Here is a 43938-nt window from a genome sequence, read left to right on the forward strand (position 1 = left end):
GCGGTGCTGGTGGCCTTGGCGGTGCTGGTGGCCTTGGCGGTGCTGGTGGCCTTGGCGGTGCTGGTGGCCTTGGCGGTGCTGGTGGCCTTGGCGGTTCTGACGTCCCTAGCGGTACCGGTGTTGGCGGTGTTCCCGGTGGTGTTGGCGTTGGTGGTGTTCCTGGTGGCGTTGGTGTTGGCGGTGTTCCCGGTGGTGTTGGCGTTGGTGGTGTTCCTGGTGGCGTTGGTGTTGGCGGTGTTCCTGGTGGCGTTGGTGTTGGCGGTGTTCCCGGTGCTATCCCCGGTGCTGCTCCTGGTGGTTCTCCTGGTGCTGTCCCCGGTGATTCTGCGCAAGGGGGCGGTGATGTTAGACAACGTACAGGATCTGTTCAGGGGAGTGAGTCTTCAAGTTCCTCTTCCGCGTGCGATGTTGGGAGTTATAAAAGCGTTGCTTCCATTTTCTGTGATGATTCTGGGAAGCATGTAATGAAGGGAAATATTATTCAGACGAATAAGAGTGACCAAAGTGCTGTGTATGCAACGATCAAACCTTCATCGAAGCCTTCTAGCGGAGTACAGAGGAATGTTGATGGGGGGCGTGATCAGAGTTCTGGTTTGAGTGAAGTAATAGCTCAAGTTACAGGGACAACTATTGTTTTAAATAATGCGTCCATTACGGGGATGGCTCCTACATCTATTCTAGTGGTGCCTCCTGTAAAAAGTAATTTAAGTGATGGGGTTAAAGGAACAGATGATGCTTCTAGTGTTGCGACTAGTGTTGCGACAGGGGTATTAGCAACGTCTTTTTCAAAAGTTCAGTTAGAACGTTCGCATATTAAGAAGTTCGAAGTTGGGGTTAATGCTCAACAGAACGGTGGAATCTACATGAAAGGCGGGGATGTCTATTACACTGCTATAGGTGCTGCGGCTGATAAGGGATCGTTTGTTATTTTGGATGGAGTGGTTTTAAATGCAGCTAGAACTGGTTTGCACAGTTCTGATGAGTCTAGAATAATGATGAAATCTGGAGAGATTAACTTTGCGAAAGGCGGGGTGGGAGTTATATCGGAGCGTAAAGGAATTGTTAAACTAGATGGGGTTAGAATAAAAATTAAAGAGGAAAGTGATGGGAAAGATATTCCTCCTGGTGTTAAAAGTTTTGCATTCCTTTCTCATGGAGGGTTTATTTCTTTTAATAATGGAGACGTTACGGGGACTGATGCAGTTGCTTTGTTTGTAGCTGGTGATATTCTTGAGACTTCTGATAGTTCTTATGCTGAGCAGGGTTTTCTTTCTCAGAATTCTTTGGTTGCTGGTGGAGGAGGTAATGTCGAACAGGCTAATCTAGTCTCTGACGTTCATAACGCTATGAATGGTGCTTATACTGATATTCTTTCGACTATTACAGGTAATGAAAATCTCTCACACTATCTAAATTATGTTGAAGAATCTGGGAGTGTTTCGGATATTTTGAAGCTTAGAGCTGAGATCAAGGAATCAAACATTAAAATTGGTGGGAGAGATTCTTATGGAATATCTTTTGGTGAAATAAAAGAAAAGAACCCAAAGGCTAAGAAACCAAATGGTAGTGAGCTAATTGTTTCTTTTGGGATACCTTATGATAAATTAAGTGAAAGAGTAAAGAGTGTTGTTAATAAACAAAAGCAGGTTGTTTCTTTAAAAAATACTTCTCTTTCGGTTCCTGAAGGTGTGGCTGTTTATAGTGATGGTATGAATGGTATTGTCCTTTTAAGAGAGGGGACAGTTCTTTCGGGTGATACATTCTTGAAGGCTGACCCTGATTCTAGGCTGTCGGTGTACGCTTTTAAGTCTTCGATCGTGGGTAATTCTCAAATTGGTAAAGATGCTAGTGCTAGACTTTATTTGTCTAATGAATCAGGATGGTATTTAGCAAAAAGTAATAATAGGAATCTGAGACAGATAAGTACGGGGGGGGAACAAAGTACGGGGAAGGTGATAGATAAGCGTTGTGAAGGTTCGTATATTTCATTTGTAAGTCTTGAAAATAGTACGATTGCATTTTTACCTCCAAGAGATGAAAACGAAGGTTATCAAACGCTGCATATTGGAGAAGAGGAAGGTGTAGTTTACAGTGCTAGTGGAGATTCCAAGATTTATGTCAACGCGAGTTTTGTTTCTGACGATTCAAATAACGTTAAACTTTTGTCTGATCAACTTTTGATTTATGGTAATGTTACTGGAAAAACTAAGGTTTATGTGAACGACTCGTCCGTCATAAACACTCTAAATGGAAAGTTAAGAAATGGAGAACAGGTTCAGCGTCAAACTATACAAAATCAGGCTGACCAAAGGGAAAATAGAAGTGTTCCTAAACCTATTTCAATTGTCCAGGTTTTTGGAGAAGCAAGCAGTGATTCCTTTGAGCTTGCTAATACATATGTTACATTGCAGGGTTCGCCTTATCAGTACATCCTTCGCGCTAATTCATTACAATATAGCCTTCCATCGGGGGGAACAGAAAAGCTATGGAATTTTAACTTAGAAAGTAAATTGGAAAGTGGAGCTGATGGATCCGTTAATTCTCCAGTATCAAAGGTTCAACCTAATGCATCTGGTACCCCCACACTTGAGTCTGGTGCCTCCGCGCCTGATGCTGGTCGCTCTGCATCTCAGGGTGGTAATCTAGCATCTCAGGGTGGTACTACCCCCACACTTGAGCCTAGTCGCTCCGCGTCTGAGCTTGATGTCCAGACATCTCAGGCTGGTGGCTCCACACCTCAGGCTGGTGGTTCCACACCTCAGGCTGGTGGTTCCACACTTCAGGGTGTTAACCCCGGATCTGAGCCTGGTACTCCTGTATCTGAGCCAAATACTCCCGCATCTAAACCTAGTGGTCCTACACCTCAGGCTGGTAACCTAGCACCTCAGGCTGGTAGCCCCGCACCTGAGGCAAGTGGTCCTTCATTATCTCAGACTGGTTCGCTTGAAAAAGATAATGTAGATCTTTCTAACTTGGTTGTATCTAAGACACGTGGATCTTCTGGATATACTCTATCTCTCTCGCCTGGAACTCCCACATCTGACGAAGAGAGATATGGAAATATGGTAGTGACAAAAGACGGTGTGGATATTGTACTTTTGGGTCAGACGGGTGACGTTTCTTATGAGCTAGGAACTGATATTCTAGAGTATAGTATAACAGATGGAAATGGTGACCTTATAACATTTGATAGTAGTTATGATAGTATTAGTGTTATAAAAAATGCATCTACTGTAGATCCACTTAGTACGCCTACGGGGACAGATGGAACGACTCTTTCTCAATCTAATGAAGAATCTGAAGATGTAAGAACCATTACACATGAGAGAACTGAAGTACCTGAAGCAAGTGAATCTGGTATCTCCACATCTGAGTTTGATACTTCTGCGTCTGATGCTGGTAGCCTCGCATCTCAGGATGGTAACCAAGCGTCTCAGGGTAGCAGTTCCACATATGGGATTGACGATTCCACATCTGAGCTTGATAGTTTCACATATGATGTTGATACCCCTACATCTGAGCTTGGTACCCTTGCATCTGAGGTAGGTGAATCTTCTGGACATACTCTATCTCTCTCGTCTGGAATTATCACATCTGACGGAGATGGATATGGAGATGACGGAGATGGATATGGAGATGACGAAGATGGATATGGAGATGACGAAGAGGGGGATGGAGATCTCGTAGCGACAGAAGACGGTGTGGATATTGTACTTTTGGGTCAGACGGATAACGATTCTTATGAGCTAGGAGCTAATACGGTAGAGTATAATATAACAGATGAAAATGGTGAATCTATAACATTTGATAGTAGTTCTGATAGCATTAGTGTTACAGAAAATGCATCTACTGTAACTCCACTTAGTACGCCTACGACGACAGATGTAACTACTCCTTCTCAATCTAATGAAAGATCTGAAAATGTGAGGACTATTACGCATGAGGGAACTGGAGTATCTGAAGCAGGAGCAACTCCATCTGTTGTTTCTCCTTCTGTCTCTATCGTGCCTAAGCAAAAGGAATCTCTCGTGAATCCTGTTCTAAATGCTTCCGTAGGCTCTAAACCGTCTGAAACTGTTACTGTTACAGAATCTAAAAAGACAGTATCTCAAGGTTCATTGCCTTCTGTTGTGAACTCTACTGGTTCCACGAAGCCTACGGCAGGTTCCAAGCAATCTATTTCTGCAAAGCCTATGGCTTCTTCCGTAGGTTCTAAATCATCTGGAACTGTTACTGTTACAGAATCTAAAAAGACAGTATCTCAAGGTTCATTGCCTTCTGTTGTGAACTCTACTGGTTCCACGAAGCCTACGGCAGGTTCCAAGCAATCTATTTCTGCAAAGCCTATGGCTTCTTCCGTAGGTTCTAAATCATCTGAAACTGTTACTGTTACAGAATCTAAAAAGACAGCATCTACAGTTTCATTACCTTCTGTTGTGAAGCCTACTGATTCAACGAAGTCTACGGCAGGTTCCAAGCGACCTATTTCTGTAAAGCCTGTGGTTTATAAGGAATCTAGGGTACCCGCTGTTGCAGATGTTAGCAGTGCAGGTAAGAAAGGTACTTCTGTTGGGTGTAATGGTATTGGGGGAACGGGGCAATCGCAAAGCTCTATTTTATGCAGTGATGGCAAGTCATACACAGTCCAGCAGCTTACATTGAAAGCAAATAATTCAACACAACATTCTATGCATGTAAAAAGTGGTACGAATATTAAGCTAAACGCTGCAACCATTATTGGTCCGAATTCTGGTAATGGAAATGCCATTGATCTTGCTAAAGTGAGTTCTGTAAGTGCTGTGCTTGCAGAAGAAGATGCAGAAGTCGTTTTAGAGAATAAATCAGTAATTCAATCTTCTGTGATTGGGCTTGAGGCGCAAAGTGGCGGAAAGGTTAAGATGACTGGTGGGACAGTCGATGCGCTTTATGTAGGCGCTTTGGCGGGTTCTGGATCATCTGTTAATTTAAAGGATACAAAAATTAACGTGACGGGGGATTTGGCTGCGGCTGGTTTGGTAAGTCTAGCTGGTAAGGTGTCTATGGACTCTGGGGCTATTACTCTGACAAAAGGAGTGGCTGTGAGGTCAGAAGCTGGGGGAAGCGTTGAGTTAGACAAAGTTGATATTACTGCGAAAAAAGGACAGGGTAAGTTAGATTCCGCAGATAACTTTGGGCGTGCAGCTTTTCTGTTGAGTGATAATGCTTCTGTTGATTTTAAGAATGGGAATGTTGTGACTGATGCTCATGCTTTGTGGATTATGAAGTCTGATGATAATGTGGTTGAGACCGGCTCTTCTAGGAGAAGGAGATCTTCTGAGGTTCGTCCTACTACGAATCATGCAAATATCGAGTCTTCTATTGTTAGAGTGGAAGGTGATGGAACCTATGGTATATATTTTGATGGACTAATACAGAAAGAAGCGAGTCAACAAAATCGAAGTAAGGATTTAGCAACTGAGAAAGCAATTGTTGTTAAGCGGAGTACTGTATCCAAACAGGAGAAAACACCTATAAGCATAACAGGGACAGTTTCGTTGAAAAAAACTGATTTTGAAGTTGCAAGTGGTATAGCGATCTATGGTAATAATTCTGGTGGTCATGTTTCATTAGAAAATAAAACAACTCTTGTTGGTGACTTGTTGTTGAAGGCTGACAATGATTCCAATATATCGGTTTTGGTTGATAGTTCTATTGTTAAAGGCGATGTGCGCGTTGATAAAAGTTCTTATGCAAAATTAGATTTAATTAATCAATCAGAATGGATTCTAGAAAGAAGTGCACAGAGGAATTTGGGTACTCCAGATTTAGGATGTGTGGATTCATGCATTTCTTCTGTAAGTCTTGTAAATAGTACTATTGATTTTGCATCTTCGGAATCTGAAGGAAAATATCAGACTCTCCATATTGGAAATGGGAAAGGAATAGTTTATGCGGCACAGGGTAATGCTGCAATTCATCTCAATGCACGTTTAAATCCTCGTGATCCGAGTAATCAGCAAGTCACTGATCGGCTTGTCATTCATGGTGATGTTTCTGGAAAAACAAAAATACATGTACGAGGTGATGCGGGCAATGTAGGAGATGGTAAAGCGAATGCCAAGATTGCTCATACTGTTTCAATTATTCAGGTCTATGGTCAAGCAAAGAAAGACTCTTTCCAACTCGATGGCAATTATGTTGCACTGAGAAACTCACCTTATAAATATACTCTTCGTGCTTATGGTCCAGAAGCGACTTCGAAACAGGAGCATGTGCAACAGAAATTTGTTAAGGATGGTGGGGAGTTTTGGAACTTCCGTCTAGAAAATCAGTATGTTAAGTCTATGGGATCTGCTGCCCTTCCTGAAAAATTTGTAAGGTCTGTTGTTCCACAGGTTCCAACTTATCTTATCTTGCCTAATAGCGTATTCCATGCTGGTTTGATGGATATCAGTAATCAAAACAAGCAGTTGGACACATTGCGGATGACTTCTAATGGAATGGTAGAGGTTCGTGAAAATCCTGCTTTATACTTGCGCGGCTATAGTGGAAATTACCGTTATGCTTCGGATCTGTCCACACTTGAATATGGTTACGGAGGTGATCTTGACTATCATGGTGTAGAGGCAGGTGTTCTGCTGCAAACTATTGAAAGCTCTGATAGCACTATATCCTTTGGTGTTATGGGAACTTATGGAAAACTTTCTCTGCAGCCTTTGAATGTTGAGCAAAGTAAGAAGAGTGCATTTGATAAATGGACTGCTACGGTATATGGTAGCGTGCAGCATAATGTTGGCTTCTATGTCGACGGTCTTTTATCCTATGGTCTGTTCAAAGGTGATGTTCTCACTCTTGCACGGGGTAAGACAGCAACATTAAAAGGTAATCCTTTGAGTGTTTCTTTAACTGGTGGTCAGACAATTGAGACAGGATATAAGGGCTTTGTCTTTGATCCGCAGGTTCAAGTTGTGTATCAACATCTCCAGTTTAATAAGGCCCGTGATATTGACAATTTTAATATTGAAATGGGTAACCTTGATCAGTGGGTGGCACGTGTTGGTGGACGCTTAACCAAGACTCCTACAGGCTCTGAAGGCGTGAATGCTGTTTCTTTCTATGGTAAGCTTTATCTTGCTCATGGTTTTGAAGGAAAACAGCCTGTGCATTTCAAGGATGCTTTCAAGTTAGGGGCTTTTGGTTCTTCATTAGAGGCTGGATTAGGCTTTAATGCCAAATTGTTGCCACAGTTCTCTCTGCATGCTGATATTCTCTATCAACATAAGCTTAATAAGGCTGGTTTTTCTGGAGCAAGTTTTTCTGGAGGAATACGTTATCAGTTTTAATATAAGGTACAGTATGTACTTTTTAGAAAAGGCAGCACAATGTGCTGCCTTTTTTCTTTGTAACAACTTGTGTTGCTCTTAAAAGCTTTTCATCTTCTTGATTGAGCAAAAAAGACATAGTTTGTTTTATGTATGAGAGCACTTTTCTGCGCTAAAGCGAATTTTCTTAAAGTTTATGCTGCTACTGATACGATAGAGTGCCTCACTTTTATCGGCTTTTTAAGCGTTCAGCAGTCCAGTATGCGTTAGGTTATCCTTTTTGGTACTGTATTGATATTATCTAATATAATATTTGATGTTTTCTAAAACTCGTTTTTGAGAGTTTATTTTCCACTGATTTAACTCATTGTTTTATTTATCTCCTTGTGGATTAATTTTTTAAGGTCACAAGGTTTAGTTGTTTTTTTAATTAATTGCACGCACTGATTTTATTTTTTCTTTACACGAAATACAGAATGCATTATACACCTATAAAGTGCGATTATTAATTATTCTCTTATAGGTGGTTTTGGCGTAGAGCTTCTGCCAAATGTATTGGGATAATTCATTGCACAGTTCAGATGAGCATGAGGCATGTTCTTTTTGTTACACTTTTCGTGTTTTGAGGTGTGCAATGGGATGTTTTGCAGGTGCTTTTATTTTTAATGAGAGGGGAAGGAAAGTTTCGAGGGAACTATGATTAAAGTTTTTAGAAATCATGTATGTTTATGTGCTTGTACAACAGCTATCCTCTCTTTGCTTCAAAATGGAAGAGAAGTGTATGCGGCTGCAGAGGGGAAGGATAGTAAACCTTATGTTATAAAGGTTATCCCAGTTGTCTCTGCTAATTCTTCTCCTCATCTTAGCGGGAGTAATAAGCATAAGCTTCCTCTTAGTGGAGAAAGTGGGGGGAGGAATTATTATACTCCTGATATGATTCATGTTGGCGATAACGATGAGGGTATTCGTGGGGGGAGCGATTATCGTGAGCTGAGTGGAGTGGATGGAGAGAACGGATATCAGAAAAATGTAGATAATACGGTTAAAAATGAGCACTCGGATGGAAGAGGAGTGAATCCTGGGTTTTATTACTATAATGGGTTGTATTATATATGCGATAATTGCGGGGAGTCTAAAGGGGAGTCTAAAATTGATAATAAGTCTTATAAGATTACGAATGAAAACGCTTCCCTCTATCCTGATGAACCTACTGCTATAACGGTAAAAGGAATAGGCACAAGGGTTAGTGGGGAGGATGTGACTGTTAGTAGTCAAGTTGCTGATAAAATTTTTCTCGTGGGGGTGCATGTATTAGAGAACGGTAAGATTGTTTTGAAAGATCCGATTATCAAAAATACAGTTATAGCCCTTCGTGCGAGTGATGGCGTGATTGAGGTAAAAAATGGCAAGATTAAGGAAAGTAATGAGGGTGTTGACGCAACAGAGAATTCGTTTGTTCTTTTAGAAGATACAGAAATTAAGACCGCTAATGGGAACGCAAGCCTTTTAAGTTATGATCATTCAGAAGTTTGGATGTCAGGTGGATCAGTTGATTTTATGAACAGCCATGGGATTTCTTCGATGTTAGGTGGGGAGGTAAATCTCGAGAATGTTAAAATTACTGGGAAGGGTGACAAAGGTAAGGATCGTGCGGTTGTGCATACGGATTTAGGGGGGGCTGTTAATTTAAAGGGGACTACTATTCGTGCTATGGATGTCCATGGCATATTATTAGAAAATACAGTCGATTCTATTCCTCTGCAGGAAGTTAAAGATTTATCAAATGAAGATTCTGGTTCAAAGATTCCTGTGACTGAAGTTAATATGAAATCCTCTTCTGTTACTGTAAAGGGTAAGGGATCTTATGGTATCTATTTGCGGGGAGAGAAGCCATGGAGTGAAGGTGGGGATAAAAAAGAAGAAATTTCATCAGAGGAAGAAAAAGCTTTACCACGATTAGAAGTTGTTAATTTGGATAAAACAGAGTTTTCTGTTTTAGACGATGCGGCTCTTTATGGTAGAAACATTATTTCTGGTGCGGTGGGGTTGGTGCACAGCACTCTTCGTTCAGGGAATTTTTTATTAAAAGCTGAGGAAGGTGCTTCTATAACAGTTTTGGCTGATGCTTCTACTCTTGAAGGTCGCACACATGTTGATAAAAATTCTAATGCCGAACTTTATTTAGGAGGCCGTTCTAAATGGATTTTACAACAACCGTTGCAAAAAGATCAACATGATGCTGCTCATGATTCTTCTATTTCACTCGTTAGTCTTATGGGTGAGAGCTCTATTAATTTTAAAAGAGATGAATCTTCTTCTGCTGATGATTATCAAACTCTTCGTATTGGAAAGGGAAAGGGTGAAGTTTATAGAGCACGGGACGGTGCCTCTATTTCCCTTAATACATACTTGAATAGTGGTGGTGCTCTTGATCATCAAAAGACTGATCGTGTTTTAATTCATGGTGATGTTTCGGGAAAAACAAAGCTCCAGGTGCGTGGAGTTTCAGGAAGTCCAGGAGGATATACGGGAAGGGGAGGAAATGATCAAGGTATTTCAATCATTCAGGTTTCTGGACAAGCAGAGCAAGATTCTTTTCAGTTGGAAGGTGGTTATGTAGCATTAGATAAATTACCTTATCAGTATAAGCTTTATAGTTATGGTCCAGGGTCTCATTTGGGAAAAGCAAGCATGGATCAAAGATTAGTTGAAGGGAACGGAGAATTTTGGGATTTTCGCCTTGAAAGTAGATCTATAGATTCTGATGTTAAACCTAAACCGGATCCCGATCCAATTCCAGGACCAGAACCTTCTCCAGAACCAGCTCCGGAGCCTCATCCTAAGCCGGGAGTTAGGGTTGTTGTTCCGCAGGTTCCGACTTATCTCCTTTTGCCTAATGCCTTACGTCATATTGGTTTGATGAATGTGAACAATCAAAATAAGAGATTAGAATCTTTACGAATTTCTTCTGGGAGCTTATCAGAAAGTCGTGAAAATCCTCTCTTTTTTGTGAGCGGTTATGGCGGCAATCATCGTTATACTTCAAATCTTTCTGCGCTTGAATATGGTTATGGCGGCGAGCTTGATTATAATGCCATAGAGGCAGGTGTTTTGCTGAAAGCAATCGAAAATACGTATGGTTCCACTTCTTTTGGAATTATCGGGGCCTACGAGAGATTTTCTTTGCAACCTTTGAATGTTGAGCAGAGTCAAAAAAGTACATTTGATAAATGGTCAGTTACAGCATACGGTGGTATGCAGCATGATGCGGGTTTTTACGTTGATGGTCTTGTGTCTTACGGTTTGTTTAAAGGTGATGTTCTAACAACTGCACGTGGCAAGACGGCAACATTAAAGGGAAATCCTTTAAGTGCTTCATTGACTGCTGGTAAAACGTTTATGGTGGGGGAGAACGGTTTTGTTTTTGATCCGCAAGTTCAAGTTGTTTATCAATATCTTCAATTTAATAAAGTGCCTGATGTGGATGGCTTTGATATTGATTTAGGAAAACTTCATCAGTGGATAGGGCGTGTTGGAGGGCGTTTAACAAAGAGGCTGGTCGCAACTGATAAGGCTCAAGTTGTTTCTTTCTATGGCAAGCTTCATCTTGCTCACGGTTTTGAAGGAAAACAATTTGTGCATTTTAAAGATGCTTTTCAGCTAGGCTCTTTTGGTTCTTCGTTAGAAACTGGATTAGGTTTTAATGCCCAATTGTCTCAAAAATTTGCGCTTTACGGCGATTTGGTTTATCAGCACAAGCTAACGAAAGCTGGTTTTTCTGGAACTAGTTTCTCTGGTGGTTTGCGTTATCATTTCTAGTTTTGTTGGTGTTTCTGATTAATCTTTGAAAAAGCCACAAGTATAACTTGTGGCTTTTTCTCATTCTCTATTCATTTTGTGTTATAGCATTTTTACGAGAGTGTGACTTTGCATATCTTTAATATGCTTTTGGGTTGGACTTCTTTCATTTTTTTGAAAAGTTTGAAGAGTTTGTACGTTATGGTTTCAAAACGCGTATTTAAGAGTGATGATTATATTATTTATAATATGCCGATTGATAAAGATATTTTTTAATTCAGGATGCTGAAATATTTTCAATGCTCTTATGATGAACCCATAAAAAGCATTCCTTTGCATATTATTTGCATATTATATGTAAGATTGGCAAGGGGATAATTGTCTAAGAAAGGAGTCAATATAATTTGGGAAATCACCTTAAGAGGAGAGGATTTACAATATTAGAAATTGGCAAAGGAAAAGAAGATACTCAAGGGCAATGAGAGCTATATCCGATGAACTTTATATTATATCCGCTGTCGTTGTGAAATGGGGATGGCAAAAATGAGAGATATCTGAGAAAACTGATGAATGAGAACCATAATGACATATTGTTTTTGGAAAATGTGTTTTCTTAAAAGGAATGCGATAAATACCAGGATGAAGTCATGTATAATCTTTTACTTTTTAAAGATCCGGCTCTGAATGCGTTTAAATGTTATCAAGTTACATTAAAAGGAGGTAGTAAAAATAGGAACTGATTTTTACACATTCCTACTCTTTATTAGGCTGTCTTGCCACGAAGTTTGCTTAAAAAGGCATAGGTAAACTCTTGTTTTTCAATTTTGGTATATGTTTTGTCTGCTTACAAATACATATTGTTTCAATATAATATCTCTATCGTAAGGAGGTTGATTATACCCATTTTGGTGGGATTAGACAGCAATTAAAGCAGGCGTTTTTAATGCATGTCAACCGATTAAGGCTATTTTGGAATAACAACTTTAAAGGTGATTTTTCTGTCGTTCTTCAGTTATATTTTTGCAATTTTTTTGTAAAAGCAACAGATTTAGATTGTATTTTTGAGTAATTTTTTAATTCCATATTTACATAAAATACAAAAAATATTAATAAAATCACTATCTTTAAACCAAAACGTATTAAATTTTCTGGCTAAATCTCTTGATACGTTATGCATTGCTCTGTGATGGGCGGAATTATGGTGTAATTATGGTAAATCTATTTAAAAATCGTTTCTCCTTATGTACGTTCACGACAACACTTCTTTTTTTGACACATAATGTTGATGTGTATGCAATTTATTTTGAACATGTCGTTTGTTCTGAAAATGTTATACCTTTTCGGTGCGGTGATGGTAAGAGGTATGTAATTCATGATAAAAACTATCAGAAAACTGATGAAAATCAAGTTAAAGAGGCGGCCATAGAAGTATCTGGAACAGGGACATTGGTGGATGGGCAAAATATATTTATTACTGATATTTCGGATAAAAATACTGATTTGAAAAAAAACTTTTGGAAGTATGGTATAAAGGCGGATAATTATGGAAATGTTGAGATAGGAAGTGGAGGAATTCATTTGTCTCGTGGTATGGGAGTTCATACAGGAGAATGGGGAAAAGTTGGATTATGGGGTGTTTATATTATCGATAATGGTATTCAGGAGATAGATTTAGACAATCATGAACAAGGCTCAGTTTTTCAGATGACCCAAGAAGGTGGTTCTATTTATTACGGGGCAAGTAACGTTAAGGTTGCTAATGCCCACGGTGTATCATTGCTGGGAAAAGGAGGTTGGGTTGATATTGTACATTCTAACGTTTCCGTAAATAGTGATGTGTCTTATGGCATACGCTTTTTGGAAGGCGAAAAAGCTGGAAAAAAGCAAACAGAAAGCGCTTCTGTAAAAAAGGAGTCCTATATTTTTATGGGGGAGAAAGATTTATTTGGAAGTTTGCCAAAGACGAATTTACCTATGCGAGGGGAGGTATTTTTGGGAAATACTTCTTTTAAAGTTCCATATAGTACAGCTATTTATAGCAACAAATCCGGTGGTCTTATTAGACTTTTAGAAAAATCTGAAATTTCTGGAGATTTATTGTTGAAGGCTGAAGGAGGCTCTTTAGTAAAGGTTTCAGCTAATGATTCTGTGCTTGTCGGGGGAGTGCATATTGATGAAAGTTCTTCTGCTGAGTTTCTGTTAGAAAGTGGTTCAAAATGGACTTTATCACAACCAAAAAATAAAAATTTACGAAGCTTTGATTCTATAGGTGACTCATCGAGTTCGTTGATCCATCTTATTGATAGTTCTATTGTTTTTGAGAGCCCCACAGATAATACAACGAGTGATTATCAGACACTTCGTATTGGAAAAGGAGAAGGTGTTGTTTATAAAGCGCAGGGTGATGCGCATATTTATCTTAATACATATGTAAATAAAGGGGGAACTATTAGAAATCAAAAAACTGATAGGCTTTTGATTTATGGTGATATTGAAGGAAAAACGATAATACATGTGAAAAGCGTTTCAGGAAGTCCAGGAGGAAAAACGGGGAGTGGTGGAAATAACCAGGGTATTTCTATCATTCAGGTTTCTGGAAAAGCAGAGGAAGGTTCTTTTCAGTTGGATGGTGATTATATTGCATTGGAGGGATTGCCTTATCAGTATAAGCTCTATGCTTATGGTCCAAGATCTCATTTAGGAAAAGCGAATTCTGTTCAAAGGCTTGTCGAAGGTGAAGGAGATTTTTGGGATTTTCGCCTAGAAAGTCCGGATATTCAAAGATCTGCTGATTATAGACATACTTCTATGGCTTCTGATGTGGCTTCTAAACCTATACTTCCTGCACATGTTTCTTTTGCGGATGTTGTTCCAGCGCCTTCTGTGGATAGTCTTTCTAAAATTGAAAATGTTTCTCCGTCTCGACGAGGTGTAAGATCTGTTGTTCCTCAGGTACCAACTTATCTGCTTTTGCCAAATAGTTTATTCCATGCTGGTTTGATAGATATTAGCAATCAAAACAAGCAGTTGGAGAGAGTACGGACTCATCCTAGTGGAATGTTGGAAATTCGTGAAAATCCTGCTTCATTTTTGCGTGGCTATGGTGGGAGTTATCGTTATGTTTCAGATTTATCTGCGCTTAAATATGGTTATGGGGGAGATCTAGGGTACTATGCGCTAGAGACAGGTGTTTTGCTACAAAAAATTGAAAATGTTGACAGTGCTATATCCTTTGGGGTTATGGGGTCTTATGGAAAGCTCTCTCTACAGCCTCGAGATGTTGCACAAAGCCAAAAAAGTACATTTGATAAATGGACTGCTACAGTCTATGGCAGTATGCAGCATGATGCAGGATTCTATGTTGATGGTCTTTTATCCTATGGTCTGTTTAAGGGAGATGTTCTGACAACTGCTCGGGGTAAGACTGCAACATTGAAGGGTAACCCTTTAAGTGTTTCCTTAATGGGTGGTCAGAAAATTGCCACAGGATATGAAGGTGTTGTTTTTGATCCACAGGTTCAGGTTGTTTATCAACATCTTCAATTTAATGAGGTTCGTGATATTGATAATTTTAATATTGAGATGGATAAACTTGATCAATTGATGGTGCGTATGGGGGGGCGTTTAATAAAGACTCTTACTGCACCTGAAAAAGATCGTGATGTTTCTTTCTATGGAAAGATTCATTTTGCCCATGATTTTGGCAAAGAAAGAGCTGTGCGCTTTAAAGATTCTTTCCAGTTAGGGGCTTTTGGTTCTTCTCTAGAAGCTGGATTGGGTGTTAATGCTCAATTGTCTTCAAAGTTTGCTTTGCATGGAGATGTGACTTATCAGCACAAGCTTACCAAGGCTGGTTTTTCTGGAGTAAGTTTTTCTGGGGGTCTTCGCTACCATTTTTAGATAACCATAAATTATAAGATAAGTTTTACACAATTATAGAATTTTGTATGAAGTATAAAACGAATATTTAAGTTTTATACTTCTCATTTTTCGAATGTTTAACTTAGCGTTATTGCAGGTGTTATCTTCTTTTATATAAGGGGGGAGAGGTTGTAATAGAGTTATGGCTAATATATTTAAAAGTTATAAGTTTTTATATACTCTTACAACAGCTGCTGTTTCTTTTTTTCCAATCGTGGTTGTTAGTGCGAATTCTAACGCTTCTAGAGTTTCGTGTGATTCAGAGGCTCAGTTTTATACATGCAGTGATGGTAAGAAGCACGTAATCAAAAATAAAACCTATGATTTTCTAAACGCTTCTAAAGGTAAATCGGTTTCTGCTATATATGTAGGAAAGCAAGGCACAATTGTTAATGCGTCTCGTATAACTGTTACGGGTAGTAATCCAGATGAAATATCTCAATATGGTGCATTCGTACAAGATAGCGGAAAGCTTGTTCTAACGGATTCAAATTTTAAGAATATCCCCGGTCTTCGTGCTCTCAATGGAGTTATTCAAATGAACGACGGGAAGATTGAGGGAACTTCACACGCTATTTATGCATCGGGGAAAAAGACGGATATTGCTTTAGTTCGTGTAAATGTTGAGATTAAGCCAGACAATTTGAATGTAAAGGGTATAGGGATTGTAAGTGGTCTTGATGCATTTGTTAGGATGTCAGGTGGTACCGTTACTTTTAATGAGATTGGCGCATTTTCAACAAAATTTGGGGGGAAGTATCTTCTCGATACCATGATGGTTGAGGGAAAAGGAGAAAAATACACTGCTATAGTTGATAATGAAAGTGTCGATAAATTACCAGAAGCTTTTGACATATCTCAAGGGGGAGCTGTTCATTTGAGGGATAGTTCTATTCTTCTTACTGATATGCATGGCTTCTTGATTACAAATTTTTTAGGTTATGCCTATAAAAATGGCAAGCTAATTCAGAGTTATGATTCATCAGATGAATTTAAGAAAACAAATATTAATATTGAGAGATCAAATATTTCTGTGCATGGGATGGGGGTACATGGTCTGTACTTTGATACATTAGATTCAGATCGATGGGCTGATATGTTGAATATAGATGATAAAAAACGTTCAGAAACAGAAAAAATTGTTCTGGGAACTGCATCAGTTTATTTGTCAAAGACGTCTCTTACAGTTCCAGATGGTATTGCTATTTATGCTACGGGGCCTGAAGGTTTGGGAGCTGAAGCTACTCTTGAATTATCGGAAGGAACCAGAATCTCTGGTGATTTGTTATTTAAAGCTCAATACGACTCCTTTATAACCGTAAAAGCTAGGGACACTACGCTTACAGGAGATATTCGTGTTGAAGATACATCTACTGTTGATTTAGAGTTAACGCGTGGCTCGACATGGTATCTTACCCAAAGTAAATATTATCTCATCCAAAGTAAAAACGAAGATTCACAAGAAGGTATTTCTATAGATACATCCGTCTCATATATAAGTCTTTCAGACAGTACTATTGTTTTTAATAGTATATCCAATAATTATCAAACACTGCGCATTGGAAAAAAAACGATTATAGATGATATAGATGATATAAGTAAACAAGGTGAGTTGATAGCATTATACGGACTAGTCCATAAGGATGCATATAGTGCACAGGGTAATTCTCGGATTAAGCTCGGTGCATTTTTGAATGACGATGGTTTATTTGATACTCAAAAAGTTGATCGTATTTTGATTTATGGTGATGTCTCGGGGGAGACTACACTTCTCCAAGTGGAAGGTTTTTCCGAAAAATCAAAAAAAGAAGTCCGTGATAAAGGAAGTGAAAGTGTTTCACTTGTTCAAGTTTCTGGGTACGCGTGTGAAGATTCTTTTCAACTTGCCAGTGGGTATGTTACAATAGGTAGTTTTCCTTATCAATACCATCTTCGTGCTTATGGTCCAAGTTCTTCTTCTGGAAAAGCAGATCCCAAGAATAGATTAGTTGCAGGCAATGGAGACTTTTGGGATTTTCGCCTTGAAGGTATTTATGTGAGTTCCAAAGTTGATTCTTCTGAAACTAAGACTATTGAACCTGTTCATACGGATCTTACTTCCACTCCATCTACGCCTCCTTTTGTTGAAGTATCTTTACCGTCCTCTCCTCCTGTCGATTCTACATCTGTACCATTGCTTTCTACTGATACAGTTGAAACTTCGCATATAGAATCTATACCTACACCATCTGATTCAGTTACATTTCCTTCTTTGGCTCCTATGCCTGAACCACCTATGCCGTCTGCTCCACCTACGGTTTCTTCAGATGAGTTGTCTTTTTCAACCGAGCTTTCTTCTACGGAGGGTATTTCTACACCTGTTCCAACCGTTTACTCTACACCTCCTTCGTCCGAGTCGCCTGTGCCATCTGCTCCTGTTGACTTTAAGCCTATACCATCTCCTTCTGTTTCAGTTGAAACTTTACCTAAACAATCAATGCCTGCATCGCCGTCTGATTTAGTTAGATCTTTCCCTGTAGAAACTGTGCTGGAGCTATCTTCTCCGGTTACGTCTTCTCCATTTGAGTTGTCTGTGCCATCTACTTCTGTTAGTTCTGAGCCTTCTGCATCTGTGTTATCTAAGTCAGTAGAATCTTCATCTAAAGATTCGGCACCCACTCCTCTATCTCCAGCCGTTATACCTGCCTCTTCTCCGTCTACGCCCTCTGAGTTAGGTGATCCTTCATCTACAGGTTCTGTGCCCACTCCATTACCTACACCTACAGATCCTTCATCTTCTGCGCCCTCTGCGTCGGTAGATCCTTCAGCTTCTTCCTCTCCAGTTGCAGTTGTTACACCAACACCTACTCCGTTTGAGCTTTCTGATCCAAGTGATCCTATACCTACAGATCCTGTTCCCACTCCGCCTGTTCCAGTTGAACCTACACCAGTTGTGTTTGTTCCTGTTAGGCTTGATATTCAGTCCGAGCCAAGAATTAGAGCGGTTGTTCCACAGTTACCAACTTATCTCCTTTTACCAAATGCTTTATTCCATACCCGCTTGATGGATCTTGTCTCTCAAAATAAAAAATTGAAGGCAATACGAAGCTCTTCTCGAGGTTCTTTGAAGAGTGATGAAAATCCAGCATTTTTTATCCGTGGTTATGGTGGAAGCTATCACTATGCTTCAAATCTTTCTGCTTTTGAATATGGCTATGGAGCAGAACTCGATTATAGTGCACTGGAAGCAGGCGTTTTATTGAAAGAAATTGAGAGTTCAGAGAGTTGCTCATTGTTTGGGGTGATGGGAACTTATGGAAACCTCTCTCTCCATCCTCTAAATGTTGAACAGAGCAAAAAGAGTCCATTTGATAAATGGTCCGTTGCTGCTTATGGAAGTCTGCAACATGATGCGGGTTTTTATATGGATGGGTTGTTATCTTACGGCTTGTTTAGGGGTGATGTTTTCACTCTTGCACGGGGTAAGGTCGCAACATTAAAAGGTAAACAGTCAAGTGCTTCTTTAACCAGTGGTAAAACATTTGCAATAGGGCGTAATGGTTTTGTTTTTGATCCACAGCTTCAGCTTATTTATCAGCATCTTCAGTTTGATGGTGTGCGTGATGTTGATAGTCTTGATGTTGATATGGGAAAATTTAATCAATGGACGGCACGTGCTGGTGGGCGTTTAACTAAGTTTCTTGCGCCCTTTGAAGAGGGGCGTGTTATTTCTTTCTATGGTAAGCTTTATCTTATGCGTAGTTTTGGAGATAGACAGTTTGTTTCATTTAAAAATGATTTCCAGTTAGGTGATTTTGGTTCTTCTTTAGAAGCGGGGCTCGGTTTTAATGCCAAATTATCTTCGAAATTTGTACTTCATGGAGATATAAATTATCAGCATGGACTGACAAAAGCAGGGTTTTCTGGAATGAGCTTTTCCGGTAGATTACAATATCTTTTTTAGTTATCCATGAAATATAGAATAATTTATATATAAGTATATAAGTGTTATATTAATAATTAAGTTAAATATTTATCGTATATTTATTTTAATAAGTTTATAATATACATTATGTGATTGTTCTTCGTTAATAAATAGGGGTAAGGAAGAATGGTGATAAATGTATTTTACAAACATGCATTTTTATACAATTTTACAACAGCTATTCTTTATTTTTTTCAGGTTGCTTATGTTAGTGCTGCAGGATCTTCAAGTGATGCAGGAGAGGCATTTTATAAATGCGATGATAGAAAAACACACTTTCTCGCAAATAAAGTTTATTACTTAAAAAATTCTCAGGAGGTTGCGCCTATTGCAGCTATATATGTAGAAAAAGTAGGCACTGTTGTTAATGCCTCTCAGATAACAGTTTATGGCGATAATCCAGATAAAATATCTGCCTATGGGGCGTATGTAAGAAATGGTGGAAAACTTAATCTAACATTTGCAGATTTCAAGGACATACCTGCTCTTCGTGCTCAAAATGCAGTTATTAGCATGACAGTAGGGGAAATTAAGGGTGCTTCACATGCTATTTATGCATGGGGGAAAGAAACGGATATTGCTTTAGAGAGTGTGAATATCGATATTGAGCCGGATAATTTGAAGGTAAAAGGGATCGGTATTATGAGTGGTTTTGATGCAATGGTTAGAATGTCAGAAGGTACCGTTAATTTTAATAAGATTGGCTCATTTTCAACTCGGTTTGGGGGGCGCTATATTCTTGATACTATGTGTATTACGGGGCAAGGAAGGAGGGAGGAAGCTAGAACAGATGGTGATGGCGCTATGGGGGTATTGCCGGAAGCTTTTGAGGTTTTTCAAGGAGGTGATGTTTATTTGAAAAAAGGTTTTATTCATCTTAACAATATGCACGCATTCTTGATTAAAAATTTTTCAGGTTATGTAGACAACAATGGCAAATTAATTCAAAAGTATGTTTCGCCAGATGGCTTTAAGAATACAAGTATTAAGATAGAAAAAAACGATATTTCTGTGAAAGGGGAGGGAGTACATGGTCTGTATTTTAATGTTTTAGCTCCAGAAGAGCTTGCTAAGATGACTAGGCAACGAGATGATGAAAAAGTTTTAGAAACCCAAAAAGTTCTCACGGGGAAGGCATTTGTTTATTTATCACAGACAAATATGACAGTTCCAGATGGTATTGCGATTTATGCGAAGGGAAATAGAGGCTATAGGGCTGAAGGTATTCTTGAATTATCTGATGAAACAAAGATTTCTGGTGATTTGTTGTTAAAAGCTGAAAACAACGCTTCTCTATTGGTGAAAGCGAATTCTTCTTCTCTGACAGGAGGGACGCGTGTTGACGATAAATCAACTATTGATTTAGAGTTAACCCGTTATTCAACATGGTATCTTACTAAAAGTAAATACAACGGTTTACGGGAATCTGTTTCATCTCTTTCTTCTCTAAGTCTTTCCAATAGTACACTGATCTTTTATGATGAAGATATATTGAATGGTTATCAAACGCTACGCATTGGAAAAAGGCCGGATATAGGCGCAGGAGATAGAATTCTCGCATCAAAAGATAAAAAAGTTTACAGTGCTGAGGGAAATGCTCAGATTAAGTTGAGTGCATTTTTGAGTGATGAGGGTTTGTTTGATCCCCAAAAAACCGATCGTATATTGATTTCTGGTGATGTCTCGGGAACGACATTCATTCATGTGCGAAATTTTCCAAAAGCTGCAAATAAAGAAGTCCATGAAGGAAGAGATCAAAGCATTTCACTTATTCAAGTTGCTGGAACAGCGCAGGCAGGTTCTTTTCAACTCGCCAATGGTTATGATAGTTATACTACAGTGAAAGGTTTTCCTTATCAATATCGTATTCGTGGTTATGGTCCGAATTCGCCCTTTGGAAAAGCGGATGCTAAGCAAAGATTAGTGGAAGGTGAGGGGGATTTTTGGGATTTCCGTCTTGAAGGTATCTATATTTCTTCTAGAATAGGTACTTATAATGGTCCATTTATTAAACTGGCTTCGTTTTCATTATCTCATCCTTTAGATTCTCCGCCTCCCAATCCACTTCCTACGTTATTGACATCTGCCACACCTTCTTCTTCTACATCTTCTGATACTGCTGATCCTCCACCTTCTCCCCCCGACCCACTTCCTACGTCATTGACATCTGCCACACCTTCTTCTTCTACATCTTCTGATCCTGTTGATCCTCCACCTTCTCCCCCTGATCCACTTCCCACATCATTGACATCTGTTACACCTTCTGTTTCGGCATCACCTTCATCTGCAGATTCTGTTTCTCCTGCTTCTGCCCCTATTGAACCAAAGCCTTCTACATCTTCTGACCCTGTTGAAACTTCGTCTAATCTTCCTGTGTCGCTTAATGTTCAGTCTAATCTCCAAATTAGAGCTGTTGTTCCTCAATTGCCAACTTATCTTCTTTTGCCAAATACCTTATTTCATGCTGGTTTAGTGGATATGACCACGCAAAATAAGACGGTAGAGACAATGCGGAATGCTTTTCATTCCTCTTGGAAGGATGATGAAAAGACAGCCTTTTTTCTGCATGCTTATGGTGGTAGTCATCATTATGCTTCCAATTTATCTGCTTTTGAATATGGCTATAACGCTGAGCTGAATTATAGTGCACTCGAAGCAGGTGTTTTGTTAAACGAGATTGAGAGTTTATACAGTCGTACATTCTTTGGGGCTTTGGGGAATTATGGAAATCTTTCTCTAACCCCAGAGGATGTTGAACAAAGCAAAAAAAGCGCATTTGATAAATGGTCTGTTGGAGCCTATGGAAGTTTACAGCATAATACGGGTTTTTATATCGATGGAGTATTATCGTATGGACTTTTTAAGGGAGATGTTTTGACACTAGCACGGGGCAAGGTTGTAGCGTTAAAGGGTAAACAGTTTAGCGGTTCTTTAACAAGTGGCAGAACGTTTGCAACAGGGTATAAAGGTGTTGTTTTTGATCCGCAGATTCAGGTTGTTTATCAGCATCTTCAGTTTAATCCGGCACATGATGTTGATAATATTGATGTTGATTTAGGAAAATTTCATCAATGGGTGGGGCGTGTTGGTGGGCGTTTAAGCAAGACACTTAATGTTTCTGAAAAGGGACGTGCCATTTCTTTTTATAGTAAGCTTTCTTATTTGCATAGTTTTGAAGATAAGCAATTTGTTTCTTTTAAAAACGATTTCCAATTAGGTGATTTTGGTTCTTCTTTAGAAGCGGGGCTTGGTTTTAATGCCAAATTATCTTCGAAATTTGCACTTCATGGAGATATAAATTATCAGCATAAACTGACAAAAGCAGGATTTTCTGGAATGAGCTTTTCTGGTAGATTACAATATCATTTTTAGTTATCCATAAAATATAGAATAATTTACATATAAGTATATAAGCGTTATATTAATAACTAAATTAAGTATTTATTGTATATTTATTTTATGAAGTTTATACTATATATTATATGATTGTTATTCTTTGATAAATATGAGTAATGAAGAATGATGGTTAATGTATTTTATAATCATACATTTTTATGCACTTTTACAACAGCTATTCTTTATTTTTTGCAAATTTTCCATCTTGAAGCTGCTGGAAGTTTATGTGATCCAGAGGCTCCATTTTATAGATGCGATGATAGAAAAACACACTTTCTCGCAGATAAAGTTTATTACTTAAAAAATTCTCAGGAAGCTGCGCCTATTGCAGCTATATATGTAGGAAAGCAAGGCACAATTGTTAATGCGTCTCGTATAACTGTTACGGGTGATAATTCAGATGAAATATCTCAATATGGTGCATTCGTACAAGATGGCGGAAAGCTTATTCTAACGGATTCAAATTTTAAGGATATCCCCGGTCTTCGTGTTCTAAATGGAGTTATTCAGATGAATGACGGGAAGATTGAAGGAACTTCGCACGCTGTTTATGCATCGGGGAAAGAGGCGAATGTTGCTTTAGTTCGTGTCAATGTTGAGATTAAACCAGACAATTTGAATGCGAATGGTATAGGGATTGTAAGTGGTCTTAATGCATTTGTTAGGATGTCAGGTAGCACTGTTACTTTTAATGAGATTGGCGCGTTTTCAACAAAGTTTGGGGGGAGATATCTTCTCGATAACATGACGATTGAGGGAAAAGGGAAAAAATACACTTCTATAGTTGATAATGAAAGTGTCGATAAATTACCAGAGGCTTTTGACATATTTCAAGGTGGCGCTGTTCAATTGAGGAATAGTTCTATTGTGCTTAATGATATGCATGGCTTTTTGGTTAAAAATTTTTCAGCTTTTGTAAATAGTAGAGGCCAGCCTATTCATAATTATGATCTATCAGACGCTTTTAAGAAGACAAATATTGAGATTGAGAGCTCAAATATTTCTGTGCAGGGAAAGGGGGCTTATGGTCTGTATTTTAATCTATTAGATCCAAACACAGTGGCCGAATATTATGGACAAAAAGGTGTTTCAAAAGAGCCAAGAATCACTATGGGAAAGGCATCTGTTCGTTTAAAACAGACAACTTTCACAGTTCCAGATGGTACAGCTATTTATGTTACTGGGCAGGGCGGTTATGGAGCTAGTGTTTCTCTTGATTTATCAGAAGCAACAAAGATCTCTGGTGATTTGTTATTAAAAGCTGAAAAGAACTCTTCTATATCTATTAAAGCAAGCGCTTCTTCCCTTACAGGGGGTGTGCACGTTGAAGATACTTCTACTGCTAGATTAGAATTAACGCGTGGTTCTACTTGGTATCTCACAAAAAGCAAATATAAAGGTTTGCAGGGTTCTGTTTTTACAGATTCATCACTTTCATCTGTGAGTCTTTCTGATAGTACATTTATTTTCAATCGGGATGTATCCAGCGGTTATCAAACATTGCGTATCGGGAATGAACGATACAAGGAGGCATACAATGCGGAGGGTAATGTTCAGATTAAGCTCAGTACGTTTTTGAATGATGATGGTTTGTTTGATTCTCAAAAAACCGATCGTATTTTGATCGATGGAGATGTTTCCGGCACTACACTGCTCGTGATGGAAAATTTTTCCAAAACTTCAGAAAAGGAAGTAAGCGGTGAAGGAAGCAACAGTATTTCACTTATCCAAGTTTCTGGATATGCGCGTGAAGATTCTTTTAAACTAATGGGCGATTATACTGCAATAAATGGTTTGCCTTATCAATATCGTCTTCGTGCTTATGGCCCAAGTTCTTCTTTTGGAAAAGCAGATCCTATGAATAGATTAGTTGCAGGAGATCGGGACTTTTGGGATTTTCGTCTCGAGGGTATTTATATTAGTCCTAAACAAGATTCTTCTACAATTTTACCTATTCCACCTTCACCTTCTGCGCCGGTAGATCCTACACCTACAGACCCTGTTCCCACTCCATTACCTACACCTATTACACCAACACCTGCTCCGTCTGCGCCCTCTGATCCAAGTGGTCCTATACCTACAGATCCTACAGATCCTTCATCTTCTTCCTCTGTGCCTATTACACCAACACCTTCTCCGTCAGCGCCCTCTGATCCAAGTGATCCTGTACCTACAGATCCTTCATCTTCTTCCTCTGTGCCTATTACACCAACACCTTCTCCGTCAGCGCCCTCTGATCCAAGTGGTCCTATACCTACAGATCCTTCATCTTCTTCCTCTGTACCTATTACACCAACACCTTCTCCGTCAGCGCCCTCTGATCCAAGTGATCCTGTACCTACAGATCCTTCATCTTCTTTCTCTGTGCCTATTACACCAACACCTTCTCCGTCAGCGCCCTCTGATCCAAGTGATCCTGTACCTACAGATCCTTTACCTTCTTCCTTTGTGCCTATTACACCAACACCTTCTCCGTCAGCGCCCTCTGATCCAAGTGATCCTGTACCTACAGATCCTTCATCTTCTTCCTCTGTGCCTATTACACCAACACCTTCTCCGTCAGCGCCCTCTGATCCAAGTGATCCTGTACCTACAGATCCTTCATCTTCTTTCTCTGTGCCTATTACACCAACACCTTCTCCGTCAGCGCCCTCTGATCTAAGTGATCCTATACCTACAGATCCTGTCCCCACTTCGCCTGTTCCTGTTAAGCCTGATATTCAGCCCGAAATGGGAATTAGGGCGGTTGTCCCACAGTTGCCAACTTATCTCCTTTTACCAAATGCGTTATTCCATGCCGGCTTGATGGATTTTGCCTCTCAAAATAAAAAATTGGAGGCAATACGAAGCTATTCTAGAGGTTCTTTGAAAAGTGATGAAAATCCAGCATTTTTTATCCGTGGTTATGGTGGAAGCTACCACTATGCTTCAAATCTTTCTGCTTTTGAATATGGCTATGGAGCAGAACTTGATTATAGTGCACTGGAAGCAGGCGTTTTGCTGAAAGAAATTGAGAGTTCAGAGAGTTGCACATTCTTTGGGGTCACGGGAACTTATGGAAACCTCTCTCTCCATCCTCTAAATGTTGAACAAAGCAAAAAGAGTCCATTTGATAAATGGTCCGTTGCTGCTTATGGAAGTTTACAGCATAATACGGGTTTTTATATCGATGGAGTATTATCGTATGGACTTTTTAAGGGAGATGTTTTGACACTAGCACGGGGCAAGGTTGTAGCGTTAAAGGGTAAACAGTTTAGCGGTTCTTTAACAAGTGGCAGAACGTTTGCAACAGGGTATAAAGGTGTTGTTTTTGATCCGCAGATTCAGGTTGTTTATCAGCATCTTCAGTTTAATCCGGCACATGATGTTGATAATATTGATGTTGATTTAGGAAAATTTCATCAATGGGTGGGGCGTGTTGGTGGGCGTTTAAGCAAGACACTTAATGTTTCTGAAAAGGGACGTGCCATTTCTTTTTATAGTAAGCTTTCTTATTTGCGTAGTTTTGAAGATAAGCAATTTGTTTCTTTTAAAAATGATTTCCAGTTAGGTGATTTTGGTTCTTCTTTAGAAGCGGGGCTTGGTTTTAATGCGCGTCTTTCTTCAAAACTTTCTCTTTATGGAGATATAACTTATCAGCATAAATTTAAGAAAGTTGGTTTTTCTGGAGCGAGTTTCTCAGCTGGTTTGCGCCATCTTTTTTGACAGAGTATGGTATGTCCTTTTATAAAAAGGCAGTAGAAAATGCTGCCTTTTACTTTATTAAAATCTTCTCTTATTTTTTAGAGAGGAAGATGGGTTTTATGCGCAATTGCTTCTGGAGGATTGTGCGGCTATCTTAGCTGTGATGGTTGTTGTTGTTTTCTTAAACAGAGATGTTGATAATACCACACTCACCATTTTCGCTACCAAAGGCAAGGTTGTGCCCTGTCTGATCCCAGTTGAGCGCTGAAATGGCGCTTTTTCCATAGCCTTTTAGAAGAACTTCTTTTCCATCGTGAAAATGTGCACACAAAATCATTCCATCATTGAAGCCTATTGCTGCAATTTCTTTGCTTGGATGGCATGCAACGGTGCTGACAAGTGCATTTGCTCGTGTGCCCAGTTCTAATGGTGTTTTTCCCATGGGGCCATCTTTTGTATGAAAGGGCCAGACAATGGCTGCTGATGCACCGGATGTTGCTAACCATTTTCCCTTCGCACTCCAAGACCAGCTTTTGACTTTGCTTGGGTAGCCACTCATGCGGAGATGCTGATTATCAGTGAGACGCCAGCCATGGAGGGCGTTTTCTTGCATGGTAGAAATGACATAGCGGTTGTCTGGTGAGAAGGTGACACCAAAGTGTGCTCCTTTCCAGACCAATGTGGTGGGAGATGTTTGCGTTGATAACCAATGAAGAGTAACTCCATTGTAATGGGCAACGGCAAGTCGTAAACCTTTTGGGGCAAAAGCGAGGCCTTCTACACTGCGTTCATGTGTGAGCTCTTGTCTTTCTTTTCCAACATCCACAAATGCGAAACGTGAGGAGGAAAAAGCAAAAACTTTCCGTGGTCCAAATGCAACATTGCTTATCCATTTGCCTTCCTGTTTGCCCAGTACTTTTGTATGACCATCTACTGTTGTTTGACAGACCTTTCCGTCTTCTCCACCTGTAATGATAGCTGTGTTATCATGGGAAAAATGGCTAGAAATTATTCCTTGGTGAACTTCAATGTTTTGTGGGATTGGGTTTAAAAAAACAATGAAACCTTCGACCGAGACAAAAGCTGGTTTATTATCAATAAAACCGCAGGAAAGACAATAATTTTGTAAATTGTAATTGGTAATGCTTGGCATTTTTACTCGCTTATGCACAATTTTCAAAACCGGTTTTCAGTTTTTCGGCATCAAGGGTACGGCCAATAAAAACAAGTCGACTTTCACGTTTTTCATCTTCACGCCATGGACGTTGGTGCTGTCCTTCAAGGATCATGTGTATGCCTTGAATGACATAACGATCATCGTCTCCTTGAAATGCGATAATGCCTTTTAAACGCAAAATATCAGGACCTTGTTGTTGCGTGATCTGTTGAATCCATGGGAAAAATTTTTCTGGTTGAAGGGCACCTGTTTTTAAACTTACAGAGGTTATTGTAATATCATGAATGGTGGATTTGTGGTGATGTACATGATCATGATTACAATCGGGACCACAGACATGGTCTGCGTGCTGATGGTCAAGAAAATGGGGATCATTATCTAAAGTGCGTTGGAGATCAAAGGAACCTCGATCGAGGAGTTTATCAAGAGGGATGTTAGCGCGCTCTGTTGCGTAAATTATGGCTCTGGGATTAATTGCAAGAATGAGCGATTGCGCGTGTGCACGTTCTTCTTCGCTGACAAGATCAATTTTATTTAAGAGAACAATATCAGAGAAAGCAATTTGTTCTTCAACTTCACGACTTTTTTTCAGTTGAGAGGGCAAATGCTTTGCATCAACGACCGCGATAACACTGTCGAGAGCTGTTTTTTCATGGACCGTATCATCCATGAAAAAGGTCTGTGCTACGGGAACGGGATCTGCAAGTCCTGTCGTTTCTATAATGATCGCATCAAATCGATGAGAACGTTGCATCAGACTTTCCAGAATGCGAATAAGATCACCACGCACAGTGCAGCAAACACAGCCATTATTCATTTCATAAATTTCTTCATCTGATTCAATGATCAGGTCATTATCAATACCAATTTCACCAAATTCATTGACAATGACGGCATAACGTTTGCCATGATTTTCACTGAGAATGCGGTTGAGAAGGGTAGTTTTTCCTGCACCAAGATAGCCTGTGAGAACCGTAACGGGAAGTTTTTTGGGGTGTGTTGTTTCCATGGAGAGACCTTTTATTGTTCTTTATTGCCATGTATTTATTTTAAATCGATTGATATCATCAAGTAAACCACGAAGCCCACAAAGAACATGAGAGAAAATTGCTTCACCGGCTTGCGGTGTTGCTTTGCTTGCGTTTCCTGCTGCACCTTGCGTATTTAGATCTCGCATTGTCCACCCAAAGGCATGAGGACCATAAGCGCGTAAATACTGATAGTTGGCAATCATATCAGCTTGCTTATTATAAAAATTTTCTGCTTTCTCCATATGCACTTTTTCGGGTGCTAAATAGAGCATGAGAGAGGTTTCGATAAATCCTCCATGGATATCAAGATGCTGTTGAGACGGTGCCATTAAACCTTGCGGTAGGCCAAAACGACTCCAACTTGTTGCTACCGCAAGCATTGAAAAACGCCTCCGTAATTCGGTGATAACAATGCTCATTAAGGGTGAGTTGCCTCCATGGGCATTGAGAAGAAGAAAACGCTTTATTCCTTTGCGATAGCAGTTTTCACCAATGCTTATCCATCGCTCAATAGCATCAGAAAAGGTAAGGGTTTGTGTGCCTGTAACATCCATATGTTCTATAGAATAGCCAATCTTTTCAACCGGTAAAAGTGCTATATGAAATTGCTCTTTTGTTTGTAAAGTGAGGGCTTTTGCAAAAGCTTCAGCAATGATCCAGTCGGTTTCGAAGGGAAGGTGCTCTCCGTGATATTCGTGTGCGCCCAAAGGTAAAAGAGCGAGAAAAGGCGTGTCAGATACCATAAATTATTGCCCAAAAGAGAAGTTAACACAGAAAAAATGATCAAAAGTGCTGTCACTATTTAATCTATCTATAAGAGAAACGCAAATAGGCGTCTTTTTACATCACATATGGATGCTATAAAAATGAGAGCTTTGTCAAACAATAGTGAAGATTTTATTGAGCAAAGCCAACTCAAATTTTTTGTAATATGAGGCGAGCTTTCTAAAGATAGCTATCTTTGGTAAGACTTTCTGATGCATATTCTCATTTTTAATAAGTAAATATTCATACAGGTTAAATACTTCACATCATGTAATGAAAAATAATTTTTTCATTGTTTATTGAAAGCGCAATTTTTTCTGTAAGTTGTATATTCTTCTTTTTACTATGGAGCGAGGATAACAAAACTATTTCTATTGTTGCAATAGTACAGAATTTGGTTGAAATCAGGAGTTCTAAATTCTTAATTCAAGTATCTGTATAGTACAAAAGAATAGAATTTTTTTTGATTGATTTTACTTTGGATAGTGTCTTAACAGACTTTAGTGTTCATGAGAAAAAATGAATATAAAGGGAAAAATTCACGTAAGATGAACTTGAATCTCAGAGAGCTCGATGAGTTTATAAGATGATTCAAGAAGAAATACCGTTGGATACATGATAAACAGAACGCTATTGTGTTGCACATTGATACGCTTGTTTTAAAGAAACCTTTCTCAAGGTATCCAAGCCTATTTTGTGATACTGTTCGTGAATGGTATAATGGTAAAGCCTCATAATATAAAATATATTGTACTTCACTATCTTTACATTTTTAAATTAAAAAGGGGCTCCACCATTCACTTTTCCAGTTTTCAATACTGTGTTAACCGCGCTTGATATTTAAAATATCTCATAAGTGATATTTTCCTTTCTTCAAGTGTGTTTACACACACACATCGTTTTCTTTTGTGCTTTGAAAGCGAAGAATATTGATTAATTCAATATAAACAGCGTTAAAATTAAGAGAATCCTATAATAGTCAGCTCTGTCATTCAACATGCAAAACAATAAATTATTATTATAGATGAGTATTCTGCTGTTAAAATGATCGGTTGGTAAATTTATCATTTAATATCATTTTTCTTTCAAGCATTTGATCAATTATTTATTTTGTACAAATTGCAGACAGTTATGTGAATATTGCCAAAAATTTATTTCAAAGAGAATTTTTTTATTAATACAGAGTAAATATAAATAGGGCTGTGCTCTACAATATTGAAGAAAAATATGGAATAAAATTTATGAAAATTAAGAAAGAAAATTGTTTTTCAGTATTTTGGGGGATCATCTCATTTTTTATGACTCTCTTTTTATTTAATTTTAGGTAGTTTGTTGGTGCTCTATTGTTGCTTATAATGTTTTTGTAAATCTGATAGATTTACTTATTTTATGCGTTTGTTTTGTTAGGTTTGAATGTCAATATTTTGAGTTTTTATGCTGTATGAGATAAAGGGGCTGAATTACCTTTTGAAGATGCTATGCGCTATTTTTCTTTATATATCAGTAAAAGTTGAGAATTATTTTATTAACGTCTTTTCTATTTGAAAATAGATATCTTAATTTCTTTTTACATTTTATAACTGTTTTATAGAAAAATAATACAATATTTTAATGTTTATTTATTATGATATATTTGTTTTATATCGAGTTTTTTATTCGCTATCAATTTTATTTTCAAGTTTATTGATGAGCGATATAATAAAAATCCATTAATTACTATTTCATTTGTATATTTATTGAAAATAATATATGATAATTATCATTATAATGGCGGTTTTTAATGTTATAGTTCTTTAAAATTTAATTACATTTTAAATTATTTATAAAAGTTCTATTATATAAATTTTCAAATGAATTTATTTTTTTAATCTTTATTATAATAAGCAATTTGACAAATTTTTATTATTTTGAAGTAGATAAATAACAATGACAATATCTTACTGTTAAGATATTAGTTATTATAGTGTAAAATGAATAAATTATTTTTATCATTTTATGTTTTATATCTTTACATGTAATACACAATGTGCTATATAATATAATTACATATAATATTTTATTATGTGCAATTATATAAATGATTAAATATAAGTTTTGGTTTTTATATATGTGAATATTCTTTCATTTTTTCAGTGAAGAAAAGAGGAGCAAAGAAAGCTATGTTTAAAATATTTAAAAATCGTGTATGTTCATTTACTTTTACACTATTTATTCTCTTTTTTGTACAAACTATAGAGGGAAATGCAAGTTTTGTAAAAAATCAATTTCAAGAGAGAATGGCAGTTACTATTTCTACACTAGAAAAAGATGTAGCTATTAAAGCTGTGGATAGAGCTGTTATTCAAGGCGTTGAGGAACAAGATGGCATTGCTTTGGGGAAAGCTGAAAAAACTGCTGCCTTTTCAGGTGCAGCCTGTTGGGGGGGAATAGGTATTTTATCACTTCTTGCTTCTTTATGTGTTGGGGATGTATTAGGTGCTGTTATATCTCTTTGGGGAATATTCACTACACTTTAGTAAAAAGATCATCGACAAAGTCTATGATCTTTTTGTTCGCCTCATGATTTTGAAAAAATAAATATTTGAAATTATTTATACTGTATTGGATAAAAAATTACTATTCTTAATAATAAATATAGTTTTATTAACATTATTAAAGTTCAAGATCCTACATTTATGTTTTTTTACAAAATAGAGTAACCTGATTTTTTACAGTTTATGTTTATTCTCTAGTAATAAGGTTAGTATACTCATTATCTTTATCAGCTTTTTAATATTGTCTATCTTCTCTCATATGAAGATTATTCATCAAAGGCATATTTTATCCTTTTTAAATTTTTTGATTTTTTATAAGAGAACAAAATAAAAAGATCCCTGTATTCATAGCTCTTATGCAATAAGAAAAATGATAAATTATTATTTCAAATTTGTTTATGTTAAATCCATCAAAAGTATTTTTACGTATCACAAGTTGCGTTCGTGTATGGATAAAATTATTAAAAAAAAAGAGTAAAAATTATTCTTATGAATCATCTCTAAGGTCCAAGGGCTGTCGTAATATTGACCAAATAAATGATGATGCCGGTTTGTATTTTTATAGAGTAAAGATAGTGATACACAATGAATCTTATGCCATATCATGGGGTGGTTTATATTGTAGCATTTACGCGCCATATTGTGAGAGGGAAGTGGTGATATGCATCGTTAAAAAATGCCTTTATTAAAACACAAACACTTGTGTTTGCGATACAAGTGCATTCTGGGTTGTTCTGTTGTGTGAGGCAAAGATACTGTTAAGTGAGGTAATTAAGGAGTGTTTATAGCTTAGCGGAAGAAGGGCAATGAAGTAAAAGGTCTTGTTTAGCACGAAGACGTGCAATCCATTGATCTTCACGAATAGCAGTATTATGTAGTGTAATGAGTTCGTTTTTTTTAATTTCAGCTGTTACTGTTGCTTTTTCTAAAAGACCACAAGGAATGGCGTGGTGAGCGCGTGCTTCTGCGATGTTCATTATCCAAGCGCGATAAGTATAAAGACCGATAAAGTCTAGCTGATCACCTGGATGTAAATCTTTTTTAGCAACAGCACAGACTTCTACTACGGGATGGCTAAAAGGAGCCATATCTTTTTTGCCATAAAGCATAACGCGTGCGCAGGTGAGGGGAACTTCCATTGCTGTTAAATGATAGGGACGGTGAAAGGTGAAATAAGGCCCCTGACCAATTTTTAAATCTTCCATACGTTCGCGTAAACGTGGGTGCGCTATTTCTGCAATGACAAAGACACCTGGAGAAACACCTTGGCCTGTTGAATAATCTACAATACCATATCGCTGCAAAATGCCTCCATCTTGTTTTGGGATAAGCACTTTGTTTAGATCTTGCAGCGCCGCTTGTGGTCCATGCATTCCTGGGCAATCGGGGAGAAGTCCAGTGGCATTGGCAATTGCTGCCATTTCAACCATCGTTTTGGAACCATCAATAAATTCAACCAACATGCGCACATTCATATTACGCCGGAATGCTTCTTCTTCGTAAGCATCAGGTGTAGCATCAAAGCGCAGAGGATTATTTTTTCCTTTACCTGCTGCAACAATCTTATGTCCAAGGGCTGAAACAAATTCTATGAGTTCCATACAAGAAGTTGGTTCATCTCCGGCACCAAGTGTATAAATGAGCCCTCGTTTCTCTGCTTCATGTTTGAGATAAGCGCCAATTGTAACATCTGCTTCAACATTCATCATGACAAGATGTTTGTTATTTTCAAGCGCTTTGATACCAATTTCTGCTCCTGCTTCGGGATAGCCTGTTGCATCAACGATAATATCAATTTGTTCATGACGTAAAACAAGGTTAATATCATCTGTTGCTGCAATCAAATTTTTTTCAATGCTTTGCGTGAGAGCATAAGTATTTTCAACTTCACAGGCATGTCCATCCTCGCCATAGGCTATTGTAGCGGCATCAAAAATACGTGACGGCGTCCTAGTGGCTACTGCAGCGACTGTTATACCATCCATATGCGCGATACTTGATAATAAATCTGTGCCCATTTCACCACAACCAATCAGTCCAATACGGATGGGGGGATGCTTTTCTGCACGTTGTTTTAAATCATGCGCTAAACCTGTTAGGTTCACATTGCTTGCCATTCTTTTTTCCCATTTGAAAACTATTCTGCTAAAGAATTTTTCTCATTCATAAGGTGCATTTGTTTTTAAGACAATTAATCTTTTATTCTTGATGCTCTAATCAATGGATTTTATAAAAGCAAGAGGGGTGGTTGTTTTTATCAAGTAAAATAGGAATAGCGTTATGCAGCAAAAAATAGCAATACAAGATGTTACCAGTTTTATTGGGAAAGAAGTGGGATTATCGGGGTGGCGTCTTGTTACACAGGATATGATTAATCAGTTTGCATGCGCTACAGATGATCATCAATGGATACACGTTGATGAGGAAAAGGCTAAAAAGACACCTTTTGGAGGCACAATTGCTCATGGGTTTTTAACATTATCGCTTTTATCTACGCTCGCTTATGAGGCTCTTCCAGAGTTGGAGGGAAGCACAATGGGGATTAATTATGGTTTCGATAAAGTACGCTTCATGAGTCCTGTGAAAACAGGGGTACGGGTACGTGCGCGTTTTGTGTTAGATGATGCAGAAATTCGCCCTTCTGGTCGAGTGGTTTTCCATTATGGGGTTACGGTAGAAATTGAACAGTTAAAAAAACCAGCTCTTACGGCTCAATGGCTTATTGTGGCAGTGATGGGGGAAAAATCTTCCAATATCTAGATTAGTTTGAGTACTTTATTTTATAAAATTTTTGTACAATTCTATTAGAAGTTTCTTCAATGATAATATTGAGAATAATCTATAGGGTGATAGATATCCTGGAGCTATCATAGCGTTTATAGCCATAGTAGATTGCTATCTTTCCTAGATCGTTTTGAAGAGGAGTTTCCTAATGAAGATAGTGCATTGCTTCACGCTTTTGTTTATAGCATTCTTTAATGGTATCACAGCTCTCACATAAAACAGAATGTTTCAAATGGAATATACTTGCGTTGCTAATTCACGGGCTTATTTTAAAGAAACATCTCTCAACGCTCGTCACACCCATTTCGCAATGGCGCCTGTGAATAGTATAACGGTAAAGCCATTGAGCATCCCTATATCTTTATGCTTGTGAAGAAGAAAACCGGTACTATCATATTATATGCTAGCACCTTATATGCTAGCACCCAATGTTAAGACAGGTCTTGGTGCTTGAGATAATTCATAAGAGGCACGCCTTCCTTTCTTGTATAGTTTTTACTCACACGGCTCTTCCCGCTTGTAACATGCAAGCGAGAGGTTTTGATTGATTCGATATGGAACAAATTTTGAATGAGAGAATCTTACGGTATTCAGAATTCTCATTCAATATGAATAACGTCATATTATCACTATAAATTCAATATGTTATCTAAGGTTGGGAAAGGTCGTGACCAATGTCTTAATTTGACATGATAATTTATCATTTTTATGTTAAGAGAGAGTCTCACATACTGTGAGATCTCTCATTTTATTCCCTTTTATGTTCAATCCGTTAAAACTATTTTCTTTCATGTTACAAACGGATGGGGAGAGATAAAAACTGTTTAAGAAAAAAGTTCCTAATCTCTTATGAGCGTTTTCGATAGGCAAGGGTTGTTGCACTTGGAAAGTGGCAAAGAGGATGATGGTATTGGTATGTGAAATTCTAAGTCTTTTAATGTTTTGTTTTATCAAGTTTTTGTACGATTTTATCAGAAGTCCATTGGGTTATAATATTGAGTATGATCAAAAGAATGATGACAATGGTCATGATGAAGGTATTATAGCGTTGATAGCCATAGCGGATTGCCATATCCCCTAAACCGCCTCCACCAAGATATCCAGCAAGTGAGGTGGCTCCTATGAGAGAAATGACCATGACTGTAAAACCTGTAATCAGGCTAGGGAGAGCTTCAGGAATAAGAACATGTCTGATAATTTGAAGACGGCTTGCGCCCATAGAGCGGATCGCTTCAATGAGACCGTTTTCAACGGTTTTAAAAGAGAGTTCCGCCATGCGTGCATAAAAAGGGATAGCTGAAATGGTCAGTATAAAAATTACAGCAGGCATTCCTATCCCTCTTCCTACAACGATACGCGTAACGGGAAGAAGATAAAATGCAAGAATAATAAAGGGAATGGCACGAATACTGTCAATGATGATGCTTAAAGGGCGATTGATGAGAGATGAGGAAAAAATCCCCCCACGTGCTGTTGTGTGAAGAAGAAGACCAAGGGGAAGTCCTATAATAAATGCCATAAAAGAAGCACTAAGTGTCATCAATATTGTATCAATAACAGCTTGGGGAAGTTCATGAGACAAAACATTAAACATAACCTAACACCTCGCAATATCGTCCTTTTTCTGTTAACCATTGAACGGCTTTTTTTAAAGCTTCTTTATCTTGAGCAGGAAGAGCAAGGAAGAGGCGCCCGATGGTTTCGCCTTGGACTGTATCAATGCCACCATGGAGAATACGTGCTCTTAAACCACTCTCATTTTCTAGAAGATGAAGAAAAGGCTGCTGGGCAATTTCACCGGCAATATTGATTTCAATGACAGCTTCTCGCCCGATTGGTTTGAGATTTTTCGCAAATTTTTCAGGAAGTTGCGGGGTGACAAGCTTGAGCATGGCTATGGTTGTATCGTCTTGCGGTGATGTAAAGATGTCTTTCACACGTCCTTCTTCTACGATGTTCCCCTGATTAAGAACAACAACGCGATGCGCTATGGTGCGCACAACTTCCATTTCATGGGTGATGAGCACAATCGTGAGATTGAGGTGTTTATTAATATCAGCAAGGAGCTCTAGAATAGATTGTGTTGTTTCAGGGTCAAGAGCAGAGGTGGCTTCATCTGATAACAATATTTTAGGATTAGCAGCGAGCGCACGAGCAATGCCAACGCGTTGTTTTTGCCCCCCTGACAATTGTGCCGGATAACAATATTCTTTTCCATATAACCCAACCAATTCAATTAGTTCAAGGGCACGTTTGTGGCGTTGTTTTTTACTTACACCACTTAATTTAAGCGGCAATGCAATGTTATCAAGAATATTTTGCGATGAGAGAAGGTTGAAATGTTGAAAAATCATCCCAATTCGTTGACGGTAAGGCGCCCACTCTATCTCTGATAGATTTGAAATATCAACACCTTCAAAAAAAATGGACCCTGCATCAATCTTCTCTAACCCATTTAAACAGCGGATAAGTGTTGATTTTCCTGCTCCACTGCGCCCAATAACCCCAAGGATTTCACCAGCATGGATATTTAAAGAGAGATTATTAATTACCGGAACACCAGCCGTTTTGTTAAAACAACGGCTGATGTTTTTTAAGGAGATAAGAGTAGGTTTTTCCATTCACAATTACTCGGATATTTGGCACAATTACCAAGAAGTTTGGGCGGTTTTGCCAAAAATCTCTTTTATTTTTGCACGGATGAGATCGTTGTTGTAAGCGGCAACTAATTTTTTAACCCATGGCTCATCTTTTTCGCTCGTGCGTACAACGATGATATTATCATAAGGATTATTTTTTGCACTCTCCCATGCGACGACATCTTTTTCGAAGTTTAATCCGGAAACAATAGCCCAGTTTGTGTTTATAATTGCAAGATCAAAATCGTCAATAGCTCGCCCTAACATACCAGCATCGAGCTCACGAATTTGCAGGTTTTTAGGATTTTCGATAATATCAAGTGGAGATGCAAGAATATTATGAGGATCTTTTAACTTAATGAGACCTAAAGAATTGAGAAGAAGTAAGGCTCTTCCACCATTAGATGGGTCGTTCGGAATACCAACATGTGCACCATCACGTAGATCTTTTAAGTCTTTGATTTTGTGCGAATAAACACCAATTGGAGCAATAAAAGTATAGCCAACAATTGAAAGTTTATAGCCACGTTGTTTCATTTGTTCATTAAGATAAGGGGCGTGCTGAAAAGCATTCGCATCGATCTCTCCTGCGTTAACAGCGTCATTAGGCAAAGCGTAATCAGAAAAATAAACGAGTTCAATATCTAAACCGGATTTTTTAGCCTGCTCAGCAGCAGTTTTCCAAATAATCGCATCCCGCCCTTCCATAATACCAAGTTTGATTTTTGATTTGTCTGTAGCCATGACGCAAGCAGTAGATAAAAAAAGTGCAAAGAGAGAGAGGAATAATCCTATAATCTGACTGCGAGAAAAAATTTTTAATGTCATGTGCTTTTAACTTTCTTTTCCAAGAGATTTTTTGAGGGAAGTTTCAATATACTCTGTATTTTTTTAGGAAGATTTAAAGTTATACAAGCTTTAGAGAATATTCAATCACTTTTATTTTTAAAAGATTATTATTTTTCCTTTTATTTTTAGTATTTTGGGGGCGTATCATCATTCATTCTCTGTAATTCAGGCAATCAATTCTTTTATTGCAATCATTTGTTGAGGGAACCAATAACACTTTAAAAACTTCTTTAAAGGACGATTGGTTGAAGAACCAAACAATCAGATGATGCTTTAGGCGTAAATTCATGAAGAACATACTGCGCAACCAAGATCAAAAGTCCGTGTTCGTGTAGAGGGGGGAATAAAGAGAGATTTTGTTGCAATGTTGTGGGGTCTTTTTGGCGGGAAATAAAGGTTGCTGATCATTGGATTTAAACGCGGCAAATTTTTGCAAAGGCGAAATTTTGCCCTTCACATGTTTTGAGAGAGGAAGAAAAATAATGTTAAGAAAGAAATTTTTATCAACAACAATGATTTTATGGGCTTTGGGAGCGTCGGGGGTGGTTGTGACTGCTTCTCACGCGGAAGCTGGAACCATTGCTGGAACAGTTGCTCGTGTTGCATCAGGTCAGGTATCTTTACGCACAGGTCCTGCAACAGCTTATAAAGTGATCACAATGGTTCCAATGGGAGCAAAAGTGCAAATTTATGGCTGTTTATCCAATAAAACTTGGTGTTCTCTTGGTTATCATGGAAAAGTTGGTTGGGCATCTGCACGTTATGTCAATGTTAGCGATGTTCCTACCATTGCTTTTACAAAGATGCCAGTAAAGCCAAATGCTATGATAAAATCGTCACAAGTAAAAAAAGAAAAAGTAAAACAGGCTGTTTCCGATTTTAAAGTTCTTCCGGCGATTCAAAAAACACGGAAAAATATGCAAAAACTATACAGAACAGATATGATTATCGATTCTACAGGTGTCAAGAAAAGGGATGAACGAACAATTTTAAATCCGTCGCCAAAAGCACAAGAAGTCTCTGTAAAGCGCGTGAATGCTTATAACCCTTTGTTTCCTGATAATGTCAATTACAAAAATTTTGAACGTAACGAAACGCGTTACCGTGTTGTGACCTATCCTGCTCGATAAAGGTAAAGTTAATTTCACAACCGGAATGACAAAAAGGATCAGCAGCATGAAGCAAAAAATGCTTATGCTGCTAATCCTATTCTACGATAAAATGGCATTAAGGTGGCGATGATTAACTTAAGGCGGCAAGGTATATTATGGATATTCAGAGTAAAATTGTTAATATCCCGAATCACAGTCCTTTAAAATGGCGATATGAATCCTCAGCAGGAGATAAGATCCTGCTGAAGAGAAACCGGACTTTTGACAGACCTGCGAGGGCTCTTCATCCTTTTGGACAGGGCGTTAATTTGCGGACTTAGGCTTTATCAAATTACGAGAAATGAGCAATTCAGCAATTTGAACGGCATTCAATGCTGCTCCTTTTCTTAAATTATCGGCGACAACCCAGAAAGCTAAACCATTTTCAACGGTGATATCTTCACGAATGCGGCTAATAAAGGTGTCATCTTCTCCTGTACATTCATAAGGTGTGGTATAGCCACCATCTTCGTGTTTATCGATAAGCTGACAACCGGGAGCATCGCGGAGAAGCGCTTGTGCTTCAGATACGCTTAGTGGTTTTTCAAATTCAACATGGACAGCTTCGGCATGACCGATAAAGACAGGGACCCGAACAGCAGTGGCCGTTAACTTAATCTTCGGATCGAGAATTTTCTTTGTCTCAGCAGTCATTTTCCATTCTTCTTTTGTATAACCATCTTCCATGAAAACATCGATATGAGGAATGACATTAAAGGCAATGCGTTTAGTGAATTTTTTTGATGTAATTGGGTCAGCAACAAAAACTGCACGTGATTGTTCGAAAAGTTCATCCATTCCTTCTTTACCAGCTCCAGAAACCGATTGATATGTAGAGACAACAACACGTTTAATGATTGCAGCATCATGGAGTGGTTTTAAAGCTAAGACCAGTTGAATTGTTGAACAATTAGGGTTTGCTATAATATTACGTTTAGAAAAGGCATTTATAGCTTCGGCATTGACTTCAGGGACGATCAACGGAACATTGGAATCATAGCGCCATGTGGAGGAATTATCGATGACGACACAGCCGGCAGCAGCGATTTTAGGAGCATATTCTTTGGAAATGCTCCCTCCCGCAGACATAAGACAAAAATCTGTGTCAGAAAAATCGTAAGTATCCAGTGCTTTTACTTTTAAAGTTTTATCTCCATAAGAAACTTCTTGTCCTAATGAGCGTCGTGATGCTAGAGGGACAATTTCATGCGCAGGAAAACCACGTTCTTCTAAAATTGTAAGCATTTCACGACCAACATTTCCGGTTGCGCCGACAATTGCAACTTTAAAACTCATTTTCTATATACTCCTCATGTCTCTCCACGTTTATTCCCCGTGCTATACTCAGGAGAGAGTGAGTTGGTCAAGGAACATCATTGAATTATATTTTTGATTTTCAACAACTCAATTTTGTACACATCAATCATCATCAGCACAATAAGTTGTTTTATTTCAAATGATACGTCTTTTTAATCTTTCAGAATTGAAAAATTGAATATTGTACGCTAAACTGTTATCTCTTTTAGAGAGCACTTTAATTAAGTGAATTCTGTATCTTCTGTCAATTGTTTACCTTCACACTTTTGAATTTTTTAAGGATGCTATTACGTATCGCGTTGGGGGAATTTAAGTGTTGAAGTATTTGATCTTCTCCCTATGCCTTTAAAAGCGAAGCTTCCTATTCAGTCTGTAAACAGCCAGATTCTAGCGGTACTTTTAGCAGCTTCCCATTTTTCACTTGAAACTTAAGGCTCAACAAGCAAGCCTAAAAATATTAAAAAAACATTTGAATGTTTCAAGGAGGTATGAATGCTTCATATTCTCATACCTTAAATGATAGAATTTATGGCACAACAAGATAAACTTAAGTATCCATTATATAAATAAATTCTTATGAAAGTTATACATATAGTTTTTTCGTGTCTGTTTTTTACTTTAATCCTGTTATGCTATAAAATATCGTCATTTGAAGTATGGTGGTATAAGATCTTTAAGCTTTTTTGATATATTTAAGTATTTTTTTAGTGCGTGGGAATATTCTTAGGCTTGTTTGGCGAGCTTCTTGTTTCAAGTGGATTATATGAGTGGAAAACCGTTGAACACCTCCATGTTTAATGTTTAAAAAAAGAGTAAGTTAGCATCATCATATATTTTTTCAGCACTCAATGTGGCTACAGTTCTTGGTATGTGAGACTATTCAATTAAGAGGTATGCCTTTTTTGTACATTTTTACTCACACGCTAACTCTGCTTGTAATGTGCAAATAAATGATTTTGATTGATTCAATATAGAACAAGTTTGAAATGAAAGAATTTTATGATATTTGAGACACTTATTCAATATACATAACGTTAGATTATCATTATAAATCAAAGCGCTATTGCTAAGTTAAACTCGTTAGAATTCGGACTATTTACAGACCAGATTAGATTTAAGAATTTTCGTTCTCATAAGGTGTGTGGAGACAGTCAAAATTCTTTTCAATGTTATTAAGGACGTTGATTGTTCTTTCAGTGAACTTATGAAAATAAGGGATCATTTTTTTCACCAGAAATTAACTGCAAAATAGCTCGTTGTTTTTTGCGGGTTAGCATTCTAAAACTTTGCAAAAGTAAATATTCTGCTTTGCTTTCTATTCTGTCATCACAATGATAGAGGGGATCTTCTTTTTTTGTGCTATCAGCATAAAAGAAGGAAACGGGAACATCTAATATATGAGCAATTTCTTGTAAACGTCTTGCACTTACGCGATTTAAACCTTTCTCATACTTTTGAATTTGTTGAAACGTTACGCCCAAATGACTCCCTAATTGTTTTTGAGAAAAACCCATGAAGTTTCTTCTAAAGCGAATTTTTTTGCCTAAAGAAATGTCGTAAAAATGTAGATTTTTGGCTTGCACTTTGCTCCCCCTCCGGTTGCGAGCGCCCTCGCATTAGTATTCCGGGGTCTGGCAACACATTGATTTATAATAATAAATCATCCTTTTTCAACTTGAATCATAACTCCGAATATAGTAAGATTTTCTCATCACAAACCCTCTCAGATTGAATCAATTAATATCACTTGCTTGCACGTCAAAAGCGGGGCTGGTGTGTGGGTAAAAATGAGGAAAGAAAGGAGTAAAAATGCCTCTTATGAATCGTCTTAATGCAAGGGCTGTCGCAACATTGGGGGCTGGCAAATATAATGATGGTGCCGGCTTGCTTCTCCATAAGCGTAAAGATGGTGGTGCTCAATGGCTTTATCGTTATACCATTCATGGTCGGCGCCGCGAAATGGGCTTGGGTGCGTTGCGAAATGTTTCTTTAAAAAAAGCCCGTGAATTAGCAAATCAATGGCGTTCTGTTTTGCATGAGGGGCGTGATCCCATTAAAGAACGTGAGAAACAAAAGCGTGAGGCAATAAGTAATCTCCATTATTTAAAAGACATTGCCTTAGATGCTTTTGAAAGTCGTAAAGCTGAATTAAAAGGAGATGGCAAGGCTGGGAATTGGTTTCTACCTTTACAACTTTATATTCTCCCCAAATTAGGCTGTATTCCTATTTCAGAAATTACACAAACAGAGATACGCAATGTTCTTGCTCCCATCTGGCATGCAAAAGCTGCAACCGCAGAGAAAGCAATAAATCGTCTTAATATTTGTCTCAAACATGCTGCTGCTTTGGGGCTGGATGTTGATTTACAAGCAACGATAAAAGCACGGGCTCTCTTAGGGAAACAACGCCATAAAGCACAAAATTTACCAGCAATGGACTGGAAAGATGTTCCTGCCTTTTATCAGTCACTCTGCAAAACAACAACAATGACACAACTGGCTTTGCGTTTTCTTATTCTTACAGGCGTTCGTACACGTCCTTTGCGCTATATGCATGAAGATCAGATTGATGGGGATATATGGACCATTCCTGCTGAAAGTATGAAAGGACGACGCGATGCTACAGAAGAATTCCGCGTTCCTTTATCATCAGAAGCACTAAAAGTGATTAAACAAGCACGCCTTTTATCTCGTAATGGGTTTCTTTTTTCTGCAACCGGTCGTGGTCCCCTTGCACAGAACAGCATGTTACAATACATGAAAAAAACAGGACTTGAAGCCTGTCCGCATGGTTTTCGCTCTAGTTTACGTGATTGGCTCGCAGAAACAACCAATGCCCCTTATGAGGTCGCTGAAACCATTCTAGGTCATACGGTTGGGGGAAAAGTGGAGCGTGCCTATCGTCGGACTGACTATTTAGAACAGCGTCGTATTTTTATGGATAGATGGGCTTCTTATGTTACTGATCAAAACAATAAAAGTTGTGGATAGCTCTATGCCTCCATTTTCCTTATTTTATCCATAACGGATAATACAATCACAAATTATTGCTTCTCTTGATAAAAAATCACAAGATATTGTTTTTTTGCTGGAAAAGTTTGCTACGAATTGCTATTTATATATAGTTAATAAACAGTGATTCTATCATTTAATATAAAGGGGATTCCATGATTCCAAACGGACCACTCCTCACAGTACGTGAGAGTGCAAAACTACTTAATATAAGCGTTTCAACACTTTGGCGGCGGGTCGCTGATGGCTCGGTACCAAAGCCTTTAAAGATCGGTTCCTTAGCGCGCTGGTTACAATCTGACCTTTGCGATGTAATCGAAAAGGCAAAAAACCAACGTGGCAACGACGCCGCCTAAAGAAAACTTCGCCTTATAGGACAGACAAAGTATTTCGACTTTCGCAAATCCCGAAATAACAGAATCTGTCCTGTAATGCAAGTAGCAGGAAGGGATTTTATGCATTTTACAAATGCTACAACAAGCAATGCTTATGCATTGCATACAACAGCTCAAAAAATTACTTGTGCATTACGTGGAGTTTGGCATGGGCGTTATGGAATAGCCCGTTGCCCTGCTCATGATGATAGGCTGCCTAGCTTATCCCTTGCCAATGGAC

20 protein-coding genes and 1 pseudogene are annotated in these 43938 nt (G+C 38.3%); 12 read left to right on the forward strand and 9 right to left on the reverse strand.

Going from position 1 to position 43938, the window contains the following annotated elements; all coding sequences use genetic code 11:
- Nucleotides 1–1709: 1709 nt before the first annotated feature.
- From ACFIJK_RS06815 to ACFIJK_RS06840, 6 genes are all read left to right on the forward strand, one after another.
- Nucleotides 1710–7322, forward strand: coding sequence for an autotransporter outer membrane beta-barrel domain-containing protein (locus ACFIJK_RS06815; RefSeq protein WP_375627327.1), 5613 nt, complete (start codon nt 1710–1712; stop codon nt 7320–7322).
- A 675-nt stretch (nt 7323–7997) separates the two neighbouring features.
- A complete protein-coding gene (locus tag ACFIJK_RS06820) occupies nt 7998–11120 on the forward strand; it encodes an autotransporter outer membrane beta-barrel domain-containing protein (RefSeq protein ID WP_375627316.1) in 3123 nt (1040 codons plus the stop codon).
- A 1188-nt stretch (nt 11121–12308) separates the two neighbouring features.
- Entirely contained in the window at nt 12309–14999 is a 2691-nt protein-coding gene (locus ACFIJK_RS06825) for an autotransporter outer membrane beta-barrel domain-containing protein (protein WP_375627317.1), read from the forward strand.
- Between the two features lie 163 nt (nt 15000–15162).
- On the forward strand, nt 15163–18963 hold the full coding sequence (locus ACFIJK_RS06830) for an autotransporter outer membrane beta-barrel domain-containing protein (RefSeq protein WP_375627318.1): 3801 nt from the start codon (nt 15163–15165) through the stop codon (nt 18961–18963).
- Nucleotides 18964–19110: 147 nt separating this feature from the next.
- Nucleotides 19111–22356, forward strand: coding sequence for an autotransporter outer membrane beta-barrel domain-containing protein (locus ACFIJK_RS06835; RefSeq protein ID WP_375627319.1), 3246 nt, complete (start codon nt 19111–19113; stop codon nt 22354–22356).
- 150 nt (nt 22357–22506) lie between these two features.
- Complete coding sequence (locus tag ACFIJK_RS06840) at nt 22507–26085, forward strand: autotransporter outer membrane beta-barrel domain-containing protein (protein WP_375627320.1); 3579 nt, start codon at nt 22507–22509, stop codon at nt 26083–26085.
- A gap of 160 nt (nt 26086–26245) precedes the next feature.
- Here the strand turns inward: ACFIJK_RS06840 and ACFIJK_RS06845 are convergent, their stop codons facing one another.
- Genes ACFIJK_RS06845 through ACFIJK_RS06855 form a run of 3 tightly spaced genes read right to left on the reverse strand, consistent with a single transcriptional unit; the run spans nt 26246 to nt 29015 of the window.
- Nucleotides 26246–27217 carry a WD40 repeat domain-containing protein gene (locus ACFIJK_RS06845; RefSeq protein WP_375626647.1) on the reverse strand — a complete coding sequence of 324 codons (972 nt, stop codon included), beginning with the start codon at nt 27215–27217 and terminating at the stop codon, nt 26246–26248.
- A 10-nt stretch (nt 27218–27227) separates the two neighbouring features.
- Nucleotides 27228–28250: a CobW family GTP-binding protein gene (locus tag ACFIJK_RS06850; RefSeq protein WP_375627321.1), complete on the reverse strand. Its 1023-nt coding sequence runs from the start codon at nt 28248–28250 to the stop codon at nt 27228–27230.
- Nucleotides 28251–28271: 21 nt separating this feature from the next.
- Nucleotides 28272–29015 carry a creatininase family protein gene (locus tag ACFIJK_RS06855; RefSeq protein WP_375626651.1) on the reverse strand — a complete coding sequence of 248 codons (744 nt, stop codon included), beginning with the start codon at nt 29013–29015 and terminating at the stop codon, nt 28272–28274.
- A 2181-nt stretch (nt 29016–31196) separates the two neighbouring features.
- On the opposite strand from ACFIJK_RS06855, the gene ACFIJK_RS06860 reads away from it, so the two are divergent.
- Entirely contained in the window at nt 31197–31553 is a 357-nt protein-coding gene (locus ACFIJK_RS06860; RefSeq protein ID WP_375627322.1) for a hypothetical protein, read from the forward strand.
- A gap of 800 nt (nt 31554–32353) precedes the next feature.
- On the opposite strand, the gene ACFIJK_RS06865 is transcribed toward ACFIJK_RS06860, so the two are convergent.
- A complete protein-coding gene (locus ACFIJK_RS06865; RefSeq protein ID WP_375627323.1) occupies nt 32354–33688 on the reverse strand; it encodes an NAD(P)H-dependent oxidoreductase in 1335 nt (444 codons plus the stop codon).
- 163 nt (nt 33689–33851) lie between these two features.
- On the opposite strand from ACFIJK_RS06865, the gene ACFIJK_RS06870 reads away from it, so the two are divergent.
- On the forward strand, nt 33852–34331 hold the full coding sequence (locus ACFIJK_RS06870) for a MaoC family dehydratase (protein WP_273723586.1): 480 nt from the start codon (nt 33852–33854) through the stop codon (nt 34329–34331).
- A 958-nt stretch (nt 34332–35289) separates the two neighbouring features.
- On the opposite strand, the gene ACFIJK_RS06875 is transcribed toward ACFIJK_RS06870, so the two are convergent.
- Genes ACFIJK_RS06875 through ACFIJK_RS06885 form a run of 3 tightly spaced genes read right to left on the reverse strand, consistent with a single transcriptional unit; the run spans nt 35290 to nt 37822 of the window.
- Nucleotides 35290–35949 carry a methionine ABC transporter permease gene (locus ACFIJK_RS06875; protein ID WP_375627324.1) on the reverse strand — a complete coding sequence of 220 codons (660 nt, stop codon included), beginning with the start codon at nt 35947–35949 and terminating at the stop codon, nt 35290–35292.
- Nucleotides 35942–36976: a methionine ABC transporter ATP-binding protein gene (locus ACFIJK_RS06880; protein ID WP_375626659.1), complete on the reverse strand. Its 1035-nt coding sequence runs from the start codon at nt 36974–36976 to the stop codon at nt 35942–35944. Before ACFIJK_RS06880 ends, ACFIJK_RS06875 begins: the two co-directional genes overlap by 8 nt.
- 27 nt (nt 36977–37003) lie before the next feature.
- A complete protein-coding gene (locus ACFIJK_RS06885; RefSeq protein WP_273723580.1) occupies nt 37004–37822 on the reverse strand; it encodes a MetQ/NlpA family ABC transporter substrate-binding protein in 819 nt (272 codons plus the stop codon).
- A gap of 503 nt (nt 37823–38325) precedes the next feature.
- Here ACFIJK_RS06885 and ACFIJK_RS06890 point away from each other — a divergent pair.
- Entirely contained in the window at nt 38326–38973 is a 648-nt protein-coding gene (locus ACFIJK_RS06890) for an SH3 domain-containing protein (protein ID WP_375626661.1), read from the forward strand.
- Between the two features lie 285 nt (nt 38974–39258).
- Here the strand turns inward: ACFIJK_RS06890 and ACFIJK_RS06895 are convergent, their stop codons facing one another.
- Together ACFIJK_RS06895 and ACFIJK_RS06900 are read right to left on the reverse strand one after the other, a co-directional pair.
- Nucleotides 39259–40290: an aspartate-semialdehyde dehydrogenase gene (locus ACFIJK_RS06895; protein WP_375627325.1), complete on the reverse strand. Its 1032-nt coding sequence runs from the start codon at nt 40288–40290 to the stop codon at nt 39259–39261.
- Between the two features lie 1223 nt (nt 40291–41513).
- Nucleotides 41514–41894, reverse strand: a complete 381-nt coding sequence (locus tag ACFIJK_RS06900; protein ID WP_375627326.1) for a helix-turn-helix domain-containing protein — start codon at nt 41892–41894, stop codon at nt 41514–41516.
- A gap of 226 nt (nt 41895–42120) precedes the next feature.
- Here ACFIJK_RS06900 and ACFIJK_RS06905 point away from each other — a divergent pair, with 226 nt between their 5' ends.
- The 3 genes and pseudogenes from ACFIJK_RS06905 to ACFIJK_RS06915 form a co-directional block, all read left to right on the forward strand.
- Complete coding sequence (locus ACFIJK_RS06905) at nt 42121–43302, forward strand: site-specific integrase (protein WP_015856774.1); 1182 nt, start codon at nt 42121–42123, stop codon at nt 43300–43302.
- A 176-nt stretch (nt 43303–43478) separates the two neighbouring features.
- Complete coding sequence (locus ACFIJK_RS06910; RefSeq protein WP_015856773.1) at nt 43479–43679, forward strand: AlpA family transcriptional regulator; 201 nt, start codon at nt 43479–43481, stop codon at nt 43677–43679.
- Between the two features lie 99 nt (nt 43680–43778).
- Nucleotides 43779–43938 (forward strand): annotated as a pseudogene (locus ACFIJK_RS06915) (virulence-associated protein E); the annotation flags it as partial.

The sequence above is a fragment of the Bartonella sp. PS17NMGDW genome (assembly GCF_042193555.1).
In the GTDB taxonomy this organism is placed as follows: Bacteria; Pseudomonadota; Alphaproteobacteria; order Rhizobiales; family Rhizobiaceae; genus Bartonella; species Bartonella grahamii.

Excerpts from the sequence above, each read along its gene's own strand:
- ACFIJK_RS06815 (WP_375627327.1), top strand. The coding sequence starts at position 1,710 with ATGAATGGTATTGTCCTTTTAAGAGAGGGGACAGTTCTTTCGGGTGAT.
- ACFIJK_RS06820 (WP_375627316.1), top strand. The coding sequence starts at position 7,998 with ATGATTAAAGTTTTTAGAAATCATGTATGTTTATGTGCTTGTACAACA.
- ACFIJK_RS06825 (WP_375627317.1), top strand. The coding sequence starts at position 12,309 with ATGGTAAATCTATTTAAAAATCGTTTCTCCTTATGTACGTTCACGACA.
- ACFIJK_RS06830 (WP_375627318.1), top strand. The coding sequence starts at position 15,163 with ATGGCTAATATATTTAAAAGTTATAAGTTTTTATATACTCTTACAACA.
- ACFIJK_RS06835 (WP_375627319.1), top strand. The coding sequence starts at position 19,111 with ATGGTGATAAATGTATTTTACAAACATGCATTTTTATACAATTTTACA.
- ACFIJK_RS06840 (WP_375627320.1), top strand. The coding sequence starts at position 22,507 with ATGGTTAATGTATTTTATAATCATACATTTTTATGCACTTTTACAACA.
- ACFIJK_RS06845 (WP_375626647.1), bottom strand. The coding sequence starts at position 27,217 with ATGCCAAGCATTACCAATTACAATTTACAAAATTATTGTCTTTCCTGC.
- ACFIJK_RS06850 (WP_375627321.1), bottom strand. The coding sequence starts at position 28,250 with ATGGAAACAACACACCCCAAAAAACTTCCCGTTACGGTTCTCACAGGC.
- ACFIJK_RS06855 (WP_375626651.1), bottom strand. The coding sequence starts at position 29,015 with ATGGTATCTGACACGCCTTTTCTCGCTCTTTTACCTTTGGGCGCACAC.
- ACFIJK_RS06860 (WP_375627322.1), top strand. The coding sequence starts at position 31,197 with ATGTTTAAAATATTTAAAAATCGTGTATGTTCATTTACTTTTACACTA.
- ACFIJK_RS06865 (WP_375627323.1), bottom strand. The coding sequence starts at position 33,688 with ATGGCAAGCAATGTGAACCTAACAGGTTTAGCGCATGATTTAAAACAA.
- ACFIJK_RS06870 (WP_273723586.1), top strand. The coding sequence starts at position 33,852 with ATGCAGCAAAAAATAGCAATACAAGATGTTACCAGTTTTATTGGGAAA.
- ACFIJK_RS06875 (WP_375627324.1), bottom strand. The coding sequence starts at position 35,949 with ATGTTTAATGTTTTGTCTCATGAACTTCCCCAAGCTGTTATTGATACA.
- ACFIJK_RS06880 (WP_375626659.1), bottom strand. The coding sequence starts at position 36,976 with ATGGAAAAACCTACTCTTATCTCCTTAAAAAACATCAGCCGTTGTTTT.
- ACFIJK_RS06885 (WP_273723580.1), bottom strand. The coding sequence starts at position 37,822 with ATGACATTAAAAATTTTTTCTCGCAGTCAGATTATAGGATTATTCCTC.
- ACFIJK_RS06890 (WP_375626661.1), top strand. The coding sequence starts at position 38,326 with ATGTTAAGAAAGAAATTTTTATCAACAACAATGATTTTATGGGCTTTG.
- ACFIJK_RS06895 (WP_375627325.1), bottom strand. The coding sequence starts at position 40,290 with ATGAGTTTTAAAGTTGCAATTGTCGGCGCAACCGGAAATGTTGGTCGT.
- ACFIJK_RS06905 (WP_015856774.1), top strand. The coding sequence starts at position 42,121 with ATGCCTCTTATGAATCGTCTTAATGCAAGGGCTGTCGCAACATTGGGG.
- ACFIJK_RS06910 (WP_015856773.1), top strand. The coding sequence starts at position 43,479 with ATGATTCCAAACGGACCACTCCTCACAGTACGTGAGAGTGCAAAACTA.